Source organism: Bacteroidota bacterium (genome assembly GCA_008933805.1).
Classification (GTDB): Bacteria; Bacteroidota; Bacteroidia; order UBA8524; family UBA8524; genus SB11.
Window position 1 is genome coordinate 173,014 of record WBUH01000005.1, and the last position, 57,671, is coordinate 230,684.

54 protein-coding genes and 1 tRNA gene (2 of these 55 only partly in view) are annotated in these 57,671 nt (G+C 40.8%); 27 read left to right on the plus strand and 28 right to left on the minus strand.

Annotation, left to right across the window (positions count from 1 at the left end):
• Positions 1 to 63, minus strand: the 5' end (the start) of a protein-coding gene (locus F9K23_07065) for a hypothetical protein (protein KAB2916955.1). Its footprint begins 1,143 nt before the window's first position; the window shows 63 of its 1,206 coding nt (coding positions 1-63); it begins with the start codon at positions 61 to 63; its stop codon lies beyond the left edge, outside the window.
• A gap of 74 nt (positions 64 to 137) precedes the next feature.
• On the opposite strand from F9K23_07065, the gene F9K23_07070 reads away from it, so the two are divergent.
• The 5 genes from F9K23_07070 to F9K23_07090 all read left to right on the plus strand — a co-directional run bounded on the left by F9K23_07070 (position 138) and on the right by F9K23_07090 (position 3,731).
• Complete coding sequence (locus F9K23_07070) at positions 138 to 650, plus strand: hypothetical protein (protein ID KAB2916956.1); 513 nt, start codon at positions 138 to 140, stop codon at positions 648 to 650.
• A 106-nt stretch (positions 651 to 756) separates the two neighbouring features.
• Positions 757 to 1,407: a hypothetical protein gene (locus F9K23_07075; protein ID KAB2916957.1), complete on the plus strand. Its 651-nt coding sequence runs from the start codon at positions 757 to 759 to the stop codon at positions 1,405 to 1,407.
• 75 nt (positions 1,408 to 1,482) lie between these two features.
• Complete coding sequence (locus tag F9K23_07080) at positions 1,483 to 2,034, plus strand: hypothetical protein (protein ID KAB2916958.1); 552 nt, start codon at positions 1,483 to 1,485, stop codon at positions 2,032 to 2,034.
• A 90-nt stretch (positions 2,035 to 2,124) separates the two neighbouring features.
• Positions 2,125 to 2,955 carry a hypothetical protein gene (locus F9K23_07085; protein KAB2916959.1) on the plus strand — a complete coding sequence of 277 codons (831 nt, stop codon included), beginning with the start codon at positions 2,125 to 2,127 and terminating at the stop codon, positions 2,953 to 2,955.
• The gene (locus tag F9K23_07090; GenBank protein KAB2916960.1) at positions 2,952 to 3,731 is read left to right on the plus strand and encodes a hypothetical protein; all 780 of its coding nucleotides are present in this window, start codon (positions 2,952 to 2,954) and stop codon (positions 3,729 to 3,731) included. The genes F9K23_07085 and F9K23_07090 overlap by 4 nt, the downstream gene beginning before the upstream one ends.
• Positions 3,732 to 3,790: 59 nt before the next feature.
• Here F9K23_07090 and F9K23_07095 read toward each other — a convergent pair whose 3' ends face one another.
• From F9K23_07095 to F9K23_07105, 3 genes are all read right to left on the minus strand, one after another.
• A complete protein-coding gene (locus F9K23_07095; protein KAB2916961.1) occupies positions 3,791 to 4,117 on the minus strand; it encodes an iron-sulfur cluster assembly accessory protein in 327 nt (108 codons plus the stop codon).
• Between the two features lie 80 nt (positions 4,118 to 4,197).
• Entirely contained in the window at positions 4,198 to 4,602 is a 405-nt protein-coding gene (gene iscU / locus F9K23_07100; protein ID KAB2916962.1) for a Fe-S cluster assembly scaffold IscU, read from the minus strand.
• A gap of 104 nt (positions 4,603 to 4,706) precedes the next feature.
• On the minus strand, positions 4,707 to 5,921 hold the full coding sequence (locus F9K23_07105; protein KAB2916963.1) for an IscS subfamily cysteine desulfurase: 1,215 nt from the start codon (positions 5,919 to 5,921) through the stop codon (positions 4,707 to 4,709).
• A 164-nt stretch (positions 5,922 to 6,085) separates the two neighbouring features.
• Between F9K23_07105 and mce the strand changes: the two genes are divergently transcribed.
• The 4 genes from mce (at position 6,086) to F9K23_07125 (ending at position 8,385) form a co-directional block, all read left to right on the plus strand.
• Positions 6,086 to 6,490: a methylmalonyl-CoA epimerase gene (gene mce / locus F9K23_07110; GenBank protein ID KAB2917023.1), complete on the plus strand. Its 405-nt coding sequence runs from the start codon at positions 6,086 to 6,088 to the stop codon at positions 6,488 to 6,490.
• Positions 6,491 to 6,493: 3 nt separating this feature from the next.
• On the plus strand, positions 6,494 to 7,057 hold the full coding sequence (locus F9K23_07115) for a Crp/Fnr family transcriptional regulator (GenBank protein KAB2916964.1): 564 nt from the start codon (positions 6,494 to 6,496) through the stop codon (positions 7,055 to 7,057).
• 296 nt (positions 7,058 to 7,353) lie between these two features.
• On the plus strand, positions 7,354 to 7,965 hold the full coding sequence (locus F9K23_07120; protein KAB2916965.1) for a redoxin domain-containing protein: 612 nt from the start codon (positions 7,354 to 7,356) through the stop codon (positions 7,963 to 7,965).
• Positions 7,966 to 7,968: 3 nt separating this feature from the next.
• The gene (locus F9K23_07125) at positions 7,969 to 8,385 is read left to right on the plus strand and encodes an ester cyclase (protein KAB2916966.1); all 417 of its coding nucleotides are present in this window, start codon (positions 7,969 to 7,971) and stop codon (positions 8,383 to 8,385) included.
• Between the two features lie 27 nt (positions 8,386 to 8,412).
• On the opposite strand, the gene F9K23_07130 is transcribed toward F9K23_07125, so the two are convergent.
• The 4 genes from F9K23_07130 to F9K23_07145 all read right to left on the minus strand — a co-directional run bounded on the left by F9K23_07130 (position 8,413) and on the right by F9K23_07145 (position 16,270).
• Complete coding sequence (locus F9K23_07130; GenBank protein ID KAB2916967.1) at positions 8,413 to 11,910, minus strand: caspase family protein; 3,498 nt, start codon at positions 11,908 to 11,910, stop codon at positions 8,413 to 8,415.
• A 35-nt stretch (positions 11,911 to 11,945) separates the two neighbouring features.
• Positions 11,946 to 13,334 carry a tryptophanase gene (locus tag F9K23_07135; GenBank protein ID KAB2916968.1) on the minus strand — a complete coding sequence of 463 codons (1,389 nt, stop codon included), beginning with the start codon at positions 13,332 to 13,334 and terminating at the stop codon, positions 11,946 to 11,948.
• Positions 13,335 to 13,404: 70 nt separating this feature from the next.
• Positions 13,405 to 15,708: a DUF2207 domain-containing protein gene (locus tag F9K23_07140; protein KAB2916969.1), complete on the minus strand. Its 2,304-nt coding sequence runs from the start codon at positions 15,706 to 15,708 to the stop codon at positions 13,405 to 13,407.
• 7 nt (positions 15,709 to 15,715) lie between these two features.
• Entirely contained in the window at positions 15,716 to 16,270 is a 555-nt protein-coding gene (locus F9K23_07145; protein ID KAB2916970.1) for a LemA family protein, read from the minus strand.
• Between the two features lie 172 nt (positions 16,271 to 16,442).
• On the opposite strand from F9K23_07145, the gene F9K23_07150 reads away from it, so the two are divergent.
• The 5 genes from F9K23_07150 to F9K23_07170 all read left to right on the plus strand — a co-directional run bounded on the left by F9K23_07150 (position 16,443) and on the right by F9K23_07170 (position 20,257).
• On the plus strand, positions 16,443 to 16,838 hold the full coding sequence (locus F9K23_07150) for a hypothetical protein (GenBank protein KAB2916971.1): 396 nt from the start codon (positions 16,443 to 16,445) through the stop codon (positions 16,836 to 16,838).
• The gene (locus F9K23_07155) at positions 16,801 to 18,084 is read left to right on the plus strand and encodes a phage portal protein (protein KAB2916972.1); all 1,284 of its coding nucleotides are present in this window, start codon (positions 16,801 to 16,803) and stop codon (positions 18,082 to 18,084) included. Before F9K23_07150 ends, F9K23_07155 begins: the two co-directional genes overlap by 38 nt.
• A 41-nt stretch (positions 18,085 to 18,125) precedes the next feature.
• Positions 18,126 to 18,701 carry a hypothetical protein gene (locus tag F9K23_07160; GenBank protein KAB2916973.1) on the plus strand — a complete coding sequence of 192 codons (576 nt, stop codon included), beginning with the start codon at positions 18,126 to 18,128 and terminating at the stop codon, positions 18,699 to 18,701.
• 69 nt (positions 18,702 to 18,770) lie between these two features.
• Entirely contained in the window at positions 18,771 to 19,985 is a 1,215-nt protein-coding gene (locus F9K23_07165) for a hypothetical protein (protein ID KAB2916974.1), read from the plus strand.
• Entirely contained in the window at positions 19,982 to 20,257 is a 276-nt protein-coding gene (locus tag F9K23_07170) for a hypothetical protein (GenBank protein KAB2916975.1), read from the plus strand. Before F9K23_07165 ends, F9K23_07170 begins: the two co-directional genes overlap by 4 nt.
• A gap of 11 nt (positions 20,258 to 20,268) precedes the next feature.
• Here F9K23_07170 and F9K23_07175 read toward each other — a convergent pair whose 3' ends face one another.
• The gene (locus F9K23_07175) at positions 20,269 to 20,907 is read right to left on the minus strand and encodes a methionyl-tRNA formyltransferase (protein ID KAB2916976.1); all 639 of its coding nucleotides are present in this window, start codon (positions 20,905 to 20,907) and stop codon (positions 20,269 to 20,271) included.
• Positions 20,908 to 20,937: 30 nt separating this feature from the next.
• Positions 20,938 to 23,169, minus strand: a complete 2,232-nt coding sequence (locus F9K23_07180) for a bifunctional (p)ppGpp synthetase/guanosine-3',5'-bis(diphosphate) 3'-pyrophosphohydrolase (protein ID KAB2917024.1) — start codon at positions 23,167 to 23,169, stop codon at positions 20,938 to 20,940.
• A 125-nt stretch (positions 23,170 to 23,294) separates the two neighbouring features.
• Between F9K23_07180 and F9K23_07185 the strand changes: the two genes are divergently transcribed.
• From F9K23_07185 to F9K23_07205, 5 genes are all read left to right on the plus strand, one after another.
• Positions 23,295 to 23,376: transfer RNA gene (locus F9K23_07185), tRNA-Leu, on the plus strand.
• Between the two features lie 361 nt (positions 23,377 to 23,737).
• Complete coding sequence (locus tag F9K23_07190; GenBank protein KAB2916977.1) at positions 23,738 to 24,529, plus strand: hypothetical protein; 792 nt, start codon at positions 23,738 to 23,740, stop codon at positions 24,527 to 24,529.
• A 619-nt stretch (positions 24,530 to 25,148) separates the two neighbouring features.
• On the plus strand, positions 25,149 to 25,961 hold the full coding sequence (locus F9K23_07195; protein KAB2916978.1) for a hypothetical protein: 813 nt from the start codon (positions 25,149 to 25,151) through the stop codon (positions 25,959 to 25,961).
• Entirely contained in the window at positions 25,958 to 26,602 is a 645-nt protein-coding gene (locus tag F9K23_07200) for a response regulator transcription factor (GenBank protein KAB2916979.1), read from the plus strand. Before F9K23_07195 ends, F9K23_07200 begins: the two co-directional genes overlap by 4 nt.
• Before the next feature lie 145 nt (positions 26,603 to 26,747).
• Entirely contained in the window at positions 26,748 to 27,167 is a 420-nt protein-coding gene (locus F9K23_07205) for a response regulator (GenBank protein KAB2916980.1), read from the plus strand.
• On the opposite strand, the gene F9K23_07210 is transcribed toward F9K23_07205, so the two are convergent.
• Positions 27,160 to 28,527 (minus strand): MATE family efflux transporter, encoded by a 1,368-nt coding sequence (locus F9K23_07210; protein ID KAB2916981.1) that lies wholly within the window; start codon positions 28,525 to 28,527, stop codon positions 27,160 to 27,162. The two genes, F9K23_07205 and F9K23_07210, sit on opposite strands and share 8 nt — an antisense overlap.
• 12 nt (positions 28,528 to 28,539) lie before the next feature.
• Positions 28,540 to 28,803, minus strand: coding sequence for a hypothetical protein (locus F9K23_07215; protein ID KAB2916982.1), 264 nt, complete (start codon positions 28,801 to 28,803; stop codon positions 28,540 to 28,542).
• A 110-nt stretch (positions 28,804 to 28,913) separates the two neighbouring features.
• Between F9K23_07215 and F9K23_07220 the strand changes: the two genes are divergently transcribed.
• Complete coding sequence (locus tag F9K23_07220) at positions 28,914 to 29,573, plus strand: MarR family transcriptional regulator (GenBank protein KAB2916983.1); 660 nt, start codon at positions 28,914 to 28,916, stop codon at positions 29,571 to 29,573.
• Here the strand turns inward: F9K23_07220 and F9K23_07225 are convergent.
• The 4 genes from F9K23_07225 to F9K23_07240 form a co-directional block, all read right to left on the minus strand.
• Complete coding sequence (locus tag F9K23_07225; GenBank protein KAB2916984.1) at positions 29,560 to 29,913, minus strand: MmcQ/YjbR family DNA-binding protein; 354 nt, start codon at positions 29,911 to 29,913, stop codon at positions 29,560 to 29,562. The two genes, F9K23_07220 and F9K23_07225, sit on opposite strands and share 14 nt — an antisense overlap.
• 4 nt (positions 29,914 to 29,917) lie before the next feature.
• Positions 29,918 to 30,670, minus strand: a complete 753-nt coding sequence (locus F9K23_07230; GenBank protein ID KAB2916985.1) for a DUF4197 domain-containing protein — start codon at positions 30,668 to 30,670, stop codon at positions 29,918 to 29,920.
• Between the two features lie 19 nt (positions 30,671 to 30,689).
• Positions 30,690 to 31,427 carry a DUF4197 domain-containing protein gene (locus F9K23_07235; GenBank protein ID KAB2916986.1) on the minus strand — a complete coding sequence of 246 codons (738 nt, stop codon included), beginning with the start codon at positions 31,425 to 31,427 and terminating at the stop codon, positions 30,690 to 30,692.
• Between the two features lie 88 nt (positions 31,428 to 31,515).
• A complete protein-coding gene (locus tag F9K23_07240) occupies positions 31,516 to 32,424 on the minus strand; it encodes a hypothetical protein (GenBank protein ID KAB2916987.1) in 909 nt (302 codons plus the stop codon).
• Positions 32,425 to 32,724: 300 nt separating this feature from the next.
• On the opposite strand from F9K23_07240, the gene F9K23_07245 reads away from it, so the two are divergent.
• A complete protein-coding gene (locus tag F9K23_07245) occupies positions 32,725 to 34,032 on the plus strand; it encodes an MFS transporter (GenBank protein ID KAB2916988.1) in 1,308 nt (435 codons plus the stop codon).
• A gap of 413 nt (positions 34,033 to 34,445) precedes the next feature.
• Entirely contained in the window at positions 34,446 to 35,729 is a 1,284-nt protein-coding gene (locus F9K23_07250) for an aminotransferase class V-fold PLP-dependent enzyme (GenBank protein ID KAB2916989.1), read from the plus strand.
• Between the two features lie 53 nt (positions 35,730 to 35,782).
• Here F9K23_07250 and F9K23_07255 read toward each other — a convergent pair whose 3' ends face one another.
• Positions 35,783 to 36,463, minus strand: coding sequence for an outer membrane lipoprotein carrier protein LolA (locus F9K23_07255; GenBank protein ID KAB2916990.1), 681 nt, complete (start codon positions 36,461 to 36,463; stop codon positions 35,783 to 35,785).
• A gap of 160 nt (positions 36,464 to 36,623) precedes the next feature.
• A complete protein-coding gene (locus tag F9K23_07260; protein ID KAB2917025.1) occupies positions 36,624 to 37,823 on the minus strand; it encodes an acetyl-CoA C-acyltransferase in 1,200 nt (399 codons plus the stop codon).
• Between the two features lie 463 nt (positions 37,824 to 38,286).
• On the opposite strand from F9K23_07260, the gene F9K23_07265 reads away from it, so the two are divergent.
• Positions 38,287 to 40,479: an LruC domain-containing protein gene (locus F9K23_07265; GenBank protein ID KAB2916991.1), complete on the plus strand. Its 2,193-nt coding sequence runs from the start codon at positions 38,287 to 38,289 to the stop codon at positions 40,477 to 40,479.
• Positions 40,480 to 40,614: 135 nt separating this feature from the next.
• On the opposite strand, the gene F9K23_07270 is transcribed toward F9K23_07265, so the two are convergent.
• The 6 genes from F9K23_07270 to F9K23_07295 all read right to left on the minus strand — a co-directional run bounded on the left by F9K23_07270 (position 40,615) and on the right by F9K23_07295 (position 48,526).
• Positions 40,615 to 41,250, minus strand: coding sequence for a hypothetical protein (locus F9K23_07270; GenBank protein KAB2916992.1), 636 nt, complete (start codon positions 41,248 to 41,250; stop codon positions 40,615 to 40,617).
• 60 nt (positions 41,251 to 41,310) lie between these two features.
• Positions 41,311 to 41,910: a hypothetical protein gene (locus F9K23_07275; GenBank protein ID KAB2916993.1), complete on the minus strand. Its 600-nt coding sequence runs from the start codon at positions 41,908 to 41,910 to the stop codon at positions 41,311 to 41,313.
• A gap of 10 nt (positions 41,911 to 41,920) precedes the next feature.
• Positions 41,921 to 42,565 carry a hypothetical protein gene (locus F9K23_07280; GenBank protein KAB2916994.1) on the minus strand — a complete coding sequence of 215 codons (645 nt, stop codon included), beginning with the start codon at positions 42,563 to 42,565 and terminating at the stop codon, positions 41,921 to 41,923.
• 65 nt (positions 42,566 to 42,630) lie between these two features.
• Positions 42,631 to 43,713, minus strand: coding sequence for a glycine cleavage system aminomethyltransferase GcvT (gcvT, locus tag F9K23_07285; GenBank protein ID KAB2917026.1), 1,083 nt, complete (start codon positions 43,711 to 43,713; stop codon positions 42,631 to 42,633).
• A 128-nt stretch (positions 43,714 to 43,841) separates the two neighbouring features.
• Positions 43,842 to 46,058: an OmpA family protein gene (locus F9K23_07290; GenBank protein ID KAB2916995.1), complete on the minus strand. Its 2,217-nt coding sequence runs from the start codon at positions 46,056 to 46,058 to the stop codon at positions 43,842 to 43,844.
• Between the two features lie 299 nt (positions 46,059 to 46,357).
• On the minus strand, positions 46,358 to 48,526 hold the full coding sequence (locus tag F9K23_07295; protein KAB2916996.1) for a glutamine synthetase type III: 2,169 nt from the start codon (positions 48,524 to 48,526) through the stop codon (positions 46,358 to 46,360).
• Positions 48,527 to 48,811: 285 nt separating this feature from the next.
• Between F9K23_07295 and aspS the strand changes: the two genes are divergently transcribed.
• Genes aspS through F9K23_07310 form a run of 3 tightly spaced genes read left to right on the plus strand, consistent with a single transcriptional unit; the run spans position 48,812 to position 51,095 of the window.
• Positions 48,812 to 50,566, plus strand: a complete 1,755-nt coding sequence (aspS, locus tag F9K23_07300; protein KAB2916997.1) for an aspartate--tRNA ligase — start codon at positions 48,812 to 48,814, stop codon at positions 50,564 to 50,566.
• A gap of 41 nt (positions 50,567 to 50,607) precedes the next feature.
• A complete protein-coding gene (locus F9K23_07305; GenBank protein ID KAB2916998.1) occupies positions 50,608 to 50,841 on the plus strand; it encodes a hypothetical protein in 234 nt (77 codons plus the stop codon).
• On the plus strand, positions 50,838 to 51,095 hold the full coding sequence (locus F9K23_07310) for a Txe/YoeB family addiction module toxin (GenBank protein KAB2916999.1): 258 nt from the start codon (positions 50,838 to 50,840) through the stop codon (positions 51,093 to 51,095). The genes F9K23_07305 and F9K23_07310 overlap by 4 nt, the downstream gene beginning before the upstream one ends.
• A gap of 36 nt (positions 51,096 to 51,131) precedes the next feature.
• On the opposite strand, the gene F9K23_07315 is transcribed toward F9K23_07310, so the two are convergent.
• From F9K23_07315 to F9K23_07330, 4 genes are all read right to left on the minus strand, one after another.
• Positions 51,132 to 52,217 (minus strand): DUF4837 family protein, encoded by a 1,086-nt coding sequence (locus tag F9K23_07315; GenBank protein ID KAB2917000.1) that lies wholly within the window; start codon positions 52,215 to 52,217, stop codon positions 51,132 to 51,134.
• 8 nt (positions 52,218 to 52,225) lie between these two features.
• Positions 52,226 to 53,809, minus strand: coding sequence for a transglycosylase SLT domain-containing protein (locus F9K23_07320; protein KAB2917001.1), 1,584 nt, complete (start codon positions 53,807 to 53,809; stop codon positions 52,226 to 52,228).
• Between the two features lie 101 nt (positions 53,810 to 53,910).
• On the minus strand, positions 53,911 to 56,442 hold the full coding sequence (locus F9K23_07325) for an AsmA family protein (protein KAB2917002.1): 2,532 nt from the start codon (positions 56,440 to 56,442) through the stop codon (positions 53,911 to 53,913).
• A gap of 307 nt (positions 56,443 to 56,749) precedes the next feature.
• On the minus strand, positions 56,750 to 57,247 hold the full coding sequence (locus F9K23_07330; GenBank protein KAB2917003.1) for an acetyl-CoA carboxylase biotin carboxyl carrier protein subunit: 498 nt from the start codon (positions 57,245 to 57,247) through the stop codon (positions 56,750 to 56,752).
• 54 nt (positions 57,248 to 57,301) lie between these two features.
• On the opposite strand from F9K23_07330, the gene F9K23_07335 reads away from it, so the two are divergent.
• Positions 57,302 to 57,671, plus strand: the 5' end (the start) of a protein-coding gene (locus F9K23_07335; GenBank protein KAB2917004.1) for a M1 family peptidase. Its footprint extends 2,387 nt past the window's final position; the window shows 370 of its 2,757 coding nt (coding positions 1-370); its start codon is at positions 57,302 to 57,304; the stop codon falls past the right edge of the window.

A 57,671-nucleotide genomic window follows, 5' to 3' on the forward strand; every position in this document is an offset into this window, starting at 1 on the left:
AAACATCATATCATTGTACACAGGGGTGAGTGCCTGCGGACGGTTGTGAAGTGTAATTGCCATAAAATTTTTTCTTTTTAGTTTGATTTGAAAAAATTTGTTCGCGGCGAGTGACTCAAAGACTATATATTATACTTATGAAATTCTGGCCTCAAAAAAAGTTTGTTATAGAAAGTGAATTATCTACTGGTGAGATAAAAGAGCGATTAAGAAAAGTAACTCATGAAGTAAAACCACAACGGATATTCCCCCGCAGGATCTTTAAAAAAACAACAGAGAATTTTGAAGGTGAAATTGAGTATGACCGATTCGTAATAACGCCGGTGTATTATATCATCAATGGTTTTTTCGACCATAGCGACAGAGGTTACATTGTTCTCGAAGGCGAAATCAAGGCTTCAACCGATGGTAGCATAATAAACGTAACCACACAATTCAGTTACGGCATAAAACTATTTCTGCGAATAATGTACATATTAGTGGCTTTTATATTGGTTGCTTCACAATGGGCAGACCAAAAAAACGGTGCAAAAACATCCTTGCAAATGCTTGGTACAATATTGGGTATCATTCCATCGCTCGGTTTGTTTTTTATGCTGCTACGCCTTACAAAAAAGAGTAAAGCTGCTTTTACCATGCTCTTTAAATAAATTCCTCATAGATAACAGCCTAGCCTCTCTTTTCACTTATCTAATTAATAGAAAAGATTCCATCCCCTTTGCAGAAACAATCCCCGCTGTTTCCAATTAACAGCCGATGAACATAGCAAAAAATTGGAACCAGATTTCTATAGGGCAGTTTCAGCAAATAAATGCCGCCATTAAAAACTACCCTGATAATGCCATCACCCAAGCGGTTTGGATACTTAGCGCACTCACCGAAAATACCCGAGATGAGTTGCTTGCCCTTGATTTTACAAAAGATTTTAAACCCCTGATGCGTCAACTGGATTGGATACACAGTACCGCCCTACCCACCCAATTACCCAAACAGTTTGAATTGGAAGGCGAAAACTACCAATTGGTGTATGATATGAAACAGCGTACCACCGGACAGTTTGTCGATTTGGCTCATTTCACAGCCGACCCTGAGCAAATCATTCCCAACCTGCATTTCATACTTGCAGTGCTGTGCATACCTGTAGGTCAAAAGAACCATGCCGATGGCTTTGAACAACGGGCAAAGCTGTTTCAGCAAAAGCTAAGCATAGCCATCGCATACCCAATTGCCACTTTTTTTTTGAAGCTTTGGGTCGACTCGTTGCCGCATATCCTAACTTATTTGGAACAACAAGCCGCCCCGAAGAAGAAGTGGTGGATGAAGATAATTGGTTCACTGCGCGCTACGGGTGGCTGGCTACGATTGATTCGGTTGCGGAAAACCGCACCCAATGGGACTTCTACCTGATGATGCCCATTGTTGAGTTCTTAAACTACCTATGCTTTTTAAAAGACAAAAACGAATACCAAAGCACCCAAAAGCATGAGCAATATTAATCAGCTACTTCGCCAAGCGTTTGAAGAGTTTGCAACCACTATTGAAACCGAGGCTCATAAAATATTGGCCGACGAGGGATTAGAAAAGGTGATACCCCAAACTGAAATCACCGATACTGCATTTGGAGTGAGTTATGAGTTTAGCCTTAGCGGACTTAACCCTTACATTGAATATGGCGTGAAAGGGGTTTTTTATACCCGCAAAGGGGCTGAAAACAGCCCCTTTCAATACAAACATTTAGGGCCATCGGAAAAAATGATTGACAATATCTTCTCATGGACATTGAAGAAAGGAATATTCGCCAAGCCTAAGAAGGCATCCCTTAAAAACAAACAGCCGAAAGAAGAAACAAGTAAAACAATTTACGACCGACAAATTGCATTAACGTTTGCCATAGCCCGAAATGTAAAAAAGCGGGGAATAGCACCCAAAGGGGTATTAACACAATTATTTACCGAAGAACGATTAAAAGAATTGTCTGAAAAAGTATCTGATATTGTCTGCAGAGAAATTACCATCCAAGTAGCAAAACTGTAACTTTTGCATTTTCTGCAAAACATAATACTTGCAGTGGCAAATTTTACCAATTAATGTCGTCCACCGCTCCATAGTTTTGAAATACAAACTATGAAAACCATTTACTTATTGATTGGGGCGGCCGTCTTTGCCTCTTGCTCACCTACTTCGCACGTACCAACAATGCCAAGCGAACCTAATTTTACAGGCGCATTGCAGGCACAAGCAACAGGCGGGGTAGCTACAGACCACATTGAATTACAAGGTGCTGTCTCTGTTCTACCCTTTTTAGGTGTTACTTACGATTATTATTGGGGTACAAAAGGTATAAACCAACAGGAATATGGAGCTAATTTATTTTTCCCGGTAAACAACCAAAAAACGTGGTTTATTTCTTTTTCGGCAGGAAAGGGGAATGGTATTTTTAATGGGGATTACAAAACAAGCAGTGCATTAGTAGGTGCAGAAAAAAGTTATGCAATTGATACAAAATTCAATTCTGAATATCTCCAAGCATCCACTTATTATGTCGATAAAAGCAATACTGATGTAATAGTAAAATACTCAATAGCTTTTAAACAGGAAAACATTAGTTATGATAGATTTAAGGTTGCTTATCGTAGTAGGTCCGGTCAAAGCTATTACACCTACAACATTCTCAGCGAAGCCGAAAACGCCCGAACAACAATAAAAACTGCCTTCATCGGAGTAACAGTAGAGCCAAAAAAGAGGCCGCTTATCATGCAATTTCAATTAGGTGTAAGGGACGTTACACGAGGATTTAAAACCACAATCACAGCGATGAGTGGAGGCACAAGTATTAAATCTGGTATTGATATTCTTAACGCACAACTACACCCGCTTTTCGAACCCTTTATGTTCAATATGACCGTTGGTTTTAAGCTTGATTATTTCAAACACCGTACTAAAAAGAGAATATGAAACCTATTTACCTGATTTTAATTAGCCTACTTATTACCTCGTGCGGAATTAAGAGAAATACTTTCATCGCCCTTTTGCCCAATAACCCGATGTTTACTGAAAAGGGCGACGTTACTTTCAATTCAGCAGCATCGCCCACGCATATAGAGTTTCAAGGCAGTTGTGCAATCACCAACCATTTAGATATCACCGTAGGGCGGTTTTATGGCGGCAGTCCCCGAAAAAGCGATGAAATAGGAATTAATGCTTACTCCAGAGTTTATAAATCCCTGTACTTTTCAACGGGATTCGGCTGGGGGAAAACCGCAATTAATAATAAACATGAAAGTGCTTTTATAAGCAATGAAAACATTAACGTTAGAGTAAATTACAACACACTCTTTGTACAACCTTCACTATACTTAGTACTACAGGATGAGGACATGGATGCCGCAACACGGGTTGGCATCTCGTTCAAATACGGAATAAACACCCTAAATGATTATTATTACTACACTTTTGAAAACGAATGGCACTCAAGCCGATTGAGTGAAGAAACTATTATTACTGCCGATAGGCAACGGTTTTTCAGTGTCAGCCCATTGCTGTCGGTAGAAAGGAGTATCGGCAATTTCACCGTTGGCATACACACAGGTCTTGCGCTAACTTCATCATTCAAGGCAAGGTATCAATACCATACGCCAAACTCGTCGTGGAACAATCGCGACTATTTTATACAAGAAGACTTATACTACATGCCTTTTGTTTTTAGTGGTTTTATCGGCATCCGCTTATAAAACAAAAACCCCTCACCCGTATTGCAGGATGAGGGGAAATATTAAAAAAAAGAAAAAATCTAGACGGCAAAGCTTTCGCCACAACCGCAAGTGCGGGTAGCATTGGGGTTGATGAAGTTAAAACCTTTACCATTCAGCCCGTCGCTAAAATCAAGCTCGGTACCGATTAAATAAAGGAAACTCTTCACATCCACCACCACTTTTACGCCATTATCTTCAAAGGCTTGGTCGCCATCTTTCAATTCGTTATCAAAATCAAGCTTGTACGATAAGCCTGAACAGCCTCCGCCAGCCACCGATACACGCAAAAAGTATTCGCTGGGAAGGTTTGCTTCGCTGCGCAGAGCATACACACGCTCTTGTGCTTTTGGTGTTACTGTTATCATTTTCTTAGTCTTCTGTTTTAAGTTTACAGTTTTAAGTTATTATGCTGCTTACCCGATAACGGATAACCGATATAACCAACTTAATGTTTCTCTTCAATTGCAGGTAATCCGTTTTTAACGCGGTAATCATTAATTGCAGCCTTTATAGCATCTTCTGCCAATACCGAGCAGTGAATTTTTACCGGAGGCAATGAAAGCTCTTCAACAATATCCATATTGTCAATAGCAAGGGCCTCATCAACCGTTTTACCCTTCAGCCACTCTGTAGCCAATGATGACGAAGCGATAGCACTACCGCAACCAAATGTTTTAAATTTAGCATCGGTAATCATTCCGTCGTCACCCACCTCAATTTGCAAACGCATTACGTCTCCGCATTCAGGGGCACCTACAAGGCCGGTACCTACGTTGTTTTTGCTTTTATCCAACGTCCCGATATTGCGGGGGTTGCTGTAATGGTCTATTACTTTTTCTGAATATGCCATGATTTTAGTTTCAAGTTTTTAGTTTTCAGTTTCAAGTTGCTTTTGGCAACCACATCAATGTATATAATTTGCACATTATCAAATTTGCACATCGGCACATTTGATTAATGTTCTTGCCACTCTATACTTTTTAAATCAATACCCTCTTTAAACATTTCCCACAACGGGCTCATGTCGCGCAACTTGGCAACCGCTTCCTTCACGTGAGAAATAGTATAATCTATCTCTTCTTCGGTGGTGTATTTACTTAACCCGAAACGAAGCGAAGAGTGTGCCAATTCGTCATCCAACCCTAAGTTTTTCAATACATACGAAGGCTCTAAAGATGCCGATGTACAAGCCGAACCCGATGAAACGGCGATGTCTTTCACACCCATCATCAAGCCTTCTCCCTCAACATATTTAAACGATATGTTTGCTACGTGAGGCAAACGGTGTTCTTTATTACCGTTCAAATACGCTTCTTCCACTTCCAGCAAACTGGTTTCTAACCTATCGCGCAAAGCACGCAAACGTTTTGCATCGCTTTCCATTTCGGCAATGGCTATTTCGCAAGCCTTACCAAAACCCACAATACCGGGCACGTTTAGTGTTCCGCTGCGCATTCCGCGCTCGTGTCCGCCACCGTCCATTTGGGCAGTAACTTTTACCCTTGGATTTTTGCGGCGCACATACAAAGCACCAACCCCTTTAGGACCGTACATTTTATGTGCTGTAAACGAAAGCAAATCAATACCGTCAGCAATCACATCCACGGGTATTTTACCGGTAGCTTGTGTGGCATCAGTATGAAAAAGAGCTCCGTGTTTTTTGGCAATAGCCGATATCTGGCGAATAGGTTGCACCACTCCTATTTCATTATTGGCATACATTATAGTTACCAAAATGGTATCGGGGCGCATGGCCTTTTCTAGTTCGTCAAGATTAATCAATCCATCTTCACCCACAGCAAGATACGTGATTTCGGCACCTAGTTTTTCAAGGTGCTTACAGGTATCCAATACCGCTTTGTGTTCTGTAGTGGCAGTAATAATGTGTTTGCCTTTTTCGGCATACATTTCAAATACTCCCTTTATGGCAAGGTTGTTACTTTCTGTAGCTCCCGAAGTAAAAATAATTTCCTTTTCGTTGGCGTTTATCAGTTTGGCAACTTGCTCGCGGGCATAATCAACAGCCTCCTCGGCGCTCCATCCAAATGGATGGTTGCGGCTGGCTGCATTCCCAAAATTTTGGGTAAAATAAGGTATCATAGTTTGCAATACACGCTCGTCAACAGGCGTGGTTGCATTGCTATCAAGATATATGGGCAGTTTTAACATTGTGTGCAGAATTTGACTTATTTAGACTAATTCTAACTACAAAGGTAGTAATGATTTTGTTCATTCAACAAAAAAATTTGATGTTTGAACGTTGTAATTGTTGATTGCTTGATTTGCTGATTTGTGTATTAATGAATAACCTTGCCAAACTAAAACTCACCCAAATGTTTGGCAAAATTGAACACCTTGGCATAGCCGTTAAAGACCTTACCCTTAGCAATACCTTGTTTGAAAAGCTTTTGGGTACCGCACCCTACAAGCAAGAAGCCGTTGAAAGCGAAAATGTAATCACATCATTTTTTAAGGCGGGTGAGAACAAAATCGAACTATTACAAGCCACCCACCCTGATAGTGCCATTGCAAAGTTTATTGAAAAAAAAGGCGAAGGTATACACCACGTAGCCTTTGATGTGGAGGATATTTATGCCGAAATAGAACGCCTAAAGGCAGAAGGCTTTGTGTTTATTAATGAAACGCCTAAAGATGGTGCCGACAATAAACTAATCGCCTTCCTACATCCAAAAAGCACCAACGGTATGCTGGTAGAGTTGTGCATGGAGAAGAAGTGAGCTATGAAAACTCTTTTCGAAGATAAAATAATACGTTTGGTTGACATGTCGGCAGAGAACACAGCTTTTTTGTTGGCAAACAGCGTACAAAAGCAATTTGCCAAAGGCGATGTAATAGCTGTTGAGGGCAAAGTATGCACTAACTGTTGGTTTATTGAAGATGGTTATTTACGAGCTACTACTACAAAAGACGGGAAAGAAATACACCTTAATTTTTGGCTTGAAGACACTTTTGCTAGCAACCTAAAAAGTATGCGCACCCAAGCCGTTTCTGAGTTTTCTATCGTAGCGGGTGAAAAAACGAGGGTGAGGGAGTTTGAAGGAGCAATGCTGCTGAAACTTTATGAACGCTCGCCGCAGTTCGAGTCGTTTGGCCGCAAGCTGCTTGAAGAACTTCTGATAGAACAGGAAGAACATATCAACCTGTTTAAACTTACCACCCCAACCGAACGCTACCAATATATTGTAAAACATAAGCCTAAGCTATTGCAACGCATTTCACTTACTATGTTATCATCGTATTTGGGTATTAGCAGGGAAACATTGAGTAGAATAAGAAAGCGGTAACAAACAACAGGGCAATTGCAGCCACACCATATTCAACTCAGCCCAACATAACAATGCACTCGCATCTCGGTCATCCCGACCTTGTTTAGTGTTCTTACTAACCAATAACTTTTATTCAAATAGAGATAGCGTCCCAAAAGTATTCGGGGTCAGAATGAACAGCCGATGTTACCCTCATTTTGAGAAAACTTCCTTAACAACGAAACATTACAGATGACTCTCATTTTGTGACTTTTGACGCAGGAGCCTCTCACCTGCCTACCCCAACTTTGCACTATCATTTCAAAACAAACCACATGAAAAAATTACTAACACTATTGGGTGCGGCTTTATTGGCCATTGCCCTTCATGCTCAACAAAATAAGAAAATGAAAATTAACGTAAACGACACCGCACCTGATTTCATTGTTACAGATGTAAACAACAACAATGTAACCCTTTCAAAATTCAAAGGCAAAAAGGTACTACTTACCTTTTACCGCAATGTGGGCTGCCCTGTGTGTAATCTTAGATTCCACGAGTTAAGTCAGCACGATTCTTTTTTCAAAGCCAATAATGTAGTACTGATAGCCGTATACGAAAGCAGTAGTGAAAATATGCTTACCTACTTGGCTAATGAAGAAGTATACCCACGCATGATACCCGATAGCTCGCTACTATTATATGCGCTATACGATTTAGAACGCTCTACTGGTAAAATGCTAAAAAGTATGTTTAAGGGGGCTATGGGCAAAATGAAAAAGGGGGGGAAGCTATTTAAAGCAGAGATGAAACAAGACGGTAATGCTAACCGGATTGGTGCCGAATTTTTGATTGATGAAAACGGTATTGTGAGTATAGCCCACTATGGCAGCTACATTGGCGATGATTTACCTATTGAACAAATAATAACCGCAATCACAAAATAAACTATGAAGCAATTAATCATCGGTTTCATTGAAACCATTTGGAACCAACAACGATTTGAAAAAATTGACGACTTTCTGAGCAATGACTTTATTGATTTTTCGCTGCCTGAGGCTTTGCCAACAACAAAAGAGGGCACATTAATGTGGATAGAAAACACAGGTAAATCATTTAAACATCATACTGATATTGATACATTGGTGGCTGAAGGTAATATGGCCATTGCAAAAATCAGTTTTACGGCTACGCATATTGGTGAGTGGCGTGGAATACAAGCCGCAGGTATTAAATTTACTGTTACAGGCTACCGTACATTTAGGATAGAAAACGAAAAAATTACAGCACACTGGGGGCATATTGATGCTACTTCGATACACAATCAATTAACCCATACTGGCGCTGGATGCAAAATTCAGCAATAAATAAAAACTTAAATACTAGGGCAAAACTTACCACACCTGCCAGTCAAATCCTGCCGTTTCGGTGCGGCTGGTAGGTCGTTGTAAACCATCTGTCAGTCTCTCCACCTCAGTTCCTACAAATGTTTTTAACTCTTGTACGGTACAGGTTTGCTTTTCAGCTAATAACTGTAATACACAATAAGTAAATACCCCGTTTTGCAGCTCGCCCTTTTCATACGCTACTTGTGTTCCCGCCGCCGCTGATATAATTGTCGTCCCGGTACCTCTACCCACATCAGCAAACATTTCCTGCATCAGTTCAAAACTATTTTTCAGCCCCACAACTTGCTCATCATCCACCAGCAATTCTATACCATTTTTGCCCCCGTTATTAATGTGCTTAGCAGTATCGGAGAAAACCACCCGCATGCTCTCCATCTCATCTTTATCCACCTCACCGCTGTGGCAGGCATCAATCAACAACAGCTTCCTGCGCATAGGCAAACTGTCAAGTAACTGTTCCATCATCGTATACGGCAACCCGCCCTCATTAGGGTTTCTAAAATTTACCATGTAAGTAGACAAATAATACTCCAGTTGTTTATCCAACAACCCATGCCCTGAGTATGAAACTATTAAACGGTCATTTACATTCGCTTGTAATAATCTGTTTCGCAATGCCATTACCTTTTCAAGCGATACATTGCTATTAAACAGAGTATCTATCACCAATTGGTCGCCAAGTTTTGCTTTTAGCCCCTCTGCAAAATTTACAATGTCTTTAACACTGTATTTGAGATTATGTCCCGGTTCTTTAAATTCATCAATTCCTATACCTATAAAATAGATTTTAGAAGGGTTCGCTTCGTACTCAGCAACGATAGTAATTGTTTCGGTGGCGGATTTTACGCCGTTTACATCCGTTGCATATACTTGTACCACATTATTGCCTTTTTGCAACTTCACTTTGCAATTCACCTTCGCTTCTCTTCCACCTGAAACGGGCATCCCCTCTTTGCCAAACACAGGTACTCCGTTAGCCATAACTTGCAGTTTACTAACATCCGCATACAACGAACTGAGGGCTATTTCTAACACTACTTCATCAGAAGTTAGCACCAACGGAAGTTGGCTTTTGTTTACAATTTTTACCTCAGGTTCTTTACCAATAATGTTCTCTATTGTTTTTGCTTTAATTCTCCGCAAACGTTTCGCAACAGCCCCCTTCAATAACTCGTTGAACGCTTCGTTAGACGACCCCGAAAGCAAAACAACCGTATCCGGACGGTTAAAATAAATATCATATTCAACGGGTAAATACCCTTTGCCTTTATAAGCAAACGCAAGGTTATTAACCGCTGATTTATCCCCTCGATAAAGATAATTATTTGCTACCTCAATAAACTTGCGACCCGCATAAGAGGTAAAATACAACTGTGTATTATCATTTAATACCGTGTACATTTCTTCTTCAGTAGAAAACGTGAAACCATTACTTAAATGATTTACGTGAAAAAACGATTCACGCGGGGTTTGCTGCCACAACAACTCACGATTGCTTAACTTAGCTACATACAGCTCGCTATATGCTTCAAATGCAACTCTATCCGCTCGCATATCTACTTCAAACGAAAAGAACCGACTATCAGTAAATTCATACTTCTCTTTGGGTGTCGCTACTGATAAGTCAATACTATAAACCTCATTAATCAATTCACGACCATTTTTGGCTGTCCAATAATTGGTGCTATACCACAACACATCAAGGGTCTTATCAAACGTAAAATATCTTACCTCTACATCCTTTTTAAGCTCTATGGTAAATACTTTTTTAGCGCTCACCCAATCCCATATTTCTATACTGTGCCGCTTTTCTCCGGCATTTATTATTGCTAAGTATTTTTTTGAAGGGGAAACCGCAAACAATTCACCTGAAAACAGCCGTTTTAATTTATTTATCTCCAAAATCACCCCATTATTATTCACTACCATTACAGCATTATCACCTGCCAAGGCATAATTCCCCTCTGTCAATTTATTTACATTAATAATAGATTTGGGAAGCTTTTCTTCACTAATATTTTCTGTCGAAAATATTGGCCCTAAAATATTCAACTCAGCATTAAAATCAATAGTATAACTACTTAGTTGCATTTTATTAAACAGCAGCTTACACCACTTAGTCTGATTGTATTTAATAATGGCAAGGGAATTTTCTTTACTATCCAACACAAACTTGCACCATTTGCAAGCTATAGTAGTAGGTTGGGTTTTATTGCTTGAAAATACCACAAGAGTATCTGAACTATAATCCGCTTTATAGGCTATGATGTGGTAATTTCCCTGTTCATCAAATACCTTAAAAAATTGCGAGTATTTATCCTGTAATTGAATTTTTCGGAATGCAGGTTGGAATTTTTTGCGGTTAATATCGTATAAATCTTGATTGCGAGATGAAGCAAACAAATCCTGAATATCATCCGTTGCTGAAAGTAATTGTGTGCTGTCAGTACTCCAACAATAAAACTTAGCCATGTTGAAGGAAATAGGATAATGTAATGTATCCGCAGTAGATAAACTTACTTTTAGTAAACGACTAAAGCCATAATTCACTACTACACTATTTTCATTTGGGTACTTTAACACCCTAAATATTGAAGACGAAGAGGCTAACATACTGTATTTATCAACAGGATCTTGCCCATCTAATAATAATTCGTGTTCGCGCTTCCCGTCTTTATAAATACATATTCGTCCGTCGCCATAATCACCCCCCACATATTTAGCTGCTTGCGAAGGGATTGCAACTATACTTTTACCAACAGCTAACAGTTGATGAATGGCTGTGTCAAAGGCTCTGAACAAAGTGTTTTGTTGCAAACTCTCATTAATTCCGACGACATCTCCCGATAACGTCCCTGCCAATATTACACCATTTTGGGCCTGTGCTGCGAATGTTGTTATAAGATGTGCTGTTGGGGCAGTTTGTGTAACGGTTTCTGTCTTGGCATCAACTAAATATAACTTACAGTTAACAGGTCCTAAGTATTCGTTTTTCCCCTTATTATCAATTAAATAACTTATTGTGCTGTCCTTCTTCATAGGGTAGGTTTTAGTATGAATAAGCACTTTGGTTTCATCATCAGGCCACAGGGTAAAACTCTCTATTATCTCAGGAAATTTAATTTGGTTAAAAAAAGTATCCACCTTGCCGGTAATAAGATCGGCTTTTACTAATACCGACCCAGTAGAGATCAATACTGTTCCATCAGCCATTAATGCTGTTTTGCCCACTCCTTGTGCCCCCCAACTACCTGCCTCAAATACCAACGTGCCTACCTGTATTTTAGAGGTTTGGTCAATCAACGTGTAATTATTCCCGCTAATTACTAAAAACCAACTACCCTTTGCACTCGATTGCACATCCTCCAACCCTAAATCAAACGTTACTTGGCTCACCAATTTGGGCATGGTTTGCCCATAACCCACCGTTACAAGAAAAACAATAGTAAAAAGAAGTATGAAGCGATGTATTGCCTGTTTCATTACAGGCAAGTTATAAATTTCAGTTGTACTTGCCGTTATTCTACCCCTTTAAACCTTGCGGTAAAGTGCCTTAAGAAGGGCGGTTCATACGTTATTGCATAACCCTTGGCTTTATCGCGGTTTTCCAAAATATCATCAAACACATCTATCACATAATCGATGTGGCTTTGGGTGTAAACACGTCTAGGGATAGCAAGTCTAACCAACTCTTGCCTTGCAGGCACAAAGTTTTTGTTTTCATCGTACTTGCCAAACATTACGCTGCCAACTTCCACACAACGGATTCCACCGAATTTATATAACTCACACACCAATGCCTGCCCCGGAAACTCATGTTGGGGAATATGCGGATATAATTTTTGTGCGTCAATGTAGATGGCGTGCCCACCGCTGGGACGTACCACAGGAATTCCCTTGTTGTGCAAATGGTCGCCCAAGTAGGCTGTACTGCGAATACGGTAATTTAGATAATCCGCATCAAACACCTCTTGAAGACCTACTGCAATTGCCTCCATATCCCTTCCCGTCAATCCGCCATACGTAGCAAACCCCTCCGAAATTATTAATAAATTGGTGCAGTCTTGCGCCAGTTTAGAGTCTCTAAGCGCCAATATTCCACCCATATTCACCAACGCATCTTTTTTGGCACTCATTACAAACGCATCTGCCAATGCAAACACCTCTTGGGCAATCTCCAAATAGGTTTTGTGTTCAAAGCCTGCCTCGCGGTGCTTTATGAAATAGGCATTTTCAGCTATCCTGCACCCGTCAATTACCAACATAATACCCTGCTGTTTGCACAAAGCTGCCACATCACGTACGTTGCCCATACTCACAGGTTGTCCGCCTGCACTATTATTGGTAAGCGTCATAATCACGGCAGCAATATTTTGACTGCCATATTGTGCGATAGTAGTTTTTAATGCTTCCAAATCGATATCACCTTTAAACGGCGCTTCCTTAAAAGGGTCAGCAGCTTCGGGGCTTGGTAAGTCAATTGCAATTGCACCGCTAAACTCAATATTGGCCCGGGTGGTATCAAAATGGGTATTACTGATAAACACCTTGCCTTTACCTCCGATTTTACCGTATAAAATACGCTCGGCCGCTCGACCTTGGTGAGTAGGTAATATGTATGGCATCCCCGTAAGGTTCTTCACCACACTTTCAAAGTGCTCCCAGCTTTTAGCCCCTGCATACGATTCATCTCCGCGCATCATTGCCGCCCATTGATTATCACTCATTGCCGAAGTACCGCTATCTGTAAGCAAATCAATAAATACATCGTGTGATTTTAGTAAAAACGGGTTGTAACCTGCTTGTTTTAGCACTTCCTCACGGTATGCCTCAGTAGTAATAGTAAGCGGTTCCACCATCTTAATACGGAACGGCTCTGCCAATGTACGCTCTCTCTTTGCGGTCATAATTCAGAAAAATTTGACGCAAAACTATGCCTACACCAACGGACAAAAAATGATGAATATCAGCACATTCTTACCAGCCGCCACCGCCGCCACCGCCTCTGCCACCGCCACTATACCCCGAACCTTTTGACGCACTGCCTGAATTAGTAGATTTTGAGACTGAACTTTTTGAGCTATTGCTTTCCGAGGCTCGTAGAGCTTCCGCTTCTATTTCTTTCTTTTTATAATCCACTAACTGCTTCAACTCTTCTGTCCTTCTGCTCAACATTTCAGCGGCAGCCCTGTCGCTACTATGCCTGAAAATTGTCAAATCAGGTCTATGTTTCTCTTCGCTTTCAGTAGTATTACTGTTGAGTTCCTCTGTTATTTCAGTCAACCTTCTTTGATAAAAGTTACTGTAATCAACCCCCCAACTTCTTCTCATACTGTTTGATAACAGATAATAACCACCGGTAGAGTAAACAACGCTGTTTACCATTGTATTCTCTGCAAACCCGTCTGCTTCCAATGATTTCTTAATCGAATTTCCAAACGCAGAGGTCCATTCCTTTAAGCAATCTAAGGCAATTGCATAGGGCAACATTTTCTCAGGCACAAAATCCGCGTTAGGCTTGTTAATAGTGTTCATCCGCTGCGAGTCGGCAGTCGCTAAAAACATTCTCAGCCCCAAAATTTTGTTCAACAATGTTTCACCCGCTTGCGTGTACTTGGTATATCTTAAATCCAAAAGTTTGTGAACCAAGGCACACAACACAATTCCGGTTAAATAATACACAAAGGTTAACGCCGAAGGCTTATAGTGAATAGTCATTAATAAAACTGAAATTGCCAATGAAACGCCGATTAGAACACGTCCCCATATTTGCCCGCCTCTTTTATAGACAAACAATGCAGCATTCTTATTTTTTGAGTCACAATACCTTTTCACCTGTGCATCAAAATAGGCAACTTCTTCACTTGCCTTGTCCGGCTTAATATGGCCCGTCACAATTATTTCGGCATCCTCTATTAGCAGTTGTTCTGCCTCCTTACCGAAAGGTACTTTTTTATCAGTAGCTGCAATTAAATAATTGCCGCTACCGCTGCTATCTGCCGAAATAGTCAGGTATTTATTTACAGCTAAGTTTACCAAACTTGCAATGGTTTGGGATGGCTCATACCCTTTGTGGTAAATATAGCCTGCAAGTGCCGGGTTTACATCGTCGGGGGCTGTAAACTCAGGCACTATATTGGCCTTATTTTTATTCGAAGCCTTTAGTTTTCTCCAACCAAGTATTACAAGGTTTCTAATCAGTAACAGGATAGCAACCCATATCATAAAAAAGGGGCCGCTGTTAGAAAACAAAATAATTGACCATTCAGGTTCACGGGAAATAATGCCTTCAGGGATTGAGCAAGCAATGGTTAACCCTTCATTCTTTAGCATTCCTCCGTTTGCAGCAAAAACAAGACTTGAGGTTTTCGCGTCAAATTTACCGTAGCAGTCTTTGGCAGAATCTCCATATTTTCCGGTGTAGCAAGAGAAAGAGTTTACTGTTGACCCCTCAGGAAACTTAACTGCGCAACTAATACTGTCAATATCAAACTCCCAACCATTCCCATTTACGTTCCAATACAGTTCATCATACCCTTCACCATACTTAAATGGCCTTTTTACAGTATAAATTATTTTATAAACATGACTGCCAAATGATAAAATGGAGTCAGGATTACCAATATATAGCAGTTTACTTCCTGCTTCAAAATCATCGTCATATTTTACAGGCTGGTTGTTCAAGAGGATGCTGTCAACCCTAACAATCATTTTAAAATTAAGTCCTGAGCCTATATCATAACTATCAGGTATATACCTGACAATTCCTTTATTTATAGACCCTGTTTCTGTGTTTAAAACCGCTATGGTCTCCACAACACGCATGGTTCCATCCTGGCGGATTTCAAAATCGGCGTGAAATGATTGAATTTTATCTGCCGCCAAACCGGCCTCAAAAACACTTTTAAGGTCATCCATCGCCTTAATTGTTGCCTTTGCTATATGTTTAGTGAGTTTACCGAACTCTTTAGCCTTCCCTTTTTTTGTAGCTATGGACTCTTTGCCGGGTACTACGTCTGCTCTATACAAAACCTCATCCCAAACTTTTTTATTAAATCCTTCTTTAACAGAATTAAAATATTTTTCGAATTTTTTATTATCGAATTTGGAATCAGAAATTTTATTTGAATACACTAAAATACTGGCATCTATCGCACTATCTATTTGATGATCTACACAATAGTGAAGCTGTTTTCCGTTACCATCTAAATATTTTTGTGTTTGGCTATACGATACATTAAAAATACCAATAACCAGCAGCAGGAAAAGTAATACCCTCATCAATTAATTATTTATCGGTAAAGTTAACTTTAGGGACTTTCTTGGCTTCAGGGTCTTCTGTAAAAAACACTTCGGGCTTAAACCCGAACATCCCGGCGATAAGCACCTTAGGAAATACCGCTATCGATTGATTGTACTCCCTAACAGTACCGTTAAAATACTTGCGAGCTTCTCTTATATGCTCTTCTGTTTCGGTTAGTGTGTCGTACAAATCTTTAAAATTTGAATCTGCTTTTAGCTCAGGATAGTTCTGCGATATAGCAAATACATTTCGCAAAGCCGAGCTAAGACCAATCGCTACCTCGCCTTGCTCTTTTGCTCCAACTGCAGCAATACCCTTACTGTGCCACATAGAAATTTCTTTCAAAATCTCTTTCTCGTGCGAGGCGTACCCTTTTACAGTTTCAACAAGATTCGGTATCAAATCAAGTCGTTGTTGTAAATATGCTCCCAAAGTGCTTTGGCCTTCATGCACCAAAATACGTTCCTTTACTAACTCGTTGTAAATACGTACTACAAAAAATAAAATAGCTAATAAAACAATTCCTAATACAACTACCATTTTAATTACAGTGATTTTAAAGTGTAATAATACTCCATTCTACTATTTAATACAAATAAAGCGATGGTTTAATACCCTTCATTGTTAAAAAAGTAAACGCCTAAAATGTAGAGATATACATTACTTTATAATTTTTTTTGAAACAAAAACATCCCGTGCCAATTACAGGGGGATGATACTGATAAATAAAGGCACCAACAACTTGGTTATCTTCACTCTGAAGGAAAAAACCACCCGCCCCAATCCTAAATACCTCTTCGAGTTTAGTAACTCTCAAACTAACGAAAGTATTACTTGTATCGCAGCCGATACCTCTGACTACCCCGAGCGTTATAATAGTTTTGAGATAGTAGAAATTACCAGCCCCAGCCCGCTGCTAGCACAGGTAGAGCTTACCCCCTCAGGTTTTTGGGAATACAAGGTATATGCTCAAGACAGTGCTACAAACTTACAACCCGCCAATGCCGACGAACTGGTTGAAACAGGGTTAGCCTACGTGGTGGGCACCGCTGAAACCACCTATACTTATAATGACCAACCCACTAACGCATTTATATACAATGGATAAGCAAAAACACTTTTTTACAACCTTGCAAGTGCCTACGTGGCATAAACCGCCCCGATTTAAGGAAAGCCGCCGTTTCGATTGGGTTAATTATGGTGAAGCGAACGATTACCCCGACTATCTGATAAATCTTTTTAACGGTTCGCCTACCCATCAAGCCATTGTGAGCGGCAAAAAAGATTATATTTTTGGTAAAGGGGTAGAAATACCCAATAGCCCAAACACCGCTGATGCTGCTAAACTGCAACAGTTAATTCACAGAGCCAACCGCTTCGAATCGTTGAACCAATTGCTTGAAAAATTGATTCTAGATTATGAGCTTTTTAATGGTTTCGCTGTAAAAATCTACCAAAACATTGTTACAGGTAAGATTAGCGAGATGTACCACGTAGATTGGGCTACTTGCCGTATCAACGAAGACGCATCGGTAATTTACACTTCAAAACAGTGGACTGAGCAACAGTCGCTAACGAACAAGTTTGCTGGAAGTACCCGTCAACCGGAAGACTTAAGAGGCCTCCCCGCTTTCGATATCAACGTTCCTCAGCGTGAAAGCATTTTGTATTTCCGTGAGTATAGCCCACAAATGAAGGTGTATCCATTACCGGGTTATTTAGGTTGCAATGCTTCCATTGAAACCGAAATAGAAATCAGTAACTTTCATCTAAACAACATAAAAACAGGGTTTTCTGCAGGCACCCTGCTTACATTTACTAACGGTGTGCCCACCGAAGATGAGCAACGGGATATTGAACGTCAGGTAAAGCGCAAAGTGGCGGGAACGGATAATGCGGGTGAAATTATATTATACTTTACAGACGGTGTAGAAAGTACCCCTCAAATATTACAACTGCGCCCCAACGATCTTGATAAACAGTACGACCAACTTAAACAAACAGTAATGGACACCATTTTTGTGGGTCATAAAGTTACCAGCCCAATGTTGTTTGGTGTTAGGGCACCCGGCCAACTGGGAGGAAGAAATGAACTAAGGGAAGCTTACGAATTGTTTCAAAACACCTACGTCAACAAACGCAGGCAAACTATTGAGCAATTGTTGAAAAACCTTGCTGAAACCAATGGCATCAGTACGCCATTATGCCTTACTCCAACCGAACCGATCGGTTTAGGAATGTTGTTGAGCGAGCAGGACATTAGTGAAGTACTTACTTCTGATGAAAAACGTCGCTACTTGGCACAAATAGGTTTCCCTATCACTGTCAGCGATCCATCAATTGCAGATAATTAATCCATTACAAATTTTCTTACACTATCAATTAGCAAATCCTTATGGAACAGGTCTATTTTATATCCGCCGACAGGCTGAAAGAAGATACCGTGATTAATGAGAACACGGATAATAAGTTAATCTCACCCACAATACTCATGGTGCAGGATATTTATATACAGGGTATTATCGGCACCTCATTATACAACGAGTTGAGAACTCAGGTAAAGGCCGACACTGTAACAGCCCTTAACCAAACATTGCTTAATGACTATTTACAACCGGCTATAAAACACTATTGTATGGCCGAACTGTGTCTGCCGCTTACGTATAAGTTCATGAATAAATCCATCGTAACAAAAAATAGCGAGAACAGTGTTACTGCCTCACCGGAACAACTAAGTCAGATAAAAAACTATTACCTGAACCATGCGGAATGGTACGCGAAACGTATTGTAAAATACCTGCAGCAAAATCAATCTAAATACCCTTTATGGCTGAGCGGAAATACTACTATTGATGCCATTCACCCAAGAATCAACACTTATCACACAGGTATGTTTTTGGGAAATACTCGTGGGAATTCATTCTCAACCTCATTACCTATTGATAACGGCGAAAACAATTGTTGCGAATAGTTATGAATGAAAAGAGAATAAAAAAAGAAAACATCCAAAAATTACTCAATTATCTAGAAAAGAAAGACCATGCAGTTTCAGACAAAAAATCAGGTAATAACAAAACTAAGGCAACTGGCTGAAAGTCATTTACTAGTCCGTGGGTTTGGCTATGGTGACCGTTGGGAACTTGAATCAGCTATGACCAAAGTGGATGGTACAACAATCGGACTCACCCATCCTTCAAAGCAGCCGTTTATGTGGGTTACCCCCATAATAGCCCGTGTAACCGAAGGTAGTCTCTTTTATGATTTTGAAATAATTGTAGGCGACTTGGTGAAACGGGATGAAAGTAATGAACTGGAAGTGGAGAGTGATACTTTACTTATTTGTTTGGACATCCTCTCAAAACTAAACGATGAAAGCTATGAATGGGCTCTTTCAAAGCAAAGTAATCTTCAACCCTTTACCGAAAAGTGGGACAGCGAATTTACGGGCCACATTATGAATGTATCGCTGGAGTTTATGTTTGATTATGACTATTGTCAAGTTCCATTTACACGTCCGGATGAAGACATCACTGCATTTCTTGCGGCTACAGGCATTGACGATGAAACACAAATATTTGCCATTACTTATTTAGTAACGCAACTAAAAGAAAACGGACTTTGGAACAAAATGCACGCTCTATACCCGTTTGTAGGCGGTACGGCAAATAGGCACAGTATAAACCTAAAAAATCCGGCTCAGTATAAAATAACGTGGAGTCCAACGGGAGTGACCCACAACGCAAATGGTATAACCGGAGACGGAATAGCCGGCTATGGCGACACCGGTTATATTATCGCCGCTGCAAACAAAGACAACTTCCATATGTCAGCTTATATAAGGAATGATGTTAGTGCTGGGGCTAAATGTGCTATCGGAGGCACTAGTGACAGTAATGTAATTCAACTCTTACCGTTTCAAACGGGAAATCTCTTCCAATCTTCAATAAACCAAAATACTGCATCAACAGCTTCAAATGTTTCTTCGAAAGGAAATTATATAGGTAGTAGACTTGCCCCAAATCGTTCAATTGCGTATAAAAATGTCACAAAATTATTTGAAAACACCACTGTGAGTACTTCAACCCCTTCTGTTTCATTATTTCTACTTTGTCGGCATTTAAGTACTTCACAAACATATCTTTCAGATTTCAATATCGCACTTACCTCAATTGGCGAGGCCTTAAACGATGTAGAGTCAATCAACTTCCTTGCAATTACACAACAATATGAAACCTATTTAAATAGACAACTATGATAAACTGGAATTTGTTAATAACCATTTTAGGATCTGGCTCAGGAGGTGCATTACTATTAAAAGTGATCGAAATTTATTTTTTACCCAAGAAAGTACAAAAAGAGTTTGATGAAAAGGTACGAGATGAATTATGGGACAGAATAAAAAACCTTGAGGGCCGTATTGATGAACAGAACAAGATGATCGTAGAGGTAATGAAAGAAAATGCCAGCTTAAAAGCTGAGGTAAGCATATTACGCCTAGAAAACGCAAAGCTTAAAGATGACCCATAACTAATTATTAATTACAAAGTCGTTTCCTTATATATTTTAAGAATATATTTTACACCATTTATTTCAAACCAAGCTGGATAGCGTTCATTATCGCTAACTCGAAGGAGGTTAAATTGCTCCTTGATAGACTTATCGATATTTAAACGACTATCTTCGGGTCTACGTCGTGGATAAAAGCTCTCTTCACCATATTGTGGTTTACCAACTACATCTGGATATTTTTTAATAAAGCTAACAACCAGTTTTAGTGTTACTGTCCCTTGCTTCTCCCTCAATTCATCAACCAATTCAAGCCCATCCAATTCCATAGTCTCTTGGCCATATACACATCCGTCATCGACTTTTGAAGTTGCTTCAAAAAGTGTTACTGGAATTATTCCTTTTCCCTCTATGACTTGCCATGTCATTGGTGACCAGCCCTTGCCTTGGGGCAAGGCACTTTCATGAACGACAAGGTTATTTTTATTAAGGTGTAAATTTTTGAATATCCTTTCACACGATAACATTACCAAGATATCACCTTCTCTAACATCTTGATGATCATGCAGTAAATACACATCATGACCCAAAGAAATAATTTGATTCCTCAATTCCTTCGCATATGGTATTATCCATGAATGAATATTATCACATAATATTTGTATGAGCATTCTCTATTATCCTATTCAATATCCGTCAAATCAATTTACGTCTATCCTGTTTACATTCACAGTAGGTAGGGCTACCTTAATGCGCTGAATAAGCGTATTAAGGTGTTCTGTATCACTGATGAATAACATTATTCGTCCGTCAAAAGTACCATCTTCGTGCGATTCAACAGTTATCGATTTCATGTTAACAGCCAAATCTTTTGATACAACGTCTGTTATTTTGCTGATTACCCCCACACTGTCAATCCCGGTAATATGGACTCCAGCCAAAAAGGATTGGTCGCTTTTGATGGGTGAATGCGCCCATTGTGCCTTGATAATCCGGTAGCCATAATTACTCATCAAGCGTATTGCATTGGGGCAGCTGGTACGATGGATTTTTACTCCTTCTCCAACAGTTATAAAACCGAAAATTTCATCCCCGGGAATAGGAGAGCAGCATTTAGCAAAATCATACGGCAAATCATCGTAGTCATCTCCTAATATTATTTCATTAGCCGCCCTTACTTTAGGTTTTTTTGGCGGCTTAACCTGTCCTGTTGCAGCTTGCTCTTGTTTGGGTTCCTTACGCTGCGGATTGTTAATCGTATCGAAAACATTTACCAAATCAAGTTTGTCTTTATCAAACTTACCTGTTGCTATGCTATACAACAAATCCAACGATGAAGGGAAGCGGTAAAAATTAGCCAACAAATTCAAGTTTTCATTTGTAAACGCAATTTTGTTATGCCTGAATTTACGTTCAAGCATCTCTTTAGCGTCTTCTGCTACCCGTTTCTTTTCTTCACGAAGTATCTGCTTGATTTTTGATTTTGCCTTGGCAGTTACCACAAAGTTTATCCAGTCTTCGCTAGGTTTCTGTCGACTGGCGGTAAGTATTTCAACCTGGTCGCCATTACTCAACCTATGGTTAATAGGTACCAGTTTATTATTCACCTTTGCACCTATACATCTATATCCCACATCAGAGTGAATATCAAAAGCAAAATCCAATGCTGTACTGTTTGCAGGCAGTTTGCGTAACTCCCCTTTGGGTGTAAACACAAACACTTCTTCGGCAAACAAGTTCAGTTTGAAATCATCCAAAAAGTCTATCGCATTGGCATCCGGGCTTTCTAATATCTCTCTCACCCTTGCCAACCACGATTCTAAACTGCTTTCTCCTCCCCCACCTTTTGCATCTTTATATTTCCAGTGGGCGGCGTAGCCTTTTTCGGCTATTTCATCCATGCGACGAGTGCGTATCTGAACCTCTACCCAATTACCCTCAGGACCCATTACAGTAGTGTGTAAACTTTCATACCCATTGCTTTTGGGGGCTGATATCCAATCACGAAGTCTATCAGGGTTAGGGAAATACGAGTCTGTAACCATTGAATACACGTTCCAACAGTCGGCCTTTTCATCCTGCACCGGAACATCCAATATGATACGAATGGCAAACAAATCATACACCTCTTCAAAAGGTACACCTTGCTTGCGCATTTTATTTAAGATTGAAAAGATAGACTTGGGCCGGCCTTTTATCTCAAACGCATAACCCTCCTCTTCTAAGCGTTGCTCAATCGGTTCAATAAACCGTTTGATGTATTTATTGCGCTGTGCTTTGGTATCCTGCAACTTTTGCACGATATCAAAGTACATTTCAGGTTCTGAATACTTTATTGATAAATCTTCAAGTTCGGTTTTTATAGCATAAAGTCCCAGCCTGTGCGCAAGCGGGGCATATAAGTACAGCGTTTCTGAAGCAATTTTAAGCTGACTTTTTCGACTCATACTTTGCAGGGTGCGCATGTTGTGAAGTCGGTCGGCAAGCTTAATTAATATTACCCGCACATCCTCACTAAGAGTAAGGAGCATTTTGCGGAAATTCTCTGCTTGCAAGCTGCTGGTTTGGTCAAAAACGCCCGAGATTTTGGTTAACCCGTCAATAATCATGGCTATCTTGTCACCAAAATTCAGCCTGATTACTTCCAGCGTTATATCTGTATCCTCAACCGTATCGTGTAAAAGTGCACAAACTATGCTGGTTGTGCCCAAACCAATCTCCTGCGCAGCAATCTGGGCAACAGCGAGCGGATGGTATATATAAGGTTCGCCGCTTTTACGGCGCATATTTTTATGAGCTTCCAGTGCCATATCAAAGGCACTGCGTATCAATTGTTTATCACCTTTTTCAAGGTTATGCCTGCAAGAACGGAGCAAGTGGCGGTAACGCTTCAAAATCTCTTGCTTCTCTGCCTCAACGTCAATATCTATCATTGTTTGCGGTAATGCCATCAAAATTGGTGCCTGTTTATGGCTCTCTTCATCCGAAAGTAACAATAAAAAAACGAGAAAAACATTTGGATTTTTTAAAAGATGTATGTTACCTTTGCACTCCCTTTGCGGATGTGGCGAAATTGGCAGACGCACCAGACTTAGGATCTGGCGCCGCGAGGCGTGTAGGTTCGACCCCTATCATCCGCACAAAGCCCTTGAAGAAATTCGAGGGCTTTTTTATTTTATCGAAATCTCCTTTGCATTGCTGTTGTATTTTTCTAAATTGGCTATAACTAACTTATTGCTGTTTATGTTATTCCCTACCAAAAAACACGTAGATAGTTTGGGTGTAACCCCTTCCGTATCGGCTCGTGAATTAGTTAACCTTTGAACTACACAATTACCATTAACTAATCATGAGAACACACATCAACCTCTGTATCCCCGCAAAGCCAACGTAAGTTATCCTTTTGCAAACTATCAAAAAAGGGATACCCTATGCACCCTGTTTATGCAAAGGGAGCGGACACCGAAAAGCTTATGAGTAGGAACATCAAAACTTTAAACAATGAAAAAAATACTTTCAGAGAAATCAAGCTTAATAGAGGATTACCCCGTGTCCAAAAGATCATTTGATGATTTAAACAATAGTTTCAAACTAAGTTATACTAGACCGTATAGCTGTAATGGAGACATCTTGATAGATATAAATACTAACATTAAAAGTGATATAAAACTTAAAGTCCCTGTTGATATTATTATCACTCACGCATTACTTGATTTGCCTTTAACAGAAAGTGAAGGAATTGCTGCTTATTATATATTGAGGCAAAACGATAATAGTGAATTGTATTTTACTTATGCAATAACTCCAGCATCGTACAATGAAGGAATTGTGACACCAACCCCGCAACCAAATGGACAAGTAGAGTACTTAGTGCCCACATACAATGGATATGAAAAAATTAATCAAGCATTGTTTGAATCATATCAAGTTCTCTATTTTCAAAGTATTGAAATACGCGAATTTACTGGTAACAAAACTTATCGTATTAAAGATTTTGAAGCAAAATATGGAAAAAAGCACCCAACGAATACATTTTATTCCGAAAATGAGTTCTATTATTTTCATGAAAATAATAAAGAAATTGCGGTCGACACAACCTTATTTTATTTGACTTTCAACCACGGCGCAACGTATATAAAGGATCCTTATAGTGGTTCCTTTAAGGTTCAAACACCTGTTTTAATTTTCGAATACGACAATGTGCTGCAAATTAATAATATGAAGCTAAGTCCTGGTGAGCCATACAAAGCTAAAGCCCTCGATGTAGGCCGTCTTTGTCCCCCTGATTGCTAATGGAAAATATGTGGTATTTGGACATACGTATTCAAACATTTTTTACCCTTATGTGCGGTATAGTCGGTTTATTTAAAATAAACCGACTTTTACCCTTTGAAAAGCTCATATTATTTATTGTTTGGCAGAATCTCTTTGTGGATTTATATGCCACTTATTTGGCCTACAATAAAATTCCTAATGGGTGGCTATATAATATTCACCTCTTAATACAGCATGCTTTGACTCTAATTATTTACGCTGCTTTGTTTAAAACAGGATATAAATTAATGTTCTATACATTTATGTTTATGTTACTCGCCTCTTGTACACTAAATATATTTTTCTTCCAACAGAAAAATTTTAATAATTACACAATAACAGTGTCCTTATTTTTTATTGCAATTTCATCTTATTTCATAATACGAGACTATATAACAACCAAAGACGATCCGCCCGCCATGATACTTTTTTGGTTTGCACTCGGAAATTTTTTTTACCCAGTAATATCAATAAACGTTCTCTCCTCCATTAACATTCTAATTGATACAGATATTGATAATTCAATCGCTAGCAAATTATTTACTGTTAATTATTTTGGCTACATGCTTTGGTCTATTTTAATTACAATCGGATTTTTATGGGACTCGAAGAAAACAAAATCGCCTTTATCGTGATAGCCTCTACAATTACTGCTGCTTTATTGTTACTTGCTGTAATTGATTTATTCCTGCTATATAGGCACCGCAAACTAAAACACGAAAAAGAGCTTGATGAACACAAACGTCGTATCGATGATCTCCTCCAAAAACAAGAGGTGGAGAACGTTAATGCGATGCTGAAGGGGCAGGATGCGGAACGTAAACGGATTGCGCAGGAATTGCATGATCGGTTGGGCAGTATTTTATCGACGGTGAAGTTACATTTTAGTGCGGTGGAGGAGCAAATGAATGCGTTGAAACAGCAACAACATCAATCGTACGGGGAAGCTACGTTGCTGCTGGATGAAGCGGTGGATGAAGTACGCCGAATTTCGCACGATTTGTATGAAGGTTCACTGGCAAAATTCGGGTTTAAAACGGCCTTGTTGCAACTGATTGCAGCTATTGAGAAGGCAAATACGGTTAAGATACTGTTTATTGATAACGGGGTAGATGAAGGAACATATAAAAATCATGCGCAGGAGTTGTACCGCATAACCCAAGAATTGTTGAGCAATACACTTAAATATTCAGGGGCAACGGAAATTACTTTACAGTTGAGCCTTAAAGAACATACGTTTGGTTTTATGTATGAGGACAACGGTAAAGGGTTTGATAAAAAATATACTGAAACCGGCGGTGGTATCGGTTATAAAAACATTGCCGCCAGAGTAGCTAAATTGAACGGAAATTGGCATTTGGATACTCACCCGGGGCATGGTATGACGCTATTAATTGAAATACCTGTATGAAGCTTATTGATATTTACATTGCTGACGACCATAAAATGTTTACCGACGGGGTGGAGTTGATTTTAGCTTCAGAACCTGAGATTAATGTGCTTGGGGTGGCTCGAAACGGAAAACAGTTGTTGGGCTTGCTACATAGCCAACCGGCAAATGTGGTGTTGCTGGACATTACAATGCCTGAAATGGACGGCATGGCAACTGCCGAGGAGATTATGAAACTGTACCCCGCCGTGAAGGTGATGATGCTTACCATGCACAATACGATTGACCATGTAGTGCCGATGGTGAAAATGGGCGTGCACGGTTATTTACTGAAAAACACGGGTAAAACTGAGCTGGTGAATGCTATTAAACAATTGCATGAAAATGGTCAGTATTATAGCGGTGAGGTGGCTACAAAATTGGCTGCCGGAATCAGAGAGCATGAAGAAAAAACTATTAAACTGACAGCGAGGGAAAAAGAAATTTTACAATTGGTTTTTGACGGTTTATCCACCCTTGAAATTAGCGAGAAGTTGTTTTTAAGCCACAGAACGGTAGAAACTCACCGAAGCAACCTGCTTAGCAAAACCGAGACTAAAAACACGGCACAACTTATCAATTTCGGGTTAAAGAATGGTTATATCAACCACAAAGCCGAGTAAGTCTTTTTCGATATTATTTTATAACGTTTTTATTTTATAAGCAACATTTAGTATATTTACCTTGTGCAGTATATATTTTGTATTGCCATTTATTAATTGCCCTGCTTTAGGGTGCTGTGCTATTACTTATTCAATTTGTGTGCTTATGATTTCGAAAATTAACCTCGCGTGTTTAATAGACGATGATTCTATTTATACCTACACTATGGAGCGCATGCTTAGCATTGGCGGTTATTGCAACAATCTTATAGTTTTTAAAGACGGTGAGGAGGCCTTGGAGTATTTTAAATCAATAACAAAAGAAGCCGATAAATTACCCGATGTAATCTTCTTGGATGTGAATATGCCCGTTATGGGCGGGTGGGAATTTTTAGAAGAATTTACAAAACTAAAACCCACCCTGGCCAAAAACGTAACCATTTATGTGGTAAGCTCATCCGTATTTGCTTCGGATATTGAAAAGGCAAAATCTATCGCAGCGGTGTCTGACTATATTATCAAACCTATTACGGTAGAACACTTTGACCGCATTTTTGCCTTTCTAAACCCGCCTACCATTAATTAACCTTTTGCAACAATAACTGAAACTGCTTGCTCACCATCAGCATCAGTATTGCAAACACTGCAATTGCAATGATTGCTGAACCCCAATAAATACTATTTACGCCAAAGAACGCAGGCAGTATCAACATTAGCGGGAAAAACAATACAACTTGGTTTAACATTGCCACCATGCCGGCTTCTTTTCCCTTTTCGATGGAAGGCAAAAAACCTAACGACAGCATAATAAAGGGTTGCAATATCACGGCTCCTATGTTTATCCTGAAAAACAATATATCGGATGCAGTATAAGCCCCGCCGGCCAGCATACTGCCAATAACATTATCGGTAAATACCATCATGTATAACCAAATAGGCGCCAGAATAAATAACGAGTATTTTACAAATACCCCGAAAGCACTGCGCACACGTCCGTATTGTTTTGCGCCGTAGTTCATCCCCACAACGGGTTGCAAGGCTTTCATAATCCCCAAGGTAGGGGTCATTAATATGAACGAGGTTCGGAAAGCCGCACTGTAAAAGCCCATGTCTTTTTCGGTGCCGTATTTGGCTATCATGTTAAACACTACCAGCCCTTGCAACACATTCATTGCTAAAAAAATAAGGTTTACAAAACCCAACATCAGTATTTGCTTTTGCATGGGTTTATCAAAGTAAAAGGCCAACATCCTGCTTTTGAACGAAGCCTTACCTGAAGCAAAGTATATCATCGCTATTACGCAGTACAACAACATGGTAAGGTTAGTAGCCCAAGCAGCACCACTCACCCCCCATCCCAATACTTTTACTAAAAGCAGCTTTAGTCCCACATCTACCAAAAGACCAATGGCAGTGATGTTGGTTACCAATTTAAGTTTCCCTTCGCCACGGATAATGTTGGTGAGCGAAAGGCTGTAGATAAAGAAAAACGAGCCTAAAAGACTTTGCCTGAAGTACTGTGTGCCGTATTGCAATATTTCGCCTTCGCCACCCATCATGCGGATAAGCGGTTCGGCAAATATGTAGGATGGGATAAAATAGACCAAGGCAAATAACAACGACAGGGTGTTTACATTACCCAAAATACGTTGCAGTTTGTTTTCTTCGTTAGCGCCCAACATAATGCTAAGTGCTGTGCCCGCTCCATTGCCCACCATGTTGCCTATCCCTACCATTATCATGGATAACTGAAAGGCCAACGATACCCCTGCCAATGCATTGGGTCCGATAAAACGGCCTACAAAAATTCCGTCTAAAAAGTTGTTAAGTCCCATTAAAACAGCCCCTATCAGAGAGGGTATGGCAAGTTTCATAAACACAGTGCTCATCTTGCCCGTTAGTATCAGCTGCTTTTCGGTTTCGCTGATTAAAGGTTTCTTTTCCATAGTTTGATTGTGTTATAACTCTTCTATAAAGTACCCCAATTCGTAAACGGCATTTTCTACACTGGTTTGATTGAATGTGCCCACTATCCGCAGCACACAGTCGCAATCATCAATATCCACCCAGCAATGTTCAACACCAGCAATGCTTTTTAAAGTACACAGCACTCGAAAACGTTGATGCGCATCGCTGATGTTGGTTTTATATACCAATATCCTATGTACTGAATGTGTTGAAGCCAATCCTTCAAGGAAGGATGATTGAGCAGCTACTGCCATAATTTTGTTTCGTAACCGAATTAGTTGATGCAAATTTATATCGGTTGTGATGTAAATTACAAGGAAAACGAAATATATTTTTTATATTTGCATCGAAACCGAAGTATACAATGAATAAAACTGTTGAATTGGTGAACGAATGGGCACGGTTTGAAGAAAACCACCCTGATGGCAACGTTGAAGACTTTTGCCGCTACTATCTTATTAATAAACGAGAATCGACCAGTACGGGTGAGCTTTTTGGCGGCATGATGCCCCCACCTAATAAGCCTATACTATTGATGAAACTGATAGGACGCATTACCCGTTTGTTTTTGATGTATGCTGAAACTGCCAGAGAAAAAACGATACTGAAACAGTTTGAAGATTTTAATGTGCTTAATACCATTAACCATTTGGGTGAGCCAAGAAAAACGGAGGCTATTTATCACTCACTAAATGAATTATCTACGGGTATTGATATTTTGAACCGCTTGCGAGAACTGGAATACATTGCAGAAAAGGACGACCCGACAGATAAACGCTCTAAGCGTGTGAGCTTAACTTTTAAAGGCCGCGAGGTGCTGCACGGCTGTTATGGGGTATTTGGACGAGTGAACGAAATGATGGTAAAGGATATGAGCATAGATGATATTAATTTATGCGTGCAGTTGCTAAAGGGAATAGAAATAAAGTTTGCCGGCTTGTGGCAACAGCACAAGGGTAAAGACTTTGAAGAGATTTATAAAGAAATAATGGGTGAAGAAAATTCTAGCCCTACTGCTGTGTAAGTTCGGCTTGTACCTTTTTGGGCAAACCTGCCACTACTAAGTTATACGAATCGTCAATCCAGCCGCGAATTAGCTTATCATTGATACTGCCGTCCATTACCACGGTGTTCCAATGTTTCTTGCTCATGTGGTAACCGGCAGTAACCCCGTCGTATTGCTCACGGAGTTCAACAGCTTTTTCGGGTTCACATTTCAGGTTGATGCTTTCAAACGCCTGAACATCGCACAGGGCAAACATCTTTCCCATCACTTTAAACACCAATGTATTTTGGTCGAAAGGAAACTCTTCAGTTACCCCCGCTTTTGTAATGCAGTATTCGCGGTATTGTTCAATATCCATACAACTACTGTTTGCTGCCAAATACCCGCTCCAATATTGAGGTAACACGGTGGGCAGGGTCTTGACGTATCAGTTTTTCTTCATTGGCTATTTTTAAGAACACCCCGTCAAGTGCGCGGGCAGTAACGTGGTCGGTAAGGCTGTTTCCGGTAATTTTAGGAAACAGCGTGCCTCCCAACGAAGCCAAATTATAGGCACTTACCAAATCGGTGTACAGTTTCTCTGCCGACGTATTATAAATCAGCGGCTTGCCCAATGATGTTTGTATTTTTGGCTTAAAAGCCGCCTGTAGCTGAGAGTATGTGTTGGTTTTTAAGTAATCCGTTGCAGCAGTTTCAGCTCCGCGCAAAATGCCAAAAGCATCTTGTATGGTCATTTTCTTCACTGCATCGCTAAAAATAGGGGCGGCAGTGCCTGCGGCATCCTCGGCAGCGCGGTTAAGGGCTGTAATGGTTTTATCTACAAGGGCTTGCCCGCCGGGTATTTTGCCCACATAGTTCATAATGTTTTGGGCTTCGGGGGGCAACAACACTTTTATGGCCGCATCGCGCAAAAATCCGTCGGTAGCGTTGAGTCGGCATACCGCACTGTCCGTTCCCACCGTAAGGGCATTTTTCAATCCCCTTACTACTTCGTCTTGGGTTAGAGGCAAATTGCCCAAACTCCCGCCACTTTGCTCAAGAGCACTTTGCACCACATCGCACGATGAAAGCACACTAAAGCTCAGTACTGCTACTGCAATTTTTATAACCCTCATAAAAAACCGTTATTAACTATTACTTGGTAAATACCTTCTTCAAAATATCGCTCACACGGTGGTTTACATCGTTGCGTATTTTGCCTTCTTCAACCGCTACCTTTAAAAACAACCCGTCAAGCGCTTTGGTAGTAACGTATTCGCCCAATGTGTTTTGGGTGATTTTTGGAAACAATATTCCGTTTAGTGAGGCTGTATTGTATGCATCCACCAAATCAGTGTATAGTGATTCAGCAGAAACACCTCCCACTAATGGCTTGCTCAACGAGGTTGAAATTTTGGGTGCAAAGGCATTTTTTAGCGGGTTGTAAGTGTTGGTTTTCAGGTAGCCTGTGGCTGCACTGTCGTTACCATTCAAAATATTTAACCCGTCACCAATGGTGATATTGGTGATAGCATCCACAAAAATGGTGGTGGCTTCGGGGGCTGCATCTTCTGCCGCGCGGTTGATAGCCAATATGGTATTGTTTACCAACGTGCTGCCACCGGGTATTTTGCTGAGGTTATCAAATATAGGAGCTGCTTCGGGGGGAAGTAAAATTTTAACCGCTTGGTCTAAGAAATAACCGTCGGTAGCTGAAAGACGTTTTACCGAGGTATCCGTACCCACCGTAAGGGCGGCTTTCAAGCCTTTTACAATATCATCGTTAGTAAGTGCGCCGCTGTTTACGGCATTAATAATTTCATCGGCTTGGTCGCAAGACGAGAAAGGAACAGTGAAGGCCACAAAGCTAAGGGCAACGGCAAATTTTTTCATACGGTTTATTTTCAGTGCTAAAATACAACTTTAGTGCCTTTTTTACTTTACAGGTTAAAAGATTAGCTTTTTACCCAAATTGGATTGCCTATAGGTCTTGATACTTTACATAAATCTTACCTGTTTCAGAAGCCTTTCTACGCTTCTTATATAGCAAGTCTGTTAACTTAATTCGATTATCAAGAATTGCGACTATATCTAACCCATCCATAATAATTATTGATTTAAATAATGGATCTATCGCTTCGGGTGTAAGGCCATCAATTGTTACTAAAAGGCCCGCAGCATTTTTAAACTTTGTTTCTACTTTATGACAAAAAATAGCCAAATCACCTCTATCAACTTGCTTGCTCCACTTTGCTTCAAGAAGATAATCCGTTCCATCGTATGTGAATGCGCCATCTATTTGCTCTCCGCTAATTTTAAACGCCCCTTTAGGATCAAGCTCATATAATGCAAACAAATTATTGAGAAATTTTTCAAGTGCGAAACCTCTTTCTTGTTTGTTTTTCAACAATGAGAGCTCATCAAAGGACTTTTTTAATATTGCAATGTCATCTGCTAGGGATTTACTTTTAGCAATTTCTCTTTCCGCATCCTCCCTCCTCTTTTTTGCTTCCTCTTGCTCTTTTGTAATCTGGAAGTGCCCTTTTGTTGTTTCACGCAATCTAGCAACAGCGCTTTCAGCCCTTTTGCGTTTGGAGCCATCGGCATCCCAATAATCCAAGTTTGAAAAATCATTAAAGTCAGAAACTGCAATAAATAAATTCATTAAATCATTTTCGTAGATATCACGTCTGTTCAACATTCTCTCAATTAACTCCTTAACACATTCTTTTTTTGTTAGTTCCCAATTCAACGTCCCAACAATTGCTGAATTCTCAATTACAACTTTAAGATAATCTCTCAAATCCTCCCTTTTCCAATAAATTAAGGATAAAGCCTCCTTTATTGCAACTACAGAATTCGGTGAGAATTTTTTATTAGTACTACTCATATCTATGAAATACTCTGTAATTTAAATTAATAAATGTAAATAATTTAATTCCTATTAAGTTTTTGTTACAACATAGAACTACATCGTCCATAATTCATAAATGCTTAACAGATTTCCATCTTGAACAAAAGCGCACAACTTCTCAGTATACATCCCTCCTATGTTGGGAGATTTGATAGCTAGCAACTAATACAATTATAGTTATATACTATTAAACTCCCTTGACCCCGTAATAAAAGCACCCGAAACACACTAATAAATTTAACACCAAAACCTTACCTTGCCGTTGCAAAACAACCTATGAAAAAGAACGACCCTAAGGTGATAAAAGGCTGGGTAATGTACGATTGGGCCAACTCGGTGTATTCACTTACCATAGCCACAGCGGTTTTTCCTATTTACTTCGTTAAAACAGTGCCCGAAACCGTAAGCGTTTTTGGGTATTCGCTCACCAATTCAGCCTTGTACTCGTATTGTGTTTCGCTGGCTTTTTTATTAGTGGCTTTGTTATCGCCGCTACTTTCAGGCATTGCTGATTATAAGGGCAATAAAAAGGAGTTCATGAAGTTTTTTGTGTACCTCGGCTCTTTGTCGTGTGCGGCGTTGTGGTTTTTTGTTGAGGGCAGCCCTCTGTTTATGGGTACTGTTCCTTTTGTGTTGGCTACGTTTGCCTTTGCGGGCAGTATTGTTTTCTACAATGCTTATCTACACGAGATTGTAACTCCTGACCAAATGGATAAGGTGAGTGCACGGGGCTTCTCGATGGGGTATGTGGGCAGTGTAATTTTACTGATTATCAACCTTGTGGTAATGATGATGCCGGGCTTGTTCGGCTTGCCTGAAAAGGGGCCGTTGGGCGCGCAGCTTGCCTTTTTATCAGTAGGTTTGTGGTGGGCCGGTTTTGCCCAAATACCGTTTAAACTGCTCCCGCCCTCAGAAAATAAGCACCCGTATAGCAGGCAATTATTAATGCACGGCTACAAGGAGCTGAACAAGGTTTGGAAGCAGCTTAAACACATCCGCAGTTTAAAAATGTTTCTTGCTTCGTTTTTTGTGTTCAGCATGGCATTGCAAACGGTGATGTACGTGGCATCGGTGTACGGCGAAAAGGAAATACAACTTGAAACTACTAATCTTATCATCACCATTCTTATCATACAGTTGGTGGCTATACTTGGGGCAGTAATATTTTCAAGGATTTCATCGAAGTTCGGAAACATTGTGAGCCTATCTATAGCTTTGATTATTTGGGTGGGAATTTGCGTGGGGGCATACTTCTTACCTGCCAAAGATTATACAGGCTTTTACATTTTAGGGGCGGCTGTGGGCTTGGTAATGGGCGGTTCGCAGGCTATTTCGCGCAGTACTTACTCAAAATTGTTGCCGCATGATACAGAAGACCATGCTTCGTTTTTCAGCTTTTACGATGTAGCCGAAAAGCTATCCATTGTATTGGGTATGTTTGTTTGGGGACTGATTGATAACCTTTTTGATATGCGCAGCGGTATTTTGGCCTTGGTTACGTTTTTTGTTATCGGGTTGGCGTTGATGCAAACGGTGAAGGATGAAAAGCTGGCTCCTGCTAAAAAGGGGCATGGTGAATCTTAAAGGCATCGGGAATAAATCCCGATGTTATTGAGAGATAGCAGAGGGTGCTATTGTTGTTGCCTTTGTCGTCGGGAATAAATCCCGACGCTATTGAGAGAGGGTTACAACAGGGGGGGTCAACCCCCTGCTATTACAATTACCCTCTTGTAAAGGACTTAAGTCCTTTACAAGAGGGTAATTGTAATAGCGATAGGTTATTAACCTGTCGTTACAAAAAATCATTGTAAAACTTACTTTTGAGACAACCCGCTACTGAGGATGATGAATTGAAGTTGTTGAGACGCTTATTAATTGCCATCATTCCGTCGGGAATAAATCCCGACGCTATTGAGAGATGGCTGAGGGTGGAATTGTTGCTGTTGGGGAGTATCGATAGGTCTCCGTATCTATCGGTTTTATAATTATCTTGCTGTATGGCTGAAAACAGAAGAAACTTTGTGAAAAACATGGCTGTTATGGGATTGCTTGCACCTGCTTCGTCGTTTGAGTGGATGAACTATACCCACCAAACAGGTCCTACTTTTGATGAGCTTGAAAGTATCAAAGCTGCAAATGACGACGAGTTTTGGAAAACAATACAGCAATGCTTTGCCCAATCGGACGAGTTTATCAATCTTGAAAACGGATATTTCAGCCCTACTCCCCTACCCGTTTTAAATGCTTTTGTTGAGAACAACCGAATGGTGAATGCAAATTCATCTTTTTATATGCGCCGCAGAAAAGAGGACGACCGCGAGCGTGTGCGCCAAGAGCTGGCTGCTTTTGCGGGTGTGGATGCTGAAGAGCTGGCTTTACTGCGAAGCACTACTGACGGGCTTAATGTTTTGATACACGGCCTGCCGCTAAAAGCAGGTGATGAGGTTGTACTTAGCAACCAAGATTATGACAGCATGGTGGAGGCACTTAAACAACGTGCCCAACGTGAAGGCATTGTACTAAAAACTGCTAACCTGCCTTTGCAACCTGCCAACGACGAGGAAGTGGTGAATGCTTATCAGAACGCTATTACTTCTAAAACCCGCTTAGTATTGGCCACGCACATGATACATTTAACAGGGCATTTATTACCCATTAAAAAAATATGTGATATGGCACATGCTAAGGGCGTGGAGGTGATGGTAGACGGGGCGCATACTTTTGCCCATATTGATTTTAAAATACCTGATTTGGGTTGTGATTATTACGCCGCCAGCCTGCACAAATGGCTGTGTAATCCACTAGGTACCGGGATTTTGTGGGTGAAAAAGGAACATATTGAAAAGGTGTGGCCATTGTTTGGCGAAACCAGCCGGCCCAAAACCGATATACGCAAGTTTGAACGATTTGGGACCCATAACACAGCGATTCATCTAAGCTTGAGTGCCTCTATTAAATTTCATACCATCATCGGAAGTGCCCGCAAAATGGAGTATCTCCGTTCGTTAAAAAACTATTGGGTAGAACAACTTACTGGTGTGGATGGCGTAAGTTTCAATACACCCCTTCAAAACGAGCGTACGGGAGCCATTGCCAACTTTGCACTAAAGGGCTATACGCCTACGCAGCTTGCTGCCGCTTTGTATGATAACTACAAGGTATTTACGGTAGGCATTGAAACCCCGGCTGTGAACGGTGTTCGCGTTACTCCCCATCTGTACACAACCCGCCAACACTTGGAGGCTTTGGTAAATGCGGTAAAAGAATTAGCAAAAAAGTAGGGGCATAAAAAAACCGGGCAAGCCCGGTTTTCAATATATATAGTTACAATAACTTATTTCTTTTTCTTTTTGCGTAAATCAACAATGTCGTAGCCTGCTTTGCGTTTAGCTTCTACGTCCATTTCAAAATACTTTTTATCCAATTTCAAGTTGCTCTCTTGTGTAGTAATAGCGTACGATATTTTAACACCGTTTTTCTTAATGATTGTGCAGCTTGCTATTGTATTGGTGGCAGTATTTATTTTTAGTTTAACCTTAGAATAGTCTTTGGTATCTTTCCCTTCTTTTGGCACAAGGTCAACTACATCAAGGCTTTTACCGCCTTCGGTCACCTTTTCAACCCATACATAATCAAAGCCTTTTTCCCATAGCGAAAATATTTGCGAAGGCTGAATTTCGTTGGCCGATGGGTTGTAATCTTTAATGGTTACTTCTTTTACTTCTTTCTGAGCCGTCCAGATGGTTTTTCCATCACACATAATATCTTGGTCGGTCATCTCGATTTTAAACTCTTTGTTTTTTATCCAAATAGTTCCGGCCTGTGACACCTTGGTTTTATCGGGGTTTTCAGAAGTAATTGTAAAACCGGCTTTAATATTTTTATAACCTTTATAAGTTTTACTTAATTTATTTAATATTTCTTTTGCTTTTTTAACATTGTCCTGCGCACCAACAGGAATTGAGGCAGAAAATACCAGTGCTAAAAATAAAACTACCAGTTGTTTACTCTTCATTTGATGTGGTTAAGAATGGATGCAAATATATAAAAATCGGCAACTTTCGTGCCCTTTTGTCAATCAATGTTTGCACATTAATGGATACGGGGCACTCCAAATTCAGTATTGGATGCCCCGTATTTAAAAAGGTTTAATGAGGTGCAAAAAAAAATCAGGCTTATACTTTCTCGTACACAATGGCACTTCCCTGTCCTACTCCGATACACATAGTAGCAAGACCATAACGGGCTCCATCGCGTTTTTGCATTTCGTGCAATAATGTTGCTGTGATACGCGCTCCGCTGCATCCCAACGGGTGGCCTATAGCAATCGCACCACCGTTTACGTTTACTTTTTCAGGGTCGAGGTTCAAATCGCGGATACAGGCTATTGATTGTGAAGCAAAGGCTTCGTTTAGCTCTACCAAATCAAGTTCGTTGGTAGTTATTCCTGCACGCTTCAATGCTTTTTGCGATGCGGGTACAGGGCCTATCCCCATAATAGCAGGGTCAACCCCTGCCACTCCGTATCCGGCAATGCGTGCAATGGGTTTTAAATTGTACTTTTTAACTGCCTCTTCAGAAGCTAATAACAATGCCGAGGCACCATCATTTACTCCTGATGAGTTACCTGCGGTAACAGTGCCGTCTTTCTTAAATGCAGGTTTCAAACCGCCCAACACTTCAACGCTTGATAGACGGGGTTGTTCGTCTTTTGCAAACACAATAGGTTCGCCTTTGCGTTGAGGTATTATATAAGGCACAAGCTCTTGCGCAAACTTACCTGCCTCGTGTGCTTTTTGGTATTTGGCTTGGGTATTTGCTGCAAATTCATCTTGCTCCAAGCGGCTTATTCCCCAGCGTTCTGCAACGTTTTCAGCAGTTTCGCCCATTACATACGGGTAGTATAATGCCGATAGTGCAGGGTTGGTAAAACGCCACCCTATAGTAGTATCGTAAATTTCAGGCTGACGGTTAAACGCTTCGTACGATTTAGCCATTACAAAGGGGGCACGGCTCATGCTTTCTACCCCGCCTGCTATGTATAATTCACCAACACCGGCAGCAATGCTGCGGGCGGCTTGTTGTATCGCTTCAAGGCCGCTGGCACACAAACGGTTTACTGTAGCACCGGGTATGGTTACGGGCAATCCTGCCAGCAACAATGCCATACGAGCTACGTTACGGTTGTCTTCACCTGCTTGGTTGGCTGCCCCAAATATTACGTCTTCTATTTCGGTAACATCAACTTGCGGGTTGCGCTCAATCAGTTTTTTTATCACGTAAGCAGCCATGTCATCAGGCCTTATGGTTGAAAGTGTGCCGCCGTACTTACCAATTGGAGTGCGAAGAGCATCTATCACATATACAGTTTTCATGCTAAAGGAGTTTGTAAAATCGCGGGCAAAGATAACCATTGCCCGTGGGTATTTCACACTTGTTCTTTACCGTTACCTTTTGTGTTTGGGATATGCCATTATGCTATTGTAAGTGGTTGTTTTACTTTCGCTTATAATACAAGGTGTTTATTTCATAAATTTGAACACATTCCACTATAAATCAATCATATAATTCAAAATAAATTACGTTCATCCATTGCCTTATTTACTCATATTATCAAACAATTAACTCCATATTTACAGCAAATTTTCAAACAGTTTACTTTTGTCCTTTTTAGTGGTCGATTTTGTAGTGTTTTCAAAGATTGAGACCACTTATACCGTGTTTTTGCAATTGACCGCCACTCACATAAAATAGCCGCCACTTATAAAAAAGTAATTTTATAGACGTTGGCGGCTAAATACCTTCGTATTGTTAATTAGGAATAAACTTTTGAGATCGATGAAACTTAAGCAACTTTTTTTGACGGCATTAACCATCCCTGTGCTGCTTGCTTCGTGCAAGAGGGACCAGCCGTCTAAAAATGACGGTAGCGGACCAGATAACTCTATCCATGTTACTGATATAGATAAATTGATAGTGCCTTCAAACTTCAACTTTGAAACCACTAAGGATCTGTACATACGTGTGAAGATTGCTAACCCGAGTTTCCCCGAGGAGCGTTTTGGTATTAATATCTACATAGATGAGCCCAGCACAGGCAAACTTTCTATACAGGGTATGACCGATGATAAACATGAGTTTACTGCTAAAATGCGTGTAGATGCTACTCAAGAGTTCATTTACATTGAAAAAGTTGACCTGAGCGGTAACAAAACCTACGAAAAAGTACCTGCCAATAAGTTTGTAACCAAGTTGTTTGATAACGGAGCCGAGCCTAATGCATATGTGTTTACCAAAGGTTCGGGATTGACTTGTAATAGCGGTTGCGCTACTACTTACAACAATTACAGCGGTAACCTTGTAATTAACAGCGGTGTTGCCTGTATAACCGGTACATTTAGCGGTAAATTGACCATGAACGGCGGTATTGTGAAGTTTTGTGCATCAGGCACGCTTGACAGCTTGACTTTAAATAACAGCTCGCGTATGTACATATTAGAGCGTACTGTTGTTACCATTGATAAGATACTTTCTAACAGCTCTTCTACGCAACTATATAACTGGAGCGACAGCTTGATGGTTAACAATTGCTATGATGCCAACAACATTACTGAAAACCACGGTCATATGCGTATTTTCTGCTCGCTTACCGTTACTTCGACGGGTTCATTCGGTAACTTCGGAAAGCTATACGTATCTAACAACCTAAATGTAGAGAACACATTTACCAACTACGACCACGTTACAGTAAATAACAATGTGACTGTTAACTCAGGCAAAAACCTATACAACTACTGTAATCTTTCAACCACTAATAACCTGATTGTAAACGGTACACTTACCAGCAATAGTTATACTAAGGTAATAGGCACTACCACACTTGCATCGGGTGCTAAAGCTACCTTACAAAACGGTGCTTTGTTAAGTACTGCCAACCTTACCAGCACCGGTGAGATTAACGGTACCGGAACTAACACCAGTTATGTAAAAGTTACCAGTGTTAGTACTTTAAACAGTGGCAGTACTGTAAAAGGTAAGATTAACTATTGTGATAATAATGGTGTTGAAACCAACGGTGCCACTTATACCTCTCCTGCTCAACTTTCGTGCAGCGGCTACTTAGCTACCAACTCATGTAACAATGAGGGCTTTGGTGTACTTGTGGTTGCCGATGCTGATAGCGATGGTGTGCCTGACGTATTGGATGGCTACCCAAATGACCCTACCCGCGCATTCAACCGTTTTTACCCTTGTGCTACTACGTGTTCAAACATTGTGTTTGAAGATTTGTGGCCATCAAAAGGTGACTACGATTATAATGACTTGGTGGTTGCGTTTAACGTGCACAAGGTTTACAATGCCGGCAATACGGTGGTAGATTATAAGACAAAAATTAAACCTCGTGCCATTGGTGCAGGTTTTGATAATGCTTTTGGCTTTAGCCTTGATAATATATATCCCAACGAGGTTTTGAGCGTATCAGGTCAATCGTTTGTGAGGAGTTATATCAACCGTAACCCTAACGGAACTGAAGCAAACCAAGCGAAGGCTGTTATTATTTGCTTTGATTCACCTGAACCTTACCTATACCGTAAGGGCGGCTCTATGTTTAATACCATTAAGGCTAATCCTTTCTGTGCATCGGATACTAACTTCACGTCGGTAACTTTTGCCACTGCTATTGATGACAGCAGGGCAGTGTTTGAAGAATTTAACCCCTTTATTATTGTAAATAGAACACGTGGTCTTGAAGTACACATGGCTAACCACAAGCCTACTTCGCTTGCTGACCAAACTAAATTTGGCACCAGAGACGACCGTTCGGTACCTTCAAACGGTGTGTATTATAAAAATGCGCAAGGGTTGCCTTGGGCAATGCAAATACCTGAAAACTTTGCTTACCCAATAGAGAAGTCGAGCATTTTGCAAGCCTATAATTACTTTGATGATTGGGCAATGTCGGGCGGTACATCATACCCCAACTGGTACAGAAACTTTGGTTCGTACCGAAACAATGATTTTATCTATTAAAACTTCGGATGTATATTTAAACAAACCCCGCAATTATGTGGGGTTTGTTGTTTTATAGCACGGTGCTATAAAACAAAATTGATGAGCCTTAAAAAACAGCACTGCTTCCCTCTATTCCTTATCAGTGCTTACTTGTTAGTTGTTTTTTGCATATAGTATAATAAACCCAAGTAATACAAGGCCGCCACTGGCAATCATTAATTTTGCATACTTATCTGTTAGTTTGTCGTATTTGCTAAAACCTTCTCTAGTAATAGGATGTTTCTTGCCTGCAAAGAATAATATCACGCCCATTACGATACCTACTACTCCTCCTGCTAATACCCCCATAAACCCAATAAAAAGGGCGAAGTCACTGCCTCTTTCTTTAATATATAACGATTTTATAATCTCTTCTTTCTTCATTTCTATACTCGCATCGGTCCAGCCACGTTTATTAAGTTCTTTATAAAAACTATTCGTAGTGCCTTCTAATGAATTAAAAAGAATTGCATACATAAGTTCATCGTCAGTGAATATGTCAAATAAGTTTTCACTTATTTCAACAGCTCCTTCTTCACTATTCAAATATTCTTCTATGATGTTCTGAGCCCCCTGCATCTTAAAGCTGTCCACACATACTTTAATAATCTTGCTTCCCGTATCTAAATTTAAGTGCGCCTTCCATTCTGCATTCTCCTCTTTTATGTGAGGCGTAATACCATTTCTATGAAGCAAATCTATAAATACACTAGCTTCTTTTGTCCCAAATGCTGTCCATACTCCTTGCATAACTCAAAATAACAAAAAAAGCGGCGAGAGCCGCTTTCAAAAAGATTTTATAAAGTTTCTTTAAAACAAAATCCCAATACTCATGCCTGCACGTGGATTAATACTGCGTTTGTAGGGGTTTACAAGGGGTATATGAGCCTCTTCGGCATTGGTGGCATCAATGCTGATAGTGGGGCCCCCACCTAAGTATAAATCAAAGAAAAAACCGCCACTGTTGTATTGTCTTACGCCTAAGAGCACCCCAAATCCAACTGCTGAGGCATGGAGCTTATCAAACCTGCTTGAATTTAGCGGAGATTCCTTTTCTAAGCTGATTTGTTTATAGTTGGCATATCCGCCCAAATAGTAACGTGAGCTTGATTTAACGGGCTTAAGTCCTAAATACTGGCACTCTACTCTAAACCCTTCCATGTTCTTAAATTGATCACTGTAAGAGGAGGCACTTTCTGAAATATAATACCCTCCAATCACCCTGAAGTTAAACCCATCAGGAAAAATGGCTCCGTATCCAAGCTCGAAACCACTTACAAAAAACGGCAATGGATTAAGAATGAATTCGTTTCGGTATTCGTTAAGCGCTGAGTCTCTTTTGCTACTTTGCTGGGCGTGCACACTAAACGTAATAATGCTTAGTATTACAACTATTAACCATTTTTTCATACTCCTAAGATTATAATGCGTAGCCGAATGTAAGCCCTGCTCGTGGATTGATACTGCGTTTATAAGGATTTACTACATCAAGATGTACATCGTCTATCTTTTCGCTTGAAACGGGAATATTAATTCCGCCTCCTATATAGGCATCAAAGAAAATGTTATCCATTACGTATTGACGCATCCCCAATACAATACCTGCACTAATAGCTGTTGCCCTTGCTTTATAGTTGAGCGTTGTAACCGTTGATGACCCGTTAATGGTTCTACTAACGTCCATGCTTATGGTTTTTAAAACGCCGTAAGGTCCGCCATAAAAACGCATACCGCTTGTGGTGGGCTTCATCAACAGGTATTGCACCTCAAGCCTTGCACCCTCCATATTTTTGCGCACATAAGTAGGGGATGATGATAGAGGTTCTTCGTCGTTGTATGCGCCAGGATTTTCAGAAAAGTAGTACCCCCCAATAAAGCGCAAGCTGCGGCTTTTGGTGTTAATAATACCATAGCCAATTTCAAAGCCGCCTACAAAAAACGGTAGGGGGTTTAATAAAAATTCACGGTTGTATGTATTGCGAAGGCTATCCGCTGTACGACCTTTTTGTGCAAAAGCCGTTTGAATTATGCAAAGCAGTAATAAGGGCAAAAAAATCTTTTTCATAGTTTATTCGTATTTACAAGATATACAATTTTTTGCCCTTACACCCTCACAAAGTGCTTAAACTTTTATTGTTTTAAAAAGGGAGTTTTAACTACCTGTGCTTTGATAGCCTTATCACGGATATTAATAAAGATTTCCGTTCCGGCTTTAGCAAAGGAAGTTTGTACGTAACCCATACCAATACCTTTGTTTAGGCTTGGTGATTGCGTACCTGATGTAACTTCACCTATCACATTACCGTCAGCATCTTGGATTGCATAGTGCTGGCGAGGTATTCCCCTGTCAATCATTTCAAAACCTACCAGTTTTTTGCTTACACCATTCTCTTTCAAACCTTTGTGGTAGTCTGATTTTATAAAGTCTTTGGTGAATTTGGTAATCCATCCCAAACCAGCTTCAATGGGCGAAGTTTCATCGTTTATATCGTTTCCGTACAAGCAGAAGCCCATCTCAAGGCGTAGGGTATCACGTGCACCTAAACCGCAAGGAAGTATCCCAAACTCTGCTCCGGCTTCAAATACAGCATCCCATAGTTTGCTTGCATCTTCATTCATCACATACAATTCAAATCCACCGGCACCGGTGTATCCTGTATTTGAAATAATCACTTGCTCTATACCGGCCATTGTGCCTATTGTAAAGCTATAATACTCAAGCGATGAAAGATTAACATCGGTCAGTTTTTGTAACGCTTTGATTGCATTAGGGCCTTGTACTGCCAATAAGCTGTACTGGTCGCTTAGGTTTTGCATCTCAACACCGTAAGTGTTGTGGCTGCTAATCCAATTCCAATCTTTTTCGATATTGCTGGCATTTACTACCAAGTAGTATTCATCGGCGGCATAGCGGTACACCAATAAATCATCAACAATACCACCTTTATCGTTCGGCAAGCAACTGTATTGCACTTTACCGTCAACAAGCACCGAAGCATCGTTGCTGGTAACTTTTTGTATCAACTCAAGCGCCTTTTCACCTTTAAGATAAAACTCGCCCATGTGCGAAACATCAAACACACCCACTGAATTGCGCACTTGCAAGTGCTCTTGGATAAGGTTGCTGTATTGTACAGGCATATTGTAGCCTGCAAATGGCACCATTTTACCTCCGAGTGATATGTGTAAATCGTTTAGGGCTACTGTTTTCAAAGCTGCTTGTTCGGTCATTGTATTAGTTAAATTTGGTATGCGAAAATACGCGTTTTTAGGGTGAGATAATAATACAAAAGCCACCGTTTTGCGGTGGCCTTTGCGATTAATTGGTTTATACGTCAGGATTATTTCTTATCCTTTTGTTTGTTCTTTTTGTTTTCTTCTTGCTGGCGTTTCTTTTCGTCAGCTTTCTTTTTGCGCTCGTCAGCTTTTTTCTTACGCTCTTCTTCTTTCTCTTTTTTCTTACGCTCGCGCTCTTCTTGCTTTTTCTGACGTTCTTTTTCTTTATCGTCTTTTGTTTTAGGAGCCTCAGGTTTAGCATTTTGTTGCCTGCGTTGCTCTTCTTCAATCTTGCGTTGTTCTTCCCTACGTTTTTTCTCAGCTGCGGTATAGTAGTTAGTACCGGTGATACGAACAGTTGTACGGCGGTTTAGCTGATGCTCGGCTTCTGTACAGATACGCTCGTAGTCAGAAAGTTCGCACTTACATTTTTTAAGATAAAGTGAATCTTCACCGTATCCTTTTGCAACCAGCCTTGCTGAGTCGATACCTTTAGAGATGATATACGCTACTGCTGAATCAGCACGGCGTTGAGCCAAATCACGGTTATAATCAGCACTTGCACGACAGTCGGTGTGAGAACCTAATTCAATCGTTACTGTTGGGAAACGTTTCATCAAGGCTACCACAGAGTCGTCAAGGATTTTAGCCGCATCGGGACGGATGTTTGCCATATCCAAATCGTAAAGGATACCACGTACGTTAAACATACAATCCAAACACAAGCGACACATTTCAAAGTCTTGTACCAACTCTTTTGAGCAGATAAGACCTTTGGTGCTTTGGTAAGCAGTTTTGCTACCTATATAAAAGGCTTCGTTTTTATCGGCTGAAAGCTCGTAGCTAACCTCTTGGGTAAGTACTTGTGAGTAGAAACCGTTTTTATCAGTACGCAGGGTTATTTTATTAGCATCTTTATCGTTTGAGATAAATACAGCAGCCTCTTCAATAGGTTGCTTGGTATCGCAATCCAATACGCGGCCTGTAATTTTAAAGGTTTGTGGGATTGGGAAGAATTCCCAGATATCATCATCACCACGTCCGCCTGTACGGTTTGATGATAAATAGCCTGACTGAGGCTCGTCGGTTTTATAAACCAGTGAGAAATCATCACCACCCGAGTTTAAAGGATATTTAAGGTTTTCAGGAGTGCTCCATTCGTTACCTGTACCTGTTGTTTTGTACATATCCAAACCGCCCATACCTACGTGGCCGTTTGATGAGAAATACAAAGTACCGTCAGGGGCAATTGAAGGGAACATTTCATCACCTTCTGTGTTGATAGCTGGACCAAGGTTGATAGGATTGCTCCAATCTTTACCACGACCTACTTCACGCACCATCCAAATATCTTTGCCACCGTAGCCGCCATCAATATCTGATGAGAAGTACATTACTTTCCCGTCAGCAGATACAGTTGGGTGCCCGAAAGTATGGCCGGTATCGCAGAATGAAAGCATGATGGGTTCATCCCATTCGTCTTTACCTTTTTTAGCGCTTGAAAATATTTGACAAGTAGTTAATTTACCGTCTTTACCACCGCACTGGGTAAAGTACATTACTGAACCCTTTGAGTTTAGTGCACTTGAACCTTCGTTAAATTTACCGTTGGCTGGTCCTTTCAAAGGTTCAGGGCTTTCAATGGTAAACTCACCGCGTTTTTTCTTTATCGGGGCTACCCACAAATCAAAGAAACCGCCACCGCTCCATTTGTATGTTCTGTCAGAAACACCTTCATCACGGTTTGAGGTGAAGATGATAGATTCCTTTTTCACAGGAACTGCGCAGTTGTCAGAATAACGGCTGTTTAGTTTTTTAACGTTTTCTACCTTAAACAAGATACACTCTTGTGATTGCATCCATTTAAGGGCTAACTCTGCTCCTTCAAGCAGTTTTTTTGCATATTCGTCTTTGGGGCTTTCAGCAAGGTATTTGTTAACACGGATAATGGCTTCGGTATAGTTTTCCTGGCGCTTCAACATATCAGCCTGCATCAACAATGCTTCGGGACCGTATTTTTCTTTTTCAGCGCGTTCGTACCAACGTAAAGCGTTTTTGTAATCATTTACCAATCGATAGGCTTCTGCAACTCTAAAAGCAACGGGACCACGGTCTTCTTTGGGCAAATCGCTCAAAATCTCTTTGTATATCTCCCTCGCTTCCGAGTATGACCTCACATCCCATGCTTTGTCGGCTTCTACACGTGTCTTTTTGCTACACGCTGTAAGGACCGAAGTAAGAACTAAAAGGAACGTAAAAAGTTTAATAGGTTTATTTCTCATACCAAGCCTGTATTTTAGCTTAATTGAATTATGTGTTAAAAGTCAAAAATCAGCAAATAGATATGCTTTTGCAAGTTTTTTTAAATTTTTAGACATCTATTCTGTAAAAAGGACTTTCTGTTTTTGTTTTGATACTATAATCGGGTAGTAAGGTAAAAGATACAGTTCAGGTCAAAAATATTCTTAAGAATTAGCAAATTTTAACGTAATCGTCTATTAGACAGCAAACTAAAAATGCCCGAGAGAGAGTTTCTCTTCGGGCATTTTTGATAAATGAGTATATAAACTCCTTGTTTGTCTTATTTCACAAACAAAAGTTCGCGATACTTTGGCAAAGGCCATTGTGCGTCTTCAACAATGCGTTCCAATTTATCCGAGTGTTTGCGTATCACATCAAAGTATTGTTTCACTTTTTGTGAATATGCATCCGCTTTTTCTTCGGTGTTTGGAAGGTTGTTTGCCACTTTACGTTCTTCAACCATTTTGTAAACCGCAGTTTTAATAGTGCTTACATGGCTCGCTGATTCTTTAAGTGCGTCCAAGGCTACTTTGTAGTCTTCTTCAGGCAACCCAAGGTTTTTCATGTTGGTGGCAAAATCAGCTATTTTGTTTTGGAAGCTGATAGCTGCTGGAATGATGTAGGTATTTGCCATATCACCCAACACACGAGACTCTATCTGAACTTTCTTCACAAAATCTTCTAACAATATTTCGTAACGGGCTTCCAACTCGCGTTCGTTAAGGATATTGTTTTCTCCAAACACTTTCTTCGATTTTTCAGAAGTATAAACGTGCAACGCTGTGGGTACATCTTTAATATTGCTAAGACCGCGGCGTGCAGCTTCTTCTGCCCACTCATCGCTGTATCCGTTACCTTCAAAAATTACTTTTTTAGATTCTTTTACATAACGACGCAATATTTCAACAATAGCTTCTTCTTGGTTTTGTCCTGCTTGTACCTTGCTGTCCACTTCGGCTTTAAACTGTTTTAACCTATCGGCTACGATAGTATTTAACACAATCATCGGCGAAGAACAGTTGGCTTGTGAACCCACAGCCCTAAACTCGAACTTGTTACCGGTAAAGGCAAAAGGTGAGGTACGGTTACGGTCGGTATTGTCCATCAAAATCTCAGGGATTTTGTTTACATGGATTGAGCCTCCGGTATTGTCTTCGCTATTGCTTAGGCTGTTTTCAAAGCTCTCCAGCACATTGCTAAGTTGTGTACCTATAAATATAGAGATGATTGACGGAGGAGCTTCGTTAGCACCTAACCTGTATTGGTTTGAAGCTGAAGCAATACTTGCACGCATTAAGTCAGCGTGGTCGTCAACCGCTTTAATGGTATTAATAAAGAAGGTAAGGAATTGCAGGTTGTTTAGGGGAGTTTTTCCGGGTGAAAGCAAGTTTACACCTGTGCTTGTAATCAAACTCCAGTTGTTGTGTTTACCTGAACCGTTAATGCCTGCAAAAGGTTTCTCGTGCAACAACACTTTGAAGTGGTGACGACGAGCCACTTTCTCCATCACATCCATCAACAATTGGTTGTGGTCAACGGCAAGGTTAGCTTCTTCAAATTGTGGGGCGCACTCAAACTGGCCGGGTGCTACCTCGTTGTGGCGTGTTTTCAATGGAATACCCAATTTAAGGGCCTCGGTTTCCATATCAGCCATATAGGCCATTACCCTGTCGGGTATTGAGCCAAAGTAATGATCTTCTAACTGCTGACCTTTGGCCGATGAATATCCCATAAGGGTGCGGCCGGTAAGCATCAAATCGGGACGGGCATAGTACAATGCTTCGTCAATCAAAAAATATTCCTGCTCAATACCTAATGAGGTAGTTACTTTATCTACGTTCTTATCAAACAGCTTACATACTGCGGTGGCAGCAGTATCCATAAAGTGCAGGCTTTTTAGCAAAGGAGCTTTAAAGTCGAGCGCCTCGCCGGTGTATGATACAAATATGGTAGGTATGCACAAGGTGCGGCCTATCACAAAAGCGGGTGATGAGGGATCCCATGCAGTATAACCGCGTGCCTCAAAAGTGTTGCGCAAGCCTCCGCTGGGGAAACTTGATGCATCAGGTTCTTGTTGTACAAGGGCATTGCCGGAGAAACGCTCCATTGATGAGGTTACATCAATTGGCTCAAAAAAAGCATCGTGTTTTTCAGCAGTAGCTCCTGTTAGTGGTTGAAACCAGTGACTGTAGTGCGTAGCACCTTTAGACATCGACCATTGTTTCATACCGGTGGCAATCACATCGGCCATGTTACGGTCAATTTTCAATCCTTCATTTTTAGCATCATTAATGGCTTTAATGGCTTCTTTTCCAAGAAATTGGCGCATCGCTGATTCGCCAAACACATTCATACCATAATAATCCGAAATTTTAGGAGAGGGGAATTCAACTTTTACCGGGGTACGGCTTTGGGCAGTTTCGAGAGCTTTAAATCTCATCAAAGTCATTTTTGTGGGTGGGTTATCTTTTGGTTGCGCAAATTTAGCGTTTTGTTAACACCCGTCAATTTTATCGTGCAAAAGATTTATACAGTTGTGTAACAATGTGTTGATAGTTAAACAGTATCTCTAAAGTCCTTGGTAAACTTATTATTTGCTCAATTTCGGCTCAATAGTTTCAATTAATTAATGTTTAAACCTCACAAAAACGGAAGGAAAGTCTTTTCTCAAAAAACAACTTGCTTGGGGTTTGATAGATAATCATTGCTATTTTTGCACTTTTTAGAAAATACCATGTTTAGAACAACAACTTGCGGAGAACTTACGATTAACAATATTGGCAATGAGGTTACACTGGCCGGATGGGTGGCCAAATCGCGCGATTTGGGCGGTATGACGTTTGTTGATTTGCGAGATCGCTATGGGATTACTCAGTTGGTGTTTAACATGGAAACCAACGCTCCCCTTTGTGAAGAAGCCCGTAAACTTGGTCGCGAGTTTGTGATACAGGCACGTGGTAAAGTAGCCGAACGCAGCAACAAGAATTTAAAAATGCCTACGGGCGAAATTGAAATATTGGTGGATAGCTTTACTATATTAAATGAAGCGAAAACACCCCCGTTTACTATTGAAGAAAATACCGACGGCGGCGACGAGCTGCGTATGAAGTACCGCTATCTGGACTTGCGCCGTGATGTGGTACGTCGCAATATGGAGTTACGCCACCAATTGGCGCGTGAAACCCGTAATTATCTTGACGGACAAAATTTTATTGAGGTAGAAACGCCTGTGCTAATCAAATCGACCCCTGAAGGTGCAAGGGATTTTGTGGTGCCTTCGCGTATGCACCCCGGTGAGTTTTATGCGTTGCCCCAAAGCCCCCAAACATTTAAGCAGTTGTTGATGGTATCAGGTTTTGACCGTTACTACCAAATTGTGAAATGTTTTAGGGACGAAGATTTGCGTGCTGACCGTCAGCCTGAGTTTACACAAATAGACTGCGAGATGAGTTTTGTGGAGCAGGAGGATATTTTGAACACGTTTGAGGGTATGACCCGCCACTTGTTTAAAACCGTAAAAGGTGTTGAGATTGATGAGTTTCCACGCATGACTTATGCAGATGCTATGCGCTATTACGGTAGCGATAAGCCTGATACCCGTTTTGATATGAAGTTTGTGGAGTTGGTAGCCGATGAAGGCGGCATTATGCAAAAACCTACCGGTTTTGTAGTGTTTGACAATGCTGAGTTGGTAGCAGGGATAAACGCCAAAGGTTGTGCCACCTACACCCGTAAGCAACTGGATGCGCTTACCGATTTTGTAAAAGACCCTAAACGCGGCATGAGCGGTATGATTTGGGGCAAAATGGAAAACGGCGAGCTGAAAACTACCGTAGATAAATTTTTTACTGCTGAGCAAAAGCAAGAATGGGTGAAAGCCTTTGGTGCCGAAGAAGGTGATTTGATTTTGATACTTGCCGGTGCTATCGAAAAAACCCAAAAAGCATTGGGCGATTTGAGGCTTGAAGTGGCTAACCAGTTGGGCTTGCGCGATAAAAACAAGTTCTCACCACTATGGGTATTGGATTTCCCGTTGTTGGAATGGAATGAGGAGGAAGGTCGCTACTTTGCTATGCACCATCCCTTTACTTCACCCAAACCCGAGGACATTGGCCTGATTGATACCAAACCCGGTGCTGTGCGTGCCAATGCTTACGACATGGTGATAAACGGTGTTGAGATTGGCGGCGGTTCTATACGTATCCATGATAAGGCATTGCAAAGCCGTATGTTTGATTTGCTGGGCTTTACTAAAGAAGAAGCACAAGAGCAATTTGGCTTTTTGATGAACGCTTTTGAATACGGAGCCCCTCCGCACGGTGGTTTGGCCTTTGGTTTCGATCGTTTGTGCTCACTGTTTGGCGGTGCCGACAGTATCCGTGATTTTATGGCCTTCCCTAAAAACAACGCCGGCCGCGATACCATGATTGAAGCCCCCAGTGCAATTAATCCCAAGCAATTGGTTGAGTTGGGACTGAAGATTGGGTAAGCTATTATTTTAGGCTTGAATTTTGTATATTTGAGTTACTTATGACAAGTATTTTTCACATCAAGGCTGAGGAGTTAAATCCAGATTTTCTAGAAGCATTAAAAAAGATGTTTAAAGGAAAGAATATTACCCTTACTGTTGATGTGGATATAGATGAAACCGACTACTTGCTGCAAAATGGAGCAAACAGAGATATGTTGATGGCTTCAATAAAACAGGTAGAAGATGGTGAAACAAAGTCTTTCAGCTTTTCTCAAATCGATGAGATTGGATGAGAAAAGTTACGTTTTCGCTTAAGGCATTTGAACAATACCAAGAATGGCAACTTCTTGATAAAAAAATTACTCAAAAGATTAATGCTTTAATTCTTGAAACCATACGTAATCCTTTTGAAGGCTCAGGCAAACCTGAAGCACTAAAACATGAATTACAAGGTTACTGGTCAAGAAGAATAAACCTTGAACACCGTTTGGTTTATAAAGTAACTGATGATGCTATAATCATCATTGCTTGTAAATATCATTACTAAGTTTTTGCTTAGATCTAATCTCGTAAAAGAATAAGATTACTGCCACGACAGTGATTTCACAATCACTTCCATTTGGCGCAGGTATTGGGTTTTATCGTAGCGGGGAGAATACACAAAACCTTCAACGGTGATTAGCTGACTGGCGGCTTCGTCAATCATTGTGATGCTGTAAAAAGGCCCGCCCATAAACTCGCCTTCGGTTTTCCAAAGTGCGCGTAATTCAACTGAATACTTACCGTTAAACTCAAACGCTTTGGTAGCAAACGGAAAGGCTTTTTCGGTAGTCATGTAGCTGCCGTCAACACTTCCGGGGATGTATTTCTCAACCACTGAATCGCGGCTAAGCACCATTTCTTCTGCCCCTAATTGTTCTTTACGGGTATAGGGCTGGGTGTATATTAATAAGCCTTGGCTAATATGCGGGGTTTCGCGACGTATCCATGCAAATTTACCGTTGCCTTTTTCCTCGTAACGGGCAACACGGAAATTGGTAGGCACATCCATTGTGAAACCGAAATTTTGTTTGATAAACTTCCCTATTGAGTCTTGACGTTCGTTTTTGTTGGCCACGGCAAAGGTTTCTGCCTCGGTGCGCAACATAAGATCAAGGATGGCTTTGCGTCCGTCTAACAGATAACGGTGCAGAACATCGTGATTTTTGGCGTACAAAAACACTACTTGCTGCGGATACGCCCAAATGTTCTTTTTGGTGTATATACGGATAGCTGCTGTATCGTTGGCTTTTTTAAGCGAATCGGAAAGTGTGTTATAGGGGGCCGGTAATATTCTGCGGGTATCAAAGCCATCATCTTGCACCTTGATAATAAGCAGGGTACTGTATGATTTGTAGACGCTTTGAAACATTTCGGGGCGTACATCAAAAATGCGGAAATAGCCCTCGTCGTTAAATAAATGCGGTTGACGAATATCAAAGACTGAATCGAAGGCTTCGCGGACGGTGCCTTCAAACAACAACCCATCCCCTACTATTGCTATCTCGCCCATGTGCCCTATTGCATTGGGCAACTTTGGACGGTTTTTATCAATTTTCTTTCCTTCTCCGCACGAGTTTAAACCAACAAGGAGAAGCAGCGATACAATTAGCGTTACAGGGTTTTTCATAAAGTAAATCAGCTACCGGGGGTTATTTTTAGCTTGGTGCCCGGTTTAATAACGGCATTTTTGGGTAGCTGGTTGTAAACTCTTAGTTTTTCAACGGTAAGCCCGTATTGCTTGCTGATACTGTATAAAGTGTCTCCGCGCTCTACCTTGTGGTAGCGCATTGTGTTGACGGTGGTGGTTGGCTTTTGTTTTGGAGTTTGGGTTTTAGCAGCCTGTGCAGCACTATCGGCGGCAGCTGTTTTTGCACTATCAACCACAACAACTATCGGTGCTGGTTTATCCTTGGCAGCCATTTTCACTTCTTCCTCTTCGGTTTCCACTTCCTCGTCTTCTTTCGATGGTTTGCTATTAGGTTTCACTTTCACCTTTTGATACACTACCAACTTCTTACCCGGTTTCACCGAGTTACCTTTGATAATGTTCCATGCCTTTAAGTCGCTGGTTTTGACGCCGTACTTTTTAGCAATCTTCACCAAGGTTTCGCCTTTGCGTACTTTGTGCACTACGCGTTTGCTAAGGTATTCAGCTTCTTCCTCTTTGCTGTAATCACTAAAAGGAGTAGCATATACACTGTCTTTCAATTCAGCAAAACGCATTGCATACTTATAGGGCAATGTGATGGTGTGCTTGCTTGATGTGCTGGCAGGAATAATTTTTTTGCGGTATTCAGGGTTTAAATACTCAAGGTCTTCCATGGGTATGCCTAACACTTTGCTCATTTGGCCAAAGTGTACCCACTGGTCAACTTCAACGTTTTCAACCAACTCATGAATATCAAACTCAGCGGGTTTTAGTCCCAATTGCTCGGCATTGTTCATCACATAAGCCACCGCAATAAATGCAGGTACGTATCCGCGTGTTTCTTTCGGAAGGTATTTCATTACTTCCCAAAAGCTGCGTTTTCCACCGCTTTTGCGGATAGCCTTATTAACGTTTCCGGGACCGCAGTTGTATGAGGCAATTACTAACAACCAGTCGCCGTAAAGCTCGTAGCTGTTTTTAAAGTATTGACAAGCAGCAAGAGTAGCTTTTTCAGGGTCGCGGCGTTCATCCACCATCCCGTTGATTTTTAGCCCATAGGCCAAGCCTGTGCTGTGTATAAACTGCCACAAACCGCAAGCACCTGCCCATGATTGGGCTTGTGGGTTCAGGGCAGATTCTACCACGGCAAGGTATTTAAATTCTTGGGGTAGTCCTTCGCGGTCTAATATTTCTTCAAACTTGGGGAAGTAGTATTCAGAAAGGGCTAAGATGCGTTCGGTAAGTTGTTTCTTCCTTACTGCATATAGGTTCACAAACCCTTCAACGTGCTTGTTGTAATCTAATGGAATACCAGACTCCATCATGTCCAACGTTTTTTGAACATCAGCAGGGTTAAGGCTCAACGAGGCAGTATTCTCCTCATCCACAGATGGGTCGAAACACTTACCGGCATTCGCCTTGGTGCAGTTTTGGTTCAAAAGCACGGTTAAACTGTCAAGCGCAGCCAACATATCACGCGGATACTCATCCTCGGGTTGTGTTTGTGCTGCTGCAAAAGCGGGCAGTATAAGTGCTATCGCCAGCCAGTATATGAACGTCTTCTTAATCATTGGCAATAATATTTTAAGCCACCAACGGGCAAAAGTGCTGTTTTTTGTTAGCAAAAACAATACCCTTTAATCCACATTCGGCAGGTTTTTGATTTTTTCTTTCATCGGGGTATGTCAGTTTCCCACTCTTCTACCTCTTCATCGTTCTTTCTATTCTTATCCTGCGTTTTTCCGTCACTGTCCTTCGTGTCTTTCTTCTGTATATCAAACTCATCCCGTAATAACTGTAACAACGTATTTTTTTCAGTCTTAATATTTTCCTTCACATTTTTAAAGGCACTTTTACGGTCATACGTTACCGTAGGGTTGTCAGCAGGGCCTTTCATCAAAATAAAAATGTTTATCCCCTCTTTGTCTTCTTCATAATTACCCGTCGAAGCTTTTTTCCTGTTAAATTTCTTAGACAACACATCCTTCAACTTCAACCTAAATTTGTATTCCATGTAGTTTTCAAATGTGTGATAACCTTCGGCCAACAAATTCAAGGCACTGTTTTTAATCTCCATTTGAGGAATTATTATCCTGTTATCCTTTATCTCGATATTGTTCTCCAACTTTTCAAACGCTATGTCTTTCAAATCGTTTACGTCAACAAACCCTGAGAGTTTAAGCATCGGGGCGTAATTATATAATCTTCCGCCCGTAATGCTCAAGTGTGAAGTAACAAATAGCTTCGACACGTCGATATTCAGGTATTTATCCAACAGAGCGACTAATTGTAAACGGGTGGTTAGCGTTCCTTTTAAATTTTCGGAGGTTATGTGGTTTTGCCCGAAGTTGTTGCACTGGTAAAACAGTTGTTCAATGTCAACTTTCTGAGCCTCTAACTGGGCACTGATAACAAACTGTTTGCCTGTCTTTTCAAAAACGTTGCCGCTAAGGGCAAACGACCCACCCATAGCATCAAAATCAAGGTTTTGAAGCGTAATCACTTTATTGCCCGCCGCCACTGTGCCTGATACGTTGCGGGCAAGAAACTTATTGAAGGTGAGTTTGGCAATGTGGCTTTTTAGCTTGAAGGTAATATTATCCGGAATGGTGAATCCAAGGGTGTCTTCGGTTTTCTTATCACCGCCAACGGCTGCCAGTGAAGGAATATCAATGTGCGGACTGATAAGATGACCTTCTACCTCTAAGGTCTTACCTGTGCTGAACATATAATCCAGCAGGTGGTGTGCTTTGCCTTTAATACCCAATGAGTTGCCGTTTATTTGGGCATACAGGGTATCTATATCTAAGAGGTTGTTATCGGCAAATAAATGTCCGTTTACATTGTCGTACTTATAGGGGCTGCCTTTTAGCGCCAGCTTTACATTTTTGGCAGTTAGTGTCCCTTGAAATAAGGCCGGAAGTGTTTCTGTTTTCTTGTTAAAGTCGGATACTTTGCCCTCCATCTCAAGATTTAAAGTAGCCAACCCTTCTAATGTTTCAATGTTTTCCGGTTTAAATAACTGCGCCCACTGCTTAAGGTTGAAGGTGCCTTCAATCTTAGCTTTTACAATAGGGTTGGATAGGTTTAGTAAACTTACCGCGCCCTGCACACGCTCACCGTTAACCGAGGCTTTTATCTGAGGGATTTCTAACGACGATAATGTAAAATCTCCTAGTTGCTCGTATTTCAATTTGCCCGACAACTGAATATCGGTCATTTGTACGTCCAATCCTGCTTTGGCAAGCCTGCCGTTAGCAATTTTAAACGTGGCATCCACCGCCGGGGTTTTGCCCTGTCCTAATTCACCCAAAACACTCACCCTGCATTCCAGCTTACCATCGGTTTGGTAATCGCTGATGTTGGGCAGGTATTTTTTGGGGATTAATTCCAGTAATTGCAGCAGCCCTAAGTTATCGCCCAGTAGTTGCAGGTTGATGTGGTTGCTTTTTTGGCGGGTGGTTATCTTACCGTTTACGATGAAGTTAAAATCTTCAACCGTAAGTTTGGTTTGTGTGAAACTATATGAAGTATCGGGTCGGTTAACTTTAAACGAGGTTTGAAAGGTAACGGGTTTGGCAATGCGCAATGTTTGCCCGTCGAATTTTAGTTGCTGGGGCACTATACTGCCCTTGGTGTTTACCAAAAACTCTTTTTCATCAAAGCTGCCTTGCAACTGCACATTGTTTACTAATACACCAATGGTATCGCCTTTTTGCACATCAATGTGTTGCAACTGTATGTTGGCAAGGGTAATCTTTTCAAACACCAGTTTGAATTTATCCCCGCCTTTGCCACCATCGGGCTTAAAAATTGAGAAGTTATTTTTTTCGCCGTCTTGTGCTGCTTTTAGTTTGCCGTTTTGCAACACAATTTCCTCAAACCTGTATTGTCCGCGTATAAGGTTTAAAGGATTTAAGGTTACCGAGAGGCTTTGCAATGTCATTAACTGTGAGCCTGTAATTTTTGAAGACTCAGCAGCACGAATGTTTTGAAAGCTAACAGTGATGTAAGGGAAGTTTTTGAAAGCAGAAAGACCGATATCGCTAATGGCAACTTTAACGGCAAGTTGGCTGCTGATGCTTTGGGTAACTTTATCTTTTATAGGCCTGCTGAAAATGTAAATGCTTGCAATGCCCAGTAACACAAGACCTGCAAAGCCAAGCACCAAATACCCTATTATTTTAAACGCCTTTTTCACCACACACTATATACTGCATAACGAAGGCAGACAGCCCGTAATTGCAGCAACCCTCAAAGTTAATGCGGTGTTTTATGGGTTTGGGTAAAACATTTTAACACTTAGGCCAAAGTGCAAACTTTTGTGTACACAATAAAACTGCCGCCGAGAAGTATAGTAAGAGTATAGTTTATGTTCTATTTTATTACGGCAGGTTTAAGCCTGCCGCTTTTGTAATTACCTCCCTGCGGAGGACTTAAGTCCTTTGCAAGGAGGTAATTTTAATAGTATTGGGTTTAACCCCATCCACATTGATTAATCGGAATCTTTTTTAGCACTTAATAAGTACTTGGTTTTTCTCCACCTTGTCGCCGGGGTTTACCACCACTTCTTTCACAGTACCGTCGGCAGGGGCTTTTAAAATGTTTTCCATTTTCATGGCTTCAAGCACCAACAACGCATCGCCTTTCTTAAAGCTATCGCCTGCGTGTACCAAGGTTTTTATCACAAGTCCGGGCATCGGGGCTTTAATTTCGTTCAGCTTGCTTCCCGCAGCCGCGCCCATTCCCATTTGGTCAAGCAAAATATCAAAGCGGTCTTTTACCGCTACCGTATGCTTAGTCCCGTTCACTTTTACGGTGTAGGTTTTGGTGTCTGCATCAAAGCCCACCATCTCTACATTGTACGATTTGTTTTCAAGCAAAAGGTGCAAACGTTTTTCGTCAACACGGTACACATCAGGGTGCACAGCTTCGCCGTTTATTTCGATTAGTTTATCTTTATCTGTAATTGTATAATCGTGTTTATCGTTTACTTTTGCCTTTATCATTGGATAAAAATTTCTCAAAAATCAGCAAAACCTCATAATTAAAAAAATCCCTTTATGCGCAAATTACTTGTGGTGCTTTTGGTAGGGCTTGTAGCAGTAGCGGCCTGTAAATCTAAAAAGAAACTTACGGCGGAAGAAATCGCTGCCAATGAAGCCCGGATGGCGGACTCAATAGCGATGGCGGAAGCAATAGCCGAAGCCGAATGGGCTACCGACACTACCGCTTGGGACGGTGGAGATGAATATACAGGCGATTACGACTGGAACCCTGAACCACAAACCCTTGCTCCTTATCAGGCATCAAAAACCCGCACGATTGATATTACCCACACTAAACTGGATGTGAAGTTTGATTATGAAAAACAACACATGTACGGTAAGGCGTATATCACTCTAAAACCTTATTTCTACCCAACATCAACGG

Coding starts and splice junctions, on each gene's coding strand:
- F9K23_07250 (KAB2916989.1), top strand. CDS start 34,446: ATGGCTGAAAACAGAAGAAACTTTGTGAAAAACATGGCTGTTATGGGA.
- F9K23_07220 (KAB2916983.1), top strand. CDS start 28,914: ATGAATAAAACTGTTGAATTGGTGAACGAATGGGCACGGTTTGAAGAA.
- F9K23_07150 (KAB2916971.1), top strand. CDS start 16,443: ATGATACTGATAAATAAAGGCACCAACAACTTGGTTATCTTCACTCTG.
- aspS (KAB2916997.1), top strand. CDS start 48,812: ATGTTTAGAACAACAACTTGCGGAGAACTTACGATTAACAATATTGGC.
- F9K23_07230 (KAB2916985.1), bottom strand. CDS start 30,670: ATGAGGGTTATAAAAATTGCAGTAGCAGTACTGAGCTTTAGTGTGCTT.
- F9K23_07095 (KAB2916961.1), bottom strand. CDS start 4,117: ATGATAACAGTAACACCAAAAGCACAAGAGCGTGTGTATGCTCTGCGC.
- F9K23_07115 (KAB2916964.1), top strand. CDS start 6,494: ATGAAAACTCTTTTCGAAGATAAAATAATACGTTTGGTTGACATGTCG.
- F9K23_07245 (KAB2916988.1), top strand. CDS start 32,725: ATGAAAAAGAACGACCCTAAGGTGATAAAAGGCTGGGTAATGTACGAT.
- F9K23_07160 (KAB2916973.1), top strand. CDS start 18,126: ATGGAACAGGTCTATTTTATATCCGCCGACAGGCTGAAAGAAGATACC.
- F9K23_07155 (KAB2916972.1), top strand. CDS start 16,801: ATGACCAACCCACTAACGCATTTATATACAATGGATAAGCAAAAACAC.
- F9K23_07320 (KAB2917001.1), bottom strand. CDS start 53,809: ATGATTAAGAAGACGTTCATATACTGGCTGGCGATAGCACTTATACTG.
- F9K23_07140 (KAB2916969.1), bottom strand. CDS start 15,708: ATGAGGGTATTACTTTTCCTGCTGCTGGTTATTGGTATTTTTAATGTA.
- F9K23_07090 (KAB2916960.1), top strand. CDS start 2,952: ATGAAACCTATTTACCTGATTTTAATTAGCCTACTTATTACCTCGTGC.
- F9K23_07135 (KAB2916968.1), bottom strand. CDS start 13,334: ATGACCGCAAAGAGAGAGCGTACATTGGCAGAGCCGTTCCGTATTAAG.
- F9K23_07200 (KAB2916979.1), top strand. CDS start 25,958: ATGAAGCTTATTGATATTTACATTGCTGACGACCATAAAATGTTTACC.
- F9K23_07270 (KAB2916992.1), bottom strand. CDS start 41,250: ATGCAAGGAGTATGGACAGCATTTGGGACAAAAGAAGCTAGTGTATTT.
- F9K23_07165 (KAB2916974.1), top strand. CDS start 18,771: ATGCAGTTTCAGACAAAAAATCAGGTAATAACAAAACTAAGGCAACTG.
- F9K23_07330 (KAB2917003.1), bottom strand. CDS start 57,247: ATGATAAAGGCAAAAGTAAACGATAAACACGATTATACAATTACAGAT.
- F9K23_07310 (KAB2916999.1), top strand. CDS start 50,838: ATGAGAAAAGTTACGTTTTCGCTTAAGGCATTTGAACAATACCAAGAA.
- F9K23_07205 (KAB2916980.1), top strand. CDS start 26,748: ATGATTTCGAAAATTAACCTCGCGTGTTTAATAGACGATGATTCTATT.
- F9K23_07070 (KAB2916956.1), top strand. CDS start 138: ATGAAATTCTGGCCTCAAAAAAAGTTTGTTATAGAAAGTGAATTATCT.
- F9K23_07295 (KAB2916996.1), bottom strand. CDS start 48,526: ATGACTTTGATGAGATTTAAAGCTCTCGAAACTGCCCAAAGCCGTACC.
- F9K23_07075 (KAB2916957.1), top strand. CDS start 757: ATGAACATAGCAAAAAATTGGAACCAGATTTCTATAGGGCAGTTTCAG.
- F9K23_07260 (KAB2917025.1), bottom strand. CDS start 37,823: ATGAAAACTGTATATGTGATAGATGCTCTTCGCACTCCAATTGGTAAG.
- F9K23_07195 (KAB2916978.1), top strand. CDS start 25,149: ATGGGACTCGAAGAAAACAAAATCGCCTTTATCGTGATAGCCTCTACA.
- iscU (KAB2916962.1), bottom strand. CDS start 4,602: ATGGCATATTCAGAAAAAGTAATAGACCATTACAGCAACCCCCGCAAT.
- F9K23_07265 (KAB2916991.1), top strand. CDS start 38,287: ATGAAACTTAAGCAACTTTTTTTGACGGCATTAACCATCCCTGTGCTG.
- F9K23_07275 (KAB2916993.1), bottom strand. CDS start 41,910: ATGAAAAAATGGTTAATAGTTGTAATACTAAGCATTATTACGTTTAGT.
- F9K23_07130 (KAB2916967.1), bottom strand. CDS start 11,910: ATGAAACAGGCAATACATCGCTTCATACTTCTTTTTACTATTGTTTTT.
- F9K23_07080 (KAB2916958.1), top strand. CDS start 1,483: ATGAGCAATATTAATCAGCTACTTCGCCAAGCGTTTGAAGAGTTTGCA.
- F9K23_07240 (KAB2916987.1), bottom strand. CDS start 32,424: ATGAGTAGTACTAATAAAAAATTCTCACCGAATTCTGTAGTTGCAATA.
- F9K23_07280 (KAB2916994.1), bottom strand. CDS start 42,565: ATGAAAAAGATTTTTTTGCCCTTATTACTGCTTTGCATAATTCAAACG.
- mce (KAB2917023.1), top strand. CDS start 6,086: ATGTTTGGCAAAATTGAACACCTTGGCATAGCCGTTAAAGACCTTACC.
- F9K23_07180 (KAB2917024.1), bottom strand. CDS start 23,169: ATGATAGATATTGACGTTGAGGCAGAGAAGCAAGAGATTTTGAAGCGT.
- F9K23_07305 (KAB2916998.1), top strand. CDS start 50,608: ATGACAAGTATTTTTCACATCAAGGCTGAGGAGTTAAATCCAGATTTT.
- F9K23_07175 (KAB2916976.1), bottom strand. CDS start 20,907: ATGCTCATACAAATATTATGTGATAATATTCATTCATGGATAATACCA.
- F9K23_07120 (KAB2916965.1), top strand. CDS start 7,354: ATGAAAAAATTACTAACACTATTGGGTGCGGCTTTATTGGCCATTGCC.
- F9K23_07170 (KAB2916975.1), top strand. CDS start 19,982: ATGATAAACTGGAATTTGTTAATAACCATTTTAGGATCTGGCTCAGGA.
- F9K23_07225 (KAB2916984.1), bottom strand. CDS start 29,913: ATGGATATTGAACAATACCGCGAATACTGCATTACAAAAGCGGGGGTA.
- F9K23_07235 (KAB2916986.1), bottom strand. CDS start 31,427: ATGAAAAAATTTGCCGTTGCCCTTAGCTTTGTGGCCTTCACTGTTCCT.
- F9K23_07190 (KAB2916977.1), top strand. CDS start 23,738: ATGAAAAAAATACTTTCAGAGAAATCAAGCTTAATAGAGGATTACCCC.
- F9K23_07085 (KAB2916959.1), top strand. CDS start 2,125: ATGAAAACCATTTACTTATTGATTGGGGCGGCCGTCTTTGCCTCTTGC.
- F9K23_07210 (KAB2916981.1), bottom strand. CDS start 28,527: ATGGAAAAGAAACCTTTAATCAGCGAAACCGAAAAGCAGCTGATACTA.
- F9K23_07215 (KAB2916982.1), bottom strand. CDS start 28,803: ATGGCAGTAGCTGCTCAATCATCCTTCCTTGAAGGATTGGCTTCAACA.
- F9K23_07290 (KAB2916995.1), bottom strand. CDS start 46,058: ATGAGAAATAAACCTATTAAACTTTTTACGTTCCTTTTAGTTCTTACT.
- F9K23_07315 (KAB2917000.1), bottom strand. CDS start 52,217: ATGAAAAACCCTGTAACGCTAATTGTATCGCTGCTTCTCCTTGTTGGT.
- F9K23_07255 (KAB2916990.1), bottom strand. CDS start 36,463: ATGAAGAGTAAACAACTGGTAGTTTTATTTTTAGCACTGGTATTTTCT.
- F9K23_07125 (KAB2916966.1), top strand. CDS start 7,969: ATGAAGCAATTAATCATCGGTTTCATTGAAACCATTTGGAACCAACAA.
- F9K23_07145 (KAB2916970.1), bottom strand. CDS start 16,270: ATGGTAGTTGTATTAGGAATTGTTTTATTAGCTATTTTATTTTTTGTA.
- F9K23_07105 (KAB2916963.1), bottom strand. CDS start 5,921: ATGTTAAAACTGCCCATATATCTTGATAGCAATGCAACCACGCCTGTT.